Genomic DNA, 53,174 nt, shown 5'->3' on the forward strand with positions numbered 1-53,174 from the left:
GCCCCCGCCACGCCGCCGGAGAGCGGCCGCCCCCGCCACGCCGCCGGAGAGCGGCCGCGCCGGCCCACGGGACGGCGCACGCCGGGATTCCGTCGGTTCAGGCGGGGAGGGAGACCCCGACGCCGCCCCGGGTCTGCGCGCCGTACCGCTCCAGCTCCTTGGCGAGGTCCAGCGGCCTGACGCGGGCCCGGCCCGCGAGGGTCTCGTCGTCGATCAGGGCGAGCGGGACCAGCCAGGACACCTCGAATTCGAGCCCGTCCGGGTCCTTGGCGTACAGGGCCTTGGTGGTGGAGTGGTCGGACGCGCCGACCAGGGCGCCCATCTCGCTCAGCTTGACCGCGATGCGCTGCAACTCGGCGAGGGTGTCCACCTCCCAGGCGAGGTGGTAGAGCCCGACGGTGGACCGACCGGCCGGAGACGCCCCCGCCTGCGGGCCGAGCTCGAAGAGCCCGAGGTCGTGGTCGTTCGCCGATCCTGCGGCCTGCAGGAACGCCGCGCCGGGGCCGCCCATGACGACGCGGAACCCGAGCGCCTCCTGGTAGAACGCGACGCTCGCCGAGACGTCCCTTACGTACAGCACCGCGTGGTTGAGCCGCTGAACGGGCATGGCCCCTCCTCTTTTAATTGAACTCTCAATTATTCTACGCGACGCGCCGTTCGCGGAAACTGTCGGCGGGAGGTCGTACGGTGGCCTGCGGACTGGAGCCGACGGAGGGGAGCGTTTTCGTGATCGCTGACCGGGTCACCCAGGAGCGCGAGGCCAATCTGACCCTTTTCCGGGTCGTTCACGAGGTGGCCCTGCATCATGCCGGGCGGCCCGTCCACGAGGTGCTCCCCATCCTGCGCCGGGCCCTTCCCGTCGTCCCCGGCCTGGATGAGCCGGAGGTCCGCCGCATCGCCGAGCAGATCAGCGTCGGGCGCGACCCCTCCGGCCTCTGAGCGCTGAGGTCCCCCGGGTTCCCGAGCGGGTCGGCGTCGGGCGCCATCGCTTCGGTCGGTGAGCGCTGGGGTCGGTCGGAGGGCGTTCAGGCGTTCAGGAGTCCGGCGGGGTCCGCGATGATTCGCTGGATCACCTGTCCGGCCGCGCCGAGGGTCGCCGCCTCAGCTCCGAGCCGGGAGACCTCGACGGACGGCACGACCTCCCGCATCTCGCCGAGCCGAGCCGCCAGCGTCTCGGTCACGACGCCGCCGATCCAGGGGAAGAGCGGCGCGTAGATCCCGCCGAGCACGATCGTGCCCGGGTCCACGAGATTGACGGCGGAGGAGAGGGCGACCCCGAGCGCCCACCCCGCCCGCTCGCAGGCGGCCAGCGCGTCCTGGTCCCCCGCGTCGAGTCTCGCGAGGAGCCCGGCGATCCCCGCGCCGGCCTCGATCCCCGCTGCGGCGGCCAGGAGCGCGTCCTGGCCCGCGTACCTTTCGAGGCACCCCTGACCCCCGCAGCGGCAGGGCGGGCCGCCGGGGGAGACCACCACGTGCCCGAGCTCTCCGGCGAAGCCGTGGAACCCCCGGAACGGCTCGCCGCCCACGATGAGGCCCGCGCCGACGCCGATCTCGCCGGACACGTGCAGGAAGTCCCGATGCCCGGCGCCGAACCACAGTTCGCCCAGGGCCGCGAGATTGGCCTCGTTGTCCACCCGTACCGGGAACGGCAGCCGCGGGAGCGGGAGCGGCGTCACGTCGCGCCACCCCAGGTTGGGGGCGCGGCGGACGGTGCCGGTCGCCAGGTCGACCGTCCCGGGGACGGCGAGCACGCCGCCCACAACCCGGAGCCCGATGTCCACAGCTTCGTCCACAGCCGAAAGCGCCAGATCCTGCAGGTTCGCGATGACATCCCCAGGCTGTGCCATCCGGTTGTCCACAGGCTGTGTACGGCGAAGCCGTACCGACCGGGCGAGGTCCACGACGTGCGCGGCGAGGTAGTCGACGTTGATCTCCAGGCCGATCGCGGCGATCCGCTCGCCGCTGACCCGTACCTCCATGCCGGGACGGCCGCGCTCTCCGGCCCTGACGACGCCGGTCTCGACCACGAGCCCGGCCTCGATCAGGTCGCCGACCAGTTTCGACACCGTGGTCTTGGCCAGCCCGGTGATCTCGGCCAGCGCGGCGCGCGTCACCGAGCCACGCGCGCTGACCTCGCCCAGGACGAGCGCCAGGTTGCGCGCGCGCATCGCGTCGTGCCGGACCGCCTGTGTCATCGAACCTCTCGATCTCGCCGTGATCGGCGAACCATTGTCGACCCGAGGGCCCGGCGGGCGGGCCGCCGCGGGCCGTTTCGCGCTCCACGACCATCGTGACCCGCCGCGTCGCGGGCGGACCGCCGCGACCCTCGTCCTCAGTGGTGTGCCCTCGGCGGGTGGGCTCTTGACCTGCGGCCTCGGACCTCCGATATTTAGTCCATAACTTAGACTAATTCGGAGGAGTCACGTGTACACACCTACTCCCGACGACCGGTTCACCTTCGGCCTGTGGACCGTCGGCTGGCAGGCCCGCGACCCGTTCGGCGACGCCACCCGGGCCCCGCTCGACCCGGTCGAGAGCGTCCACCGGCTGGCCGAGCTCGGTGCGTACGGTGTGACCTTCCACGACGACGACCTGCTCGCCGTCGAGCCGGACCGCGACCGGGCGATCGCGAGCTTCAGGCGCGCGCTGGACGAGACCGGCCTCAAGGTGCCGATGGCCACGACCAACCTGTTCACCCATCCCGTGTTCAAGGACGGGGCCTTCACCAGCAACGACCGCGACATCCGCAGGCACGCCCTGCGGAAGGTCATCCGCAACATCGACCTGGCCGCCGAGCTGGGGGCGACGACGTACGTGTGCTGGGGCGGCCGCGAGGGCGCGGAGTCGGAGGCGGCGAAGGACGTCCGGGCCGCGCTCGACCGCTACAAGGAGGGCCTGGACCTGCTCTGCCAGTACGTCGTCGACAAGGGCTACGACATCAGGTTCGCGATCGAGCCCAAGCCCAACGAGCCGCGCGGCGACATCCTGCTGCCCACGATCGGCCACGCCCTCGCCTTCATCAACGAGCTGGAGCACTCCGAGCGGGTCGGCCTCAACCCCGAGGTGGGCCACGAGCAGATGGCCGGGATGAACTTCGCGCACGGCATCGCCCAGGCGTTGTGGCACGGCAAGCTGTTCCACATCGACCTGAACGGCCAGCACGGGCCGAAGTACGACCAGGACCTGATCTTCGGCCACGGCGACGTGAAGAACGCCTTCTTCCTGGTCGACCTGCTGGAGCACGGGGGTTACGACGGTCCCCGGCACTTCGACTACAAGCCGCTGCGCACCGAGGACGCGGCCGACGTGTGGGACTCGGCGGCGGCCAACATGCGGACCTACCTCATCCTCAAGGAGAAGGCGGCCGCGTTCCGGGCCGACCCCGAGGTGCGGGAGGCCCTCGCCGCCTCCCGCGTGACCGAGCTGGCGCGGCCGACCCTGGACCCCGGCGAGACCTACGAGGACCTGGCCAAGGACGAGTTCGACCCGGACGAGGCCGCCGAGCGAGGGTTCCACTTCACAAGGCTCAACCAGCTCGCTCTGGAGCACATCCTCGGGGTGCGCGGGTGAGCGGACCGCTCGTCGCCGGCGTCGACTCCTCGACCCAGAGCTGCAAGGTCGTGATCAGGGACGCCGAGTCCGGCGCCCTGGTCCGCCAGGGCCGCGCCGCGCACCCCGAGGGCACCGAGGTCCACCCCCGGCACTGGTGGGCCGCGCTCCAGGAGGCGGTCGAGCGGGCCGGCGGCCTGGACGGCGTCGCCGCGCTGAGCGTCGCCGGCCAGCAGCACGGCATGGTGTGCCTGGACGCGTCGGGAGACGTCGTACGGCCCGCGCTGCTCTGGAACGACACCCGCTCCGCGCGGGCGGCCGGCGACCTGGTCCGCGAGCTCGGCGGTCCGGAGAAGTGGGCCGAGGCGGTCGGCAGCGTTCCCGTCGCCTCGTTCACGGTGGCCAAGCTCCGCTGGCTGGCCGAGCACGAGCCGGACAACGCGCGGCGCGCCGCCCGCGTGTGCCTGCCGCACGACTGGCTCACCTGGAGGCTCGCGGGCGCCGGAGACGAGATCACGACCGATCGCGGCGACGCGTCCGGGACCGGCTACTGGTCGCCCGCCACCGGCGCCTACCGTACGGACCTGCTGGAGCTGGCCTTCGGCGCCGTGCCGGCCCTGCCCCGCGTCCTCGGGCCGGCCGAGCAGGCCGGGACCCTCGGAAGCCACGGCCCGGTACGGCTCGCGCCCGGCACGGGGGACAACATGGCGGCCGCCCTCGGCGTGGGGGCACGGCCGGGTGACGTCGTGGTGTCGATCGGCACGTCCGGCACCGCGTTCGCGGTGGCGGACACGCCGTCGAGCGACCCGAGCGGCGCGGTCGCGGGTTTCGCCGACGCCACCGGCCGTTTCCTGCCGCTGGTCTGCACGCTGAACGCGGCACGGGTGCTCGACGCCGCCGCCCGCCTGCTGAGGGTCACGCCGCGCGAGTTCGACGACCTCGCCCTGCAGGCTCCGCCGGGGGCCGGCGGGCTGGTGCTGGTGCCGTACCTGGAGGGGGAGCGCACGCCCAACCTGCCGGAGGCGACCGGCTCGCTGCGCGGGCTCACGTCGGCGACCGCGACTCCCGCGCATCTGGCGCGCGCGGCGGTGGAGGGCATGCTGTGCGGGCTGGCCGACGCGCTCGACGCGCTCGGCCTGGACCCGGCACGGGTGCTGCTGATCGGCGGCGGAGCCCGTTCGGAGGCGGTACGGCGGATCGCCCCCACGGTCTTCGGGAGGCCGGTGCTGGTGCCCGAGCCGGGGGAGTACGTGGCCGACGGGGCGGCCCGGCAGGCGGCCTGGCTGTTCGCGGGCGGTGCGGAGCCTCCGGAGTGGACGGCGGGCGAGCCGGTCCGCCACGAGGCGGCGGCCACGCCGGGCCTTCGCGAACGCTACGCCGACGCCGCCAACCGGGCGTGACCAGGGCCGATGCCGGGTCGCGCCGCGAGAGGAGCCGGTCGTCCCTGAGGCGACCCTGAGGCCGTCTCGGGGGAGGGCATCAGGGGCGGGTACGGAGTTCTCCGGATGGTCGGCGACGTTCTTCCGCGAGATTCTCAAATCATGGTCAAGAGGCTCTATCCCCTGCTCGCCTGCGCCGGCATCATGACCGCCGTCGTCGCGGCGGTCGTGGGGCAGATCGATCCGGATCCGTACCTCGATCCGGTCAATCTGACGCTGAGCGACTACGCGGTGCTCGACAGGAGCGGCGCGACGGAGGTCGCCATGGTCGTCCTGGGCGCCAGCTCGCTCGCGCTGCTCGCCGGGATGCGGGCCGTACGGGCGCCGGTCTCGGGCTGGCCGGAGCGGCTCATGGTGGTGTGGAGCCTCGCGCTGGTGGTCGCGGCGATCGTGCCGACGTCGGCCGTCACCGAGGGCATGACCTGGTCGGCGCAGGTTCACCGGTACGTCTCGGTGGCCGCGTTCGTCAGCCTGCCGGCCGCGACGGCGCAGCTCGTCGGGAGGTTCACGCAGGACGGGCGGTGGCGCGCGGCGGCCCGGCCGGTCGAGTGGTTGACGCTCGCCTCGGGCATCGGCCTCGCCGCGATGACCTATCTCGCGCTGCCCGGCCACGGTCTCATGATCGGGCTGGTCGAGCGGCTGTTCCTGGCGGTCGAGGTGGCCGTTCTCGGCGTGCTCGCGGTGCAGACGGCGCGACTGGCGTGGAGGGACGTCTTCGCCGCCCGTCCGGCGGTGGCCGGAAATATCGCCTCACGAGCTGACCAGGAGCTTCACCGGCTTCGCGGCATATAGTCGCTATATAGAAATTGGATCGGTTCGCTGCTAGCCTTTCCGTCGATCTTTTAAAGATCGAGAAGAGGGCGCATGGCGGCGAGCAGGTCCATCGGAATCAAGATCACCTTATTGCTGGTGATCCCCCTGGTCTCGCTTGTCGCGCTGTGGATCTTCTCCGCCTCGCTTACCGTCGGCGACGCGTTCCGTATGTTGAACTCCAAGACCGTTTACGACAGCCTCGGCGAACCCTCCCACGCGCTGGCGACCGAGATCGAACGCGAATGGCTCGTCTCCGCCCAATATCTCGCTACGCGTTCCGAGTCCGACAGAGCCGACCTGATCGCCCAGCGCGCCGTGGTGGACCGGGCGCGCGACCGCATGCGCGAGCTCGACGCCGAGAACGAGACGGCCACGCTGATCGCGGACGCGGCGAGGAAGCCGTACCAGGACCTGAAGGCCGCGGCGGACCGGCTCGACACCGTGCGCATGGAGTTCGACGCCGGGCAGCTCGACCTGGTCAACCTGGGCGAGAACTACCAGCCCTTCCCCGACGCCGTGCAGCGCTTCTCCGTGATCGCCGCCATGAGCACGGTCGAGGGGAGCGGCCAGCAGGCCCGCAGCCTCACCTCCATCTCCGGCGCCCAGCACGTGCTCGCCAAGGAGCGCGCGCTGGTGGCCGGTGTGCTCGGACGGTCGAGGAAGTTCACCGACGCCGAGAAGCTCAGGTTCGCCGAGTACGTCACCACCCGCCGCGTGCTCTTCACCCAGGGCATGAACGAGCTGGACGACGAGCTGCGCGCCCCGATGGACGTGCTCGCCAAGTCGGAGGCGTACCGGCAGCTGACGAACCTGGAGGACCGCATCCTCCAGGGGGAGGTCGCGGGAGAGGTCTCGCCCGTCCTGTGGCGGTCCGTCGTCGACCGGGTGGACAACGCGTACACGAACTCGCTGAGCAAGGCCGGGGCGGTGCACAACGCGCGGAACGAGCCCGCCGCGATCGGTGTCTTCGTCCGGGCGGGCGCGGCCGGCCTGCTCGGCCTCGGCGCGGTCGTCGCCTCGCTGATCATCTCGCTCCGGATGGGACGCGGCCTCACCCGGGAGCTCGTCGCCCTGAAGGAGGCCGCGACCGAGCTCTCGGAGGTACGGCTGCCGCGGCTGGTCCGGCGCCTGCGGCGCGGCGAGAAGGTGGGCGACGTCGAGGCCGAGGCGCCCCCGCTGGAGCCGACCGGCAGCACCGCCGAGGTACGCGAGGTGGCCGCCGCGTTCAGCGCCGTGCAGCACACCGCCGTGGACGCCGCGGTGGACCAGGCGCGTACGCGGGAGAGCGTCGGCCAGGCGTTGCGCAACCTCGCCCGCCGCAGCCAGGGGCTGCTCCAGCGCCAGCTCCGCCTGCTGGACGCGATGCAGGCCACCACCACGGACGCGACGACCATGGAGGACCTCTTCCGGCTCGACCACCTGACCACGCGGATGCGCCGCCAGGCGGAGGGTCTGATCGTCCTCGCCGGCGGAACGCCCGGCCGTACCCGGCGCACGGCGGTGCCGGTGGCGGACATGTTGCAGGGCGCGGTCGCCGAGGTGGAGGACTACACGCGGGTCCGGATCTATCCGATGCCCGAGGCCAGGGTCTCCGGCGGCGCGGTGGCCGACATCATCCACCTCTTCGCCGAGCTGATCGAGAACGCCGCCGCCTACTCGCCGCCGCACACCGAGGTGTCCCTGCGCGGAGAGTCGGTGGCCAGGGGATATGTCGTCGAGGTGGAGGACCGCGGGCTCGGGCTCTCCACCGAGGAGATCGAGACGATCAACCACCGGTTGGCGAGCCCGCCCGAGCTGGACCTCGCCGACACCGACCGGCTCGGCCTCGTGGTGGTCGCCCGGCTCGCCTCACGGCACGGCGTGCGCGTGGAGCTGCGCCCCTCGCCGTTCGGCGGGACCACCGCGATCGTGCTGTTGCCGCTGACGCTGCTGACCGCCGCGGGCGACGACGCGGGCCGGGAACCCGTACGGCTCGGCATCCCGGAAGGAGCGGGTACGTGACCGATCAGGAGCACTGGGACGAGGAGCTGGTCGAGGACGGCCCGGTCGTCCGGGCCTACGCTCTGACCCGTGGGCGGGTCGAGCCGACCTCGGCGGCCACGCTCGACCTGGTCGCCGTGGTCGTCGCCACCGGCGCGGCCGTGCCGTACCACGCGGATCTGGGGCACCAGCATCTGCGGTTGCTCGAACTGGTGCGCCGGGCCCGGCCGCTCGCGGACGTGGCCTCGGAGGCCGCGCTGCCGCTGAGCGTGGTGCGGGTGCTGGTCGGCGACCTGCTGGACCACGGGCTGATCCTGGTGCGGTCGCCGGCTCCGGAGTCGTCTCCGATGGAGAGCATTCTGCTTGAGGTGATCAACGGCCTGCGCGCGCTGTAGCGGGCCCTGGACGGGCTCCCCGGCCGGTGCCGCCGGGGAGCCTCTCGCGCCGCCTCGCCGTACGGGCGGCGCGCCGGTCGTCCGTCGACGGCACGTCCCGCGCCTGTGCCCCGCGTCCGGGCGGCACGCCCGCGCCTGGGTTTCGCGCCGTGCCGCTCGTACCGTGCCGTGCCGTTTTTGACGGGCGCGGGCCTACTTGCGCTGGGCGGCCGTGAGCGTCTTGAGCGCGTGCTCGACGAGCGTCACGAGGACGACCTTGGCCGAGGCGCGCCGCCGCACGTCGCAGAGGAGGACGGGCACGTCGGGGTCGAGGTCCAGCGCCACCCTGACGTCGTCGGGCTCGTGCTGGTCGGCGCCGTCGAAGCAGTTCACCGCGACGATGAAGGGTGTGCCGCGCTGCTCGAAGTAGTCGATCGACGGGAAGCAGTCGGTGAGCCGCCGGGTGTCGGCGAGCACGACCGCTCCCAGGGCCCCGTAGGACAGTTCGTCCCACATGAACCAGAAGCGCTCCTGCCCGGGGGTGCCGAACAGGTAGACGACGAGACCCTCGCGGATCGTGATCCGGCCGAAGTCCATGGCCACGGTGGTGGTCGTCTTGCCTTCCACCCCGTCGACGTCGTCGACGCCGACCCCTCGGTCCGAGAGGACCTCCTCGGTGCGGAGGGGACGGATCTCACTGATCGCGCCGACCAGCGTGGTCTTTCCCACGCCGAAGCCGCCGGCGACAAGGATCTTGAGGGCGACGGGCTCCTCAGAGGGCGCGTAGGCCATTGATCACTTCCTTGAGAATGCGCTCGCTGGGCAGCGGCGCCACTTGTGCGGGTGGTCGCACGCTGATCAGCTCATGGTCGTGCAGATCCCCGAGAAGGACGCGGACCACGCCGAGAGGCAGATCGATCTCGGACGCGATGTCCGCGACGGACATGGGTTCCCTGGCGATCGCGAGGATATGGCGCTGCTCCGGCCCGAGGGCGCTCTCGTCCTTCCCCGGCACGTCCGCGGCCGTGACCAGCGAGATGAGGTCGAAGTCGTCGCCGGACGAACGGGTGCGGCCTCCTGTCAGCGCGTACGGCCGGACGATGGGACCGGCCTCCTCGTCAAGCCACTGCGGTTCCGTCACGCCTCCTCCTCGGGGCCCTCGTTAGCGGCGGGGGTTGGTCGAGATGTGCTGGCCGACCCGCTTGACGAGCATGGCCATCTCGTACGCGATGTGGCCGACGTCGGCGTCGGAGGCGGCGAGCACGGCGAGGCAGGTGCCCTGCCCGGCGGCGGTCACGAACAGGTACGCCGACTCCATCTCGACGATGGTCTGGCGCACCTCCCCGCCGCCGAAGTGCCGGCCCGCGCCGCGCGCCAGGCTCTGGAAGCCCGCCGCCACGGCGGACAGGTGCTCGGCGTCCTCACGGCTGAGCCCCTGGGAGGCCCCGACGACGAGGCCGTCCGTGGACAGGATCACCGCTTGGCGGACGGCGCCGACCCTGCTGATGAGATCGTCCAGGAGCCAGTTCAGTTCGCCGGCCGACGTCACTTTGCTGGTCATTCGTCACCCTTCTCGCCATGCGTGTTACCGGAATTGTCGTCCGCGTCCTCCCGGCCGCGTTGCGCGCCCTTCTGGAAGGCCGAGAACGTCGCCCTGACCTGCTCGGGCGAGCGTTCCTCGGTCGTCTGGACCGGCGCCCCCAACGGCTGGGACGTCTCGCGGAGCTGGGGAGCGATGTTGGCCTGCCGTACACGCCGGGGGAGGCCGGCGTGCGTGCCGCTGGCGGCCGAGGCCCGGCGGCTCGGCAGGCCCGAGTCCTTGGACCGCCCAGGAAGCGCCGAACCGTTCCCGCGGCTCGGCGAGCCCGAGTCCCGGGTCCGGGTCGGCAGGCCCGCCTCCGATCCGTTCTGGACGATGCTGAGGCTGCGCACCCGGGTCTCCTCCGGGGCGTCCTCGCGCGCCGCCGACGGCACGGGCTCGGTGCGGCGGGAGGGGGGCGTGAAGAACGGCGACCGTTCCGCCCCGCCGGGCACCGGCGCCGGGAGCGCCGGCGCGACCGGGTCCGCCGAGGGGGCGCCCACGATCGCGGCCGCCGTCATCGACCCGGTGACCGGGGCCGGCGTGACCGTGCCCGTGACCGCGTCGCACTCGTCCGTCGCCACCGAACCGGTGATGGCCGGGGGAGCGCCGTCCTTGGCCACCAGCTCGCGCGGGATGAGGATGATCGCCGTCGTGCCGCCGTACGGCGAGGCGCGCAGCACGACGCTGACGCCGTAACGGGAGGCGAGCCGGCTGACCACGAACAGGCCGAGCCGGTCGCTGTCCGCCAGGTCGAACTCCGGCGGCGTGGCCAGCCGTTCGTTGATCGTGCCGTACTCCTCGGGGGTCAGCCCGAGGCCGCGGTCCTCGACCTCGATCACGAGGCCGTTGGCCACCAGCTCGCCGCGCACCTGCACCCGCGTCTGCGGGGGAGAGAAGATCGTCGCGTTCTCCAGCAGCTCCGCGGTCAGGTGGATGAGGTCGGTGACCGCCGAGCCCACCAGCGACGCGTTCGGCATCGGCATCAGCGTGATGCGGGTGTAGTCCTCCACCTCGGCGATCGCGGCGCGTACGACGTCGACCACGGCGACCGGCTTGCGCCAGGAACGGCCCGGCGTCGCACCGGAGAGGATGATCAGGCCCTCGGCGTGCCTGCGCATGCGGGTGGTCAGGTGGTCGAGCCGGAAGAGGTCCTCCAGGCTCTCCGGGTCGGTGGCCCGCCGCTGCATCGTGTCCAGCATCGTGAGCTGGCGGTGCAGCAGGCCCTGCTTGCGCCGGGCCAGGTTGAGGAAGACCTGGTTGACACCGCGCCGGAGGGCGGCCTGGCCGACCGCCGCCTCGACCGCGGTGCGCTGCACCGAGCTGAAGGCGTGCGCCAGGTCCTCGACCTCCGAGGAGCCGTGCGCCTGGATCGGCGGCGCCTCGGCGTCCACGTCGACCTCCTCGCCCTTGCGCAGCCGCTCGACCACGCTGGGCAGGCGGACGTCCGCGAGCTCCAGGGCGGCGTGCTGCAGCCCGGCGAGGTCGCGCACCAGGCGGCGGCCGAACCTGACCGAGAAGACGATGGTCCCGATGACCGCGATCAGGCCGACGCCGCCGGCGACCGCAATGCGGATCATGATGGTGCCCGCGACCGAGGTGGACCGCTCGTTGAGCGCGTCGGACGCCTCGATCCGCGCGTTGTCCAGGGCCGTGAAGAGCGCGTTCGTGGTGCTCTTCCACTGCCGGGCGTCGGTCGGGAGCGGGCCGCCCGAGCGCACCTGGTCGACGATCCGGTCCTCCAGCCCGCTGAACTTGGTGAACAGCTCGGAGGTGAGAACCTTCTCGTACGGCTCGCGCATGCCGCCCTGCAGGACGGGGCGGTTCTTCTGGTAGAGGAAGCGGCGGGTCGCCACCCACTCGCTGAAGGCGTTGTGCTCCTGCTGGCTCATCTGCCCCCGCGAGAGCACGCCGCGGATCAGCGAGTCCTCACGCGCGGTCATCTCGTACGCGACGCCCATCGCCTGCATGGCGGTGCCCTGCTCGTAGATGCCGAGGTCGGGGACGGAGACGAGCCGCGAGTAGACGTCGAACAGCTCGTCCATCAGCCCGTTGTACGCGGTGAGCGCGTCGAGGCGGGTGTACTTGCCGAGCGCCACGGACTCGCGGATGGAGGGCAGCCGGCCGAGGGCCTTGACCAGGGCGTCGACCGGGGCCAGCAGGTCCTCGCCCATGGAGGCGCGGGTGTCCTCGCTCTTCGCGGCCTTGGTGAACTTGTCGACGGAGGCGCTCGTCTTGAGCTGCTGGGCGCTCAGGGCCGTGGACGTGGTCTGGCCGGAGCTGAGCGTGTCGGCGGCGAGGGCGCGCTCGGCCTGGATCTGGAGTCCGAGGTCGGTGGAGGTCACGCCGACGGAGTCGTACAGCGAGGCGGCGCGCACGAGGGCCAGGCCGTCGCCGACGGTCAGATTAAGGACAAACCCCCACAAAGCGCTCAAGGTGAGCAGGGGTAGGAGCAGCAATAAGAAGATCTTGAACCGAATCGACCGGTTTCTCGAACCCATGGCCACTCCTGCAGTGCGTGGAGGTCGCGCCGCATTTATGGGGAAATGCACCTCCGGAAGATCGCACAGGAGACTAGCACCGATACAGTTCCGGCGCATTGGAGGGACCTGATGAATACTGTCATTACCGGCGCAAGTGACGGAATTGGGGCGGCCGCCGCGCTCCAGCTCGCCCGCAAGGGGCACCACCTCGTCCTCGTGGGCCGGACCTCGTCCAAGCTGGCGGCCGTCGCGGACCGGATCGCCGAGGTCACGGGCGACCGGCCCGACACGCTGACCGCGGACTTCACCTCGTTCGACGACGTCCGGCGGCTGGCGCGGGAACTGCTGGACCGCACCGAACGCATCGACGTCCTGGTCAACAACGCCGGGGTCATGTCCACCAAGCGGCAGCGCACGGCGGACGGGAACGAGCTGATGATCCAGGTGAACCACCTGTCGCCGTTCCTGCTGACGAATCTCCTGCTCGACCGGATCGGGGAGTCGTCCGGGCGTGTGGTCACCACCTGCTCGCGCGCCGCCAAAACCGGGCGCCTCGACCCCGCCGACCTGTCCCGGGACCGCCGCCGCTGGAGTGGATGGCTCCAGTACGGCGACTCCAAGCAGGCGAACGCCCTCTTCACGGTCGCGCTCGCCGAGCGTGGAATCGCCGCGACGTGCCTGCACCCCGGCGTCATCCGGACCGGCTTCGCCCCGGGAACGTTCCTCATGAAGCTGGTGCTCCATGTGCCGGGGATGGGGGAACCGGTCGAGGCGGGCGCCGCCAGACTCGCCCACCTGGCCGCTGAGCCGGACGGGATCGAGCACCCGGGCCGGTACTTCGCCGGGAACGCGCCCGCCGACGTGCCCCGCCAGATGTCGGATCCCGGCCTCGCCGCCACCCTCTGGTCCGCGAGCCTCGCCGCGACCGGCCTCGCGTCGTCCTGACCCCTCGCGTCGTCCTGACCCCTCGGGGCGGCGCCGGTACGGCAACGCCGACGCCGGCGCGAGCCCGGTATGGAACCGGCATGGGCCCGGAAACGGCCGCCCCCGTCCGGGAACACCGCCGGGAAACGCGACGCCGACTCGTAAACGGTGGCCCGGCTCGGGTGCGCCAGATGGAAACGCGACACCCGCTCGTAAACGGTCACCCGGCTCGGGTGCACCGGCTGGAAAACGTGAGCCGGCTCGCAAATGGTCGCCCGGCTGGGAGCAACGCCGGGAAACGGCGACACCGACTCGAAAAGGAGTCGGTCGGTGCGATGCCGGTCGGAGCGGCGATACCGCCCTGTGCCCTTCTCGCGCATCGCTCGCGCCCATCCCGCGTCGCGCGTACCGAAGGCCGTGCGCTTTCCGTCGTCGCATGAGCGGGGCGCGGACGGCGGCGCCCCGAGGGGGCGAGATCGGAAGAACCGCCGAGGTGATGATCGCGGGAACAGACCGAGGCGGGGAGGCGCGGAGAGCGGGGTGTGGACGGCCCCGACGGCAGGCGAAGTGGGGGAGGCGCGGAGAGCGGGTGCGGACGGCCCGGCGGCAGGCGAGGCGGGGGGCGGAGGAATTCGGGAGAACCGAATTTCCCGGAATCCCGATTTGGAAGGAGAAAACCGCCGAGTTTCGCGTCGAGGACGGCTGGATATCCGAAGGGAGAACCGTCACGCGAACGGTCAGGAGAACGCGCGTACAACTATCGATGAAAACGGCGGGAATCGGAGTGCCGCCGGATGTCGCAATTGCGGAACATGACGTTCGCGTCTCGATATCGGTGGTGGTGTTGCGGTATCGGAACGTTTCCCGCATGGTGTTCGTTGTCCGGGTCGATCGTGTGTCGGCGCGGACGGTGCGCGTCGTCCAGGGTGACGCTCGGGGGAGTACCACCCGTGATGACGTGCTGCACGCGGTCGGGGTAACGTGCCCGTTCGCGGTGTAAGTGAAGACGACGGGGTGACACGGTGGTCGGCAAGCAGGGCAGAGTGACGGGCAAGATCGGTCCGGGCCTTGTCGGTGAAGTGATGGTGCCGATCCGCGGGGGGGTCGAGGCGTTCTACGCGCATCCGAACCTTCCGGAGGAGGAGATCCCGGTCGGATCGCTCGTCGTCATTGTCGAGTATTCGCCGCCGCGTACTGTCTACGTCACGCGCGCGATCGCCTGACTCCCTGTCCCCCGGAAGTGGAGGCGTAGATGCCCACGGAATTCCTGGTTTTGGGCGGCGCGATCGTCGTCGCTCTCATCGTCATCGCCCTGTTGTTCAAGGCCATCTGGCGCGTCGCGGAGCCCAACGAAGCACTGATCATTTCCGGGCTCGGCGCGCACACCAAGAACGAACTGGCCGACAGCCTCGGTTTCAAGATCATCACCGGTAAGGGTACGGCCGTCATCCCGGGATTCCAGAGTGCCCGGCGCCTCCGGCTGGACAGCCGGGCGACCAACCTGCAGGTCTCCTGCGTCACCCAGCAGGGCATTCCCGTCCAGGTGCGCGGCGTGGTGATCTACAAGGTCGGCGACGACTTCACCAGCATCGCCAACGCCGCGAGGCGTTTCCTGGACCAGCAGGACTCGATGAACGGCGCGATCCACGAGCTGTTCACCGGTCACCTGCGCTCGATCACCGGCAACCTGACCGTCGAGGACCTCATCCTGAACCGCGAGCGGCTCACCAGCGAGACGCGCAGCTCCGCCGCCGACGAGATGAGCAAGCTGGGCCTGGTCGTCGACTCGCTGCAGATCCAGGAGATCGACGACGAGACCGGCTACATCGTCAACCTCGGTAAGCCGCACGCCGCCAGGATCGCCGCCGCCGCGCGCATCGCCGAGGCGCAGCGCGACCAGGAGGCCACCGAGGCCGAGCAGGTGGCCGCCGCCAGGAAGGCCGCCGCGATCCGCGAGTCCCAGATCCAGCAGGCCGGTTACCAGGCCGAGGTGGACCAGGCGGCGGCGAAGGCCCGGCAGGCCGGTCCGCTGTCGGAGGCCACCGCGCGCCAGGAGGTCGTCGTCCAGGAGACCAGGGCGGCCGAGCTCGAGGCCCAGCTCTCCGAGCAGCGGCTCCAGTCCCAGGTGCGCAAGCCCGCCGACGCCAAGGCGTACGAGACCGTGACGCTCTCCCAGGCCGAGCGTGACGCGCGCATCGCCCAGGCCGAGGCCGAGGCCCGCGAGACGGAGCTTCGCGCCGCCGCCCAGGCGTCCCAGGTCAAGCAGAGCGCGGCGGCCGACGCCGAGGCCGTACGGCTCCGCGGTGAGGCGGCCGCGGCGGCGACCAAGGCGACCGGTGTCGCCGAGGCCGACGCGGCGCGCGCCCGTGGTCTCGCCGAGGCCGAGGCGGCCAAGGCGAAGGGTCTGGCCGAGGCCGAGGCGATCCGCGCCAGGTCCGAGGCGCTGGCCGAGAACCAGGAGGCGGTCATCGCCCAGCAGCTCGCCGAGAACTGGCCGCAGATCGTCGAGGCCGGGGCCAAGGCGTTCGGCAACGTCGACCACATGGTCGTGCTGAACGGCGCGCAGGGCATCGAGGAGATGCTCGCCAAGGCCCTCACGCTCGGCGGCACCGGCCTCGGGCTGGCCCGCACCCTGCTCTCCGGCGGCACCCCGGCCGGCCTGAACGGCGCCGACCCGACCAAGAACACCGTGGACACCGCTTCCTGACCGTACGTCCACCGAAGACACCGCGGCCGCCCCGCTGTCGGGGCGGCCGCTTTCGTATGTCCCGCCCCGCCGTGGAGGCCGTCAGCGCCCGGCGACTCGCCGAGAACCGGCCGCAGATCGTCGAGGCCGGGGTCATGGCGCGGGTTGTCAATACCTCTCGGGTCACTTCTCGTCCAGACGTGAAGCGGAAGCGGTGATCACGACGCGCGCGAGAGCGTCGAGTCTGTGAATCCTCGATCTCTCCGCATCATCGCGACGGCGGCGACGGGCGCGACGCTCGCCGCGACCGGCGTCCGCGCGGCGCTCCCGGGGCTGCCCGCGGACGTCGACTACACCGTGGGGTTCGCCCCGGCCTGGGCCACCGTCCTCGCGGCTCTCCTCGGCTTGGCCGCCGTACACCTGACGGCCCGGAGTCGTCGCGGCGCGGTTCCGGTGGGGTGGGCCGCCGCCGCGCTGCTGCTCTGGTCGGCGGGCGGTATCGTGCTCGACCTCTTCCGGGCGTTCTTCCTGATCACCGGCATTCCCGCCGGCACGTTCTCCGTGGTGGACCGGCCCGGGACGGCGACCCGATCCGCCGCACTGGCCGCGGCGGCATCGGTGGCGGCGCTTGTACTGCCCCGGACCCGCGTGCCGGAGGCGCCATGGCTGGGCTACGCGGCGTTCGCGCTGGGCTTCCCGTATCCGCTGGCCAAGCTCTACTGGTCGCTGGGCGGCACATTCGGCCGTCCCGAGATCTACAACGAGGGCTTCCCGGCGGGGGAGCTGGCCGTCCTGGCGGTCGGGGCCGTGGGAGCCCTCGCGCTCGTGCAGCGCTGGGGACGGCGGTTGCCGCGCGCTCTCGTCCTCCTCGGTGGTTGGACCGCGACGGCGATGCTCGCCACCATGGGGGTCATGTCCGTTTTCGGCACGCTGTCGCAGGCCCTCGGCCTGACCGACGGCCCGGTCCGGTTCGACAACGCCGGCAACGTCTTCACCGTGGGCTTCGTCTACGGCAGTTGGTTGTTGTACGGCCTCGCCCTGGGCGGTGCGACCCTCGCCTATCAGCGGGCCACCCGGCGGACTCGCCCCCCGGAGCACTGAGTGGAGGCGGAGGCGAGCCCGGTTTACCAGCGGGCCATACGGCGGACGACGGGGCGAGCGGCCGACGCGGTCTTCGCGTTCGTGGTCGGCGTGCCGTTGCTCCTCCTGTCGGTGGTGGTGGCCGCGCTGTCCGTGCCCGGCGTCCGCGCGGTCCTGCTGGTGGCCGCCGCGACCATGGCGCACGTCGCCCTCGGCTTCCGGCGTTCCCGCCCGGCTACGTCCTTCGCGGTGGTCTGCGCCGCCTGCGCGGTGCAGGCGGCCGTCACCGGGCTCTTCCTGGTCCTGCCGTCGGTCCTGGCCTTCCCGGTCGCGCTCTACTCCTACGCCGCGTACGGCAGGCCCGCCGTGGCCCTGGCGGCCGGGGTCGCGGGGGCGGTGGTGGTCGCCGTGCGGTTCGCCTCCGACGACAGCGTCACCATGGCGCGGCTCGGCCCCGATCCGTGGCTGCTGGGCAGCCTGCTGGTCGCGATCGTGGCCGCCTCGTGGAGCCTCGGGATGTTCCGCAGGACCCAGCTCGCCTACGTCGCGGCCCTTGAGGAACAGGCGAGGGAGGCCGGACGCCGGGCCGCGCTCGACGAGCGCGCCCGGATCGCCCGGGAGATGCACGACGTCGTGGCGCACAACCTGGCGGTCATCGTCAGCCAGGCCAGGGGCGGCAGATACGCCGCCGAGCGGGCGTCCGAGATCCTCGCCACCATCGAGGACACCGGGAGGAAGGCCCTCGCGGACATGCGTGGTTTGGTCGGTGTGCTGCGCGCCACCACGGACGCCGCCCGCGGGGATCTCCAGGCCACGACGCCGGCCACGACAGGTGCCGCCGTCGCCGAGGCCGCGGGCACGCGCACGGTCGTGGCCGCGTACGACCTCGCTCCGCAGCCCGCGCTGAGGGACCTGCCGGAGCTGCTCGACCAGATCCGCGGCGCGGGCCCGCGCGTGGATTTCTCCGAGAGGGGCACGGCCGTCCCGCTCGGGAGCGCCGCCGAGCTGGCGGTCTACCGGTTGGTGCAGGAGGCGTTGACGAACACGTTGAAACATGCCGGGCCGTCCGCCCGGGCGGCGGTGGATCTGCACTGGGCCGGCGAAGGGCTGCTCGTCACGGTCGAGGATGACGGGCCCGGCGGCCGACCGGCGGCCGGGCGACCCGATGGAGAGGAACAGGCCCGTGCCGCCGGCGGCCATGGGCTCGAGGGCATGCGTGAACGGTTGGCGGCCGTGGGAGGCGAGGTCTCGGCTGGATCGGGTGCGGAGCGGGGCTTTCTCGTCACGGCGCGCCTGCCGTACCGCGACGGAGGTGAGCGATGAGCATCCGGGTGTTCGTCGTCGACGATCAGGAGCTGGTACGCGCCGGCACGGTGATGCTGGTCCAGGCCCAGGACGACATGACGGTGGTGGGGGAGGCCGGCGACGGCGCCGAGGCGGTGGAGCGTCTCCAGGTCGTCACCGCCGACGTGGTGCTCATGGACGTGCGGATGCCCCGCGTGGACGGCGTCGAGGCGACCCGGAGGTTGGCCACCCGGCGGGGAAGCTCGCCCAGGGTTCTCGTGGTGACCACCTTCGATCTCGACGAGTACGCCTTCGCGGCGCTCCGCGCGGGCGCCTCGGGTTTCCTCCTCAAGGACGCGTCCGCCGAGGAGATCCTGGCCGCGATCCGCAGCGTGCACCGGGGTGACGCCGTGATCGCCCCATCCACGACCAGGCGGCTCCTCGATCATGTCGTGCCCGCTCTGCCCGTGCCGCTGGACGGGCCTGATCCGCTCACCGAGCGGGAGCGCGAGGTGCTCCTGCACATCGCGGACGGGGCGTCCAACGCCGAGATCGCCGGGCGGCTGTTCCTCTCGGAGGGCACCGTGAAGACCCACGTCGGGCGTATCCTCGGCAAACTCGGCCTGCGTGACCGCGTCCAGGCCGTGATCTGGGCGTATGAACACGGCCTGGTGCGGCGCAGGCCCGGGTGATGGAGTGGTCGGCGAGGCCCGCTCAGCGGGCCTCGGAGCCGGTCCCGTTGCCGGCCCTGGCCCGGACACGGGGCATGAGCAGCACCGCGCCCACGATGAGCACGGCCACGACGAGCGCCGTGAGGAAGGCGTTGTGGACGGCGTCGTTGAGCGCTCCGCGGACGAAGGTCGTCACGGCCGAGTCCACGCCGCCCATTCCTCCCGCGCCCTGCCCGGCCAGCACGTCACTCGTGGCGTCGACGCTCTTCGGCAGGTGGTCACCGCTGACCGAGGCCGGTGGGTGGGCGAATCGGTCCGAAAGCGTCGCGTTGGAGACCGCGCCCAGGACGGCGGCCCCGACCGTGCTGCCGATGGAACGGAAGAACATGTTGGTCGCCGTGACCACACCGCGGCGCTCCCACCCGACGACGGACTGCACGGCGACCATCGTCGGGCTCGATACCAGCCCCAGGCCGACGCCGGCGATCAGGCACGCGGCCGCGACCTGCCAGATGTGTGATTCCCGGCCGAGCATGGCGCACAGTACGGCCCCGGCCACGGTGATGGCGCCGCCGATCAGCGAGGTGTCGCGGAAGCCGATGCGCATGTAGATGCGGCCGGAGACCGCCGCGGCGAGGGGCCAGCCGACGCTGAGCGCGGCCAGGGCGAAACCCGCCACCAGCGCGCCGGTGCCGAGCACACCCTGGGCGTACGTGGGCACATAGGAGCTCAGACCGATGGTGAGCGTGCCGATCCCCAGCGAGGCGAGGTTGGCGCCGGTCAGCACACGGTGGCGGAACACCCACAGCGGCAGGATGGGCTCGACCGCACGGCGTTCCACGAGGACGAACGCGATCATCATGACGGCGCCGCCCGCGAAGACGAGCAGGCTGACCGGCGACCCCCAGCTCCAGGCGACCCCTCCTTCGAGCAGGCCGAGGATGAGCAGGGAGGAACCGGCGGTGAGCAGCACGGCGCCCAGGTAGTCGATCCGGTGTGAGCCGCGGGCCACCCGCTCCTTGAACCGGCGGGCCAGCGTCCAGGCGGCCACCGCCCCGAGCGGCAGGTTGATGAAGAAGATCCACCGCCAGGACACGTACTCGGAGAAGACGCCGCCCAGCGTCGGCCCGACGACGGCCGAGACGCCCCAGACACTGGCGAGGTAGCCCTGCACCCGGGCACGTTCCTCCACCGAGTACAGGTCCCCCACCATGGTGATGCTGATCGGCGAGATGGCCCCGGCGCCGATGCCCTGGATCGCACGGCAGAGGATGAGCGCCGGCATGCTCCAGGCGGCGCCGCACAGCACGGAGCCGAGGAGGAACGCGGCGATGCCGAAGAACATCACCGGCTTGCGGCCGAAGACGTCGGCGAGCTTGCCGTAGATGGGCACGGTCACGGCCTGCGCGAGCAGGTAGATCGAGAACAGCCATGGAAACTGCGAGAACCCGCCGAGGTCGCCGACGACGGACGGCACCGCCGTCGCGATGATCGTGCTGTCCAGGGCCACGAGACCGGAGCACAGCATGATGGCGGCGAGCACCGGTCCACGCTCGGACCTGAACCCGATGCCGCCCTGTTTCTCACCTGTCTTCGTGCTCACGTGGCCAAGCTCCCCTGGGCGTGCTGCCGTTACGGGAGTGGCCAACCGTTGTCCGCGCCCGTGCATTCCGAAGGACGCGATCTAGATCAGGACGTGCTGCTCCGGGTTGCCGGCGAAGCAGAACTGGGCGTTGCGGGTCAGCTTGTAGTCCGGCGCCTGCCAGGTGTGCGCGGTGGCGTCGGACCCGCGCATGTAGACGAAGTTGAAGCGGTCCGCGGAGTAGATGCGGATGCCCTCCTCCTTGCAGCGCCGGACGAGCCGGGTGTCCTCGCCCGCGTTGACCGGCTCGAACATTATCGACCGGAGCATGTCGGCCTTGGCGACGATCGTGGCGCCCTGGATCAGGTGGGCGTAACGGTTCTCCAGGCCGGGCAGGCGGAACACCGTGACGTTCTGGTCGGGGAAGTACGTGTAGTGGGCGCCCTTGCCCACCATCTCGGCGTCCGCGTAGTCGAACGCCCGCAGCAGGTCGGACAGGTAGTGCTCGCCGTAGAGGTTGTCGTCGTCCATCTTGGCGATCAGCTCGCCGTCCGCGTGCGCGATGCCGTGGTTGAGCACCTCGCCGAGCGTCCACGCCGGGTCGGCGGTCAGCACCTTCACGCCGGGGATGCCCGCGGCGAGGGCCTTGTCGCGGACCACGCCGGGGTCCTCGGAGAGCCCGTGCAGCACGAGGATCAGCTCGATGTTGCGGTGCCGCTGCCGGGCGACCTGCGCGATGGCGTGTTCGAGCTGTCCGGCCCGGTTGGTGGGCAGCACCACCGAGACCGAACGCGACCGGGACGCCACCGGGCGGCCGAGGTCGGTGAGGATCTGGTCGACGCGGTGGGAGAAGAGGTGCTTGTCGAACACCTCGCGCATCGCCAGGTGCGCCTGCCGGGCGCGCAGCTCGGGGCTGTTGATGAAGTACAGCGCCCGGTTGTACGCCTCCTCCTGCGAGTGGGCGATCGGGATCAACGAGCCGAACGTCTCCTCGATGGCCCGCGACCAGCCGGAGAGCACGGTGGTCGCGCAGGCCGACAGCTCGAAGACGCGCCGCGCGCACATCGTCGGCGAGTCGATCACCGAGTTCACGTTCAGGAAGACCTTGTACATCTTGTACGCGGCCAGCATCTGCTCGTACGGCAGCTCGCCCACGATGTGGGGGCGGTACTCCTCCGGCCAGGCGTACTTGTCGTCCACGGTGCCGTTGCGGGCGAAGATGTGCAGGCCCAGCTCGCGCACGGGGGCGAGGAGGGTCTCCATCTGCTCGCGTCGCTCGGGGTGCTTGTCGCGGAAGTACATGCCGCCGAAGACGACGTCGTACGGGCGGCCGAACTTCGTCTGGATCGGGTTGTGGATGCGCGGCTGGGCGGCGAACTGCAGCACGCCCACTCGATCATGCCCCAAGATTTCCCGATATTTCGGGATCATGTCGCCGTCGCACGTGTACACGTAGTCGAACAGCTTGGCCGTGTCGATGAAGAAGTCGAAGTTCGGCGGGTCCTCCTTGTTCCAGAAGACCGTGGGGATGCCCTCCGACCTGCACCACGCGATCAGGTCGCGCAGCTCCTGCTTGGGGGCGTTCGTCCCGGTCATCTGGTAGCGCCAGCGGCCCTGGTTGCCGTGCCAGGCCGACTCGCAGAACAGCATGTCGGGGCGCTTCTCGGCGAAGATCTCCGGCCAGTCCGCCAGCCCGAACTCGATCTGGTCCCACTCGTACTTGAACGCGAGCCGGGAGAAGTCGTCCAGGATCACGGCGACCTTGAGGTCCGGCCGCACCATGAAACGGTCGCTGTCCGGCCAGGCCAGCTTGGGAATCTTGACCTCGGGGCCCTTCGCCTCGACCAGCTCGACGGCCTCGGTCACGGGAATCGGCGCCTTGGGGCTCTTCCCCGGGGTCTTCATGGCCTTGCTCAGGTCACGCGGCAGCCGGGCGAACTTCGTCGGCTTGGTGGCGCCGGTGAGCGCCTGCGCGACCCGGTACGGCCGCTGGGTCTGGGTGGCCTTGAGCTTCCAGACGGCGTAGTCGGCCCGCGCCTCCTGGATGGCGACCTTCTTCTCCAGCTCGCGGATCCGCTGCTCGTAGCGCTCGACGAGCTTGCGCTCCTCCGGCAGCCAGTTCACCGGCCCGAGGCGCTGGAATTTCGGCTCATCTGAAGGGTTCTGGTCAGACATCAACGCCTCCATAACGTCCGGGAATGTGCCATGGTACGGCTTTCGGTGTATTTCCCGCTCGCCGTCGGGCCGCTTACACGCCTCGTCTTCCCTCGTCGCGCGTGGTCGCTTCGCTCCCGTGCGCTCCTCAGTCCAGACAAGGCCGCGTCCCTCGGGCTCGCTCGGTATCCCCCGCTCGCCGTCGGGCCGCTTACCCGAGGCGGGCCTTGGCGGCGGGGGAGAGGGTGTCGCCGCGCAGCCAGGCGGCGATGACCCGGGCGATCCTGGGCCCGGCCGCGCCGTCCCACAGCGGGGGAAGCTCGCCGCTCGGCGTGGCGGAGCCGTCGGCGAGGGCCTTGTCGGCGGCGGCCGGCAGCCCGGCGGGGGTGACCAGGCGGTTCGTGCCGTGCGTGACGGTGATCGGCCGCTCGGTGTTGGGCCGCACGGTCAGGCAGGGGACGCCCAGCATGGTGGTCTCCTCCTGCACACCGCCCGAGTCGGTGACGACCAGCGCCGCGCCGCGCACCAGCGACAGGAAGTCCACATAACCCAGCGGATCGACGATGGTGAGGTTGTCGCGGTTCACCAGGCCGGCGTCGGCCAGGCGCTGCCGCCCGCGCGGGTGCAGCGGCACGACCACCGGGACCCGCTCGGCGACGGCGAGCACGGCGTCGACGAGCTCGCGGGCCGACTCCGGGTCGTCCACGTTCGCCGGGCGGTGCAGCGTCGCGACCGCGTACCTCCCGGACACGCCGAGGCGCTCCTGGACCGGCGCGGGGTCGAGCTTGGGCAGCGCGGAGAAGAGGCTGTCGATCATCGGGTTGCCGACGAGGTGCACCCGCTCGGGGTCGGCGCCCTCGCGGGCGAGGTACGACAGCGCCTCCGGCGAGGTGGCGAAGAGGATGTCCGACAGCGCGTCGGTGACGACCCGGTTGACCTCCTCGGGCATCTCCCGGTCGAAGGAGCGCAGCCCCGCCTCCACGTGCGCGGTCGGCACGTGCAGCTTGGCGCAGACGAGGATCGCGGCCAGCGTGGAGTTCACGTCGCCGTACACGACGACGAGCGCCGGGCGGTGCTCCAGCACCACGTCTTCCAGGCCGGTCAGCAGCGCCGCCGTCTGCCGGGCGTGCGACCCGGAGCCGACGCCCAGGTTGGCGATCGGCTCGGGCAGGCCGAGGTCGGCGAAGAAGACGTCGGACATCAGCGCGTCATAGTGCTGGCCGGTGTGGACGATGCCCTGACGGACGCCGAGCTCGTCCAGTGCCCGCACGACCGGTGCGGCCTTGACGAAGTTGGGCCGGGCGCCCAACACGTGCAGGACGAGGGCGTTGTCCCTCATCGAACCTCCTTGAGCGTGGCCGCCCCCGCCTTCCGGCGGAGGAGGGAACACGGCACGATGCCGCGCGCGGATGCGAACGAGCGAGCGAGGGATCGGTTCGACGCCTTCGGGCGGCGTTCGCCGACTTCTTCATCGGATCCGCTCCCGCCCAGGGGAGGGGAGGATGTCAATGACCTCGCCTTTCACGGTGGGATTGGGGCAAACGTTGCCTATGGTACGGTCACGCCGTGGTATCCGAGGCCAAGAAGCCGTCCGTGACAGCCAAGTCGGCGAAGGCCGGGATGGGCGGCCTGCTCCGCGGGTTCGTGAAGAATCCCGTGGTCGTCTCCCGCATCGTGGTGAGCAAGGTGAAGACCGACCCGGTGCGGGTCGCGCAGGCCGCCGCGGCGGCGATGCCGAGCGGAGCGCGCCCGTACATCGGCCGTTACGCCTGGCCGGCCGCGCGGTACGCCAGGAGGACGGTGCGCAAGATCATCCGCCGGCGGGCCGACGGCCCGCTCGCGGAGGCCAAGGTGCACTTCGACGAGGGCCGGCTGAGCGAGGCCGCCGACGTGTTGCGGCCGCACGACCGTTGGCTGGTCGTCCGCCGCAGGATCGCGTACTACGAGGGTGAGAAGGCCGCGATCGGTCCCGACCCGATCCCGCCGAAGCCCAAGGTGATCATGGGCTCGCGCCAGGAGGGCCTGATCCTCCACCTCGTCACCAACGCCCTGCCGTACACGCAGGCGGGGTACACCGTGCGGACCCACCGCATCGTCACCGCGCAGCGCAAGGCCGGTCTCGACCCGCACGTCGTGACGAGCTGGGGCTGGCCGATGCTCCAGGGGCACACCGACGCCACGCCGTACGAGGAGATCGACGAGATCCCCTACCACCGGCTGCTGCCCAACGGCGGCGACCTCCCCTTCGAGACCCGCGGCCGGATGATCCAGGGCGCCGCCCAGGTGACCGAGCTGGTCAGGAGGCTGCGCCCGCAGGTGCTGCACGCCGCGACCGACCACCGCAACGGCTCCGTGGCGCTCGCCGTACGCGAGCGGACCGGGACGCCGTTCGTCTACGAGGTGCGCGGCTTCCTCGAGGAGACCTGGGCCTCCAGGGACCCCAAGCGGGTGAACAGCGAGCGGCACGTCATGCAGCGCGAGCGCGAGGCGCACATCATGCGCGAGGCGGACGCGGTCGTGACGCTCGCCGAGACGATGGCCGCCGAGATCGTCGAACGCGGTGTGCCGCGCGAGCGGATCCGCCTCGCGCCGAACGCGGTGGACGACTCCCTGCTGACCGCCGAGTACGACGGCGGGTCCTTCCGCCGCCAGTACGGCATCGCCGACGGCGAGATCGTCATCGGCTCGGTGTCGAGCATCGTGGCCTACGAGGGCTTCGCGACGCTGCTGGACGCCGCGGCGCTGCTGCGGGACCGCGGCACGCCGGTGCGGGTGCTGCTCGTCGGCGACGGCGCGGAGCGGCCGAACCTGCTGCAGCAGGTCGAGCGGCTGCGCCTGCGCGACATCGCGATCCTGCCCGGCCGGGTCGGCCCGGACGAGGCCCTCCAGGCCCAGGCGGCGATCGACATCTTCACCTGTCCGCGCGAGGACCTCCGGGTTTGCCGACTTGTTACGCCATTGAAACCCGTGGAGGCGATGGCGCTCGGCAAGCCGGTCGTCCTCTCCGATCTGCCCGCGCTTTCCGAACTCGTCGGCGGCGAGGGCGCGGGGATGCTCGTACGCGCCGGAGACCCCGCCGCGCTCGCGGACGCCGTCGGCGCGCTGCGGGACGATCCCGAGCGCCGCAGGGAGATGGGCGAGGCGGGAAAGGCCGAGGTAGCGGCGAAACGCACCTGGAGCAGCCTTGCCCGCACATACCGTGCGATCTACCAATCTTTGACCTGATTATGGAAATGACGGGGACTTCGTATGTACGGCATCAGGCACCGTTGGTGCTGACTTGAGATAGCCTTTGCCACCATGAAGTGTTGTTTCCGCCCCCAGGTCTCATCGTGAGCGAGCGAACCGGTTTCGATCTCACGGTCATCGGGCTGGGATACGTGGGTATGCCGCTGGCCAAAGAGGCCACGGCGGCGGGCCTGCGGGTGGCCGGTCTGGACGTCGACCCCCGCAAGGTCGAGGCGTTGAACGCGGGTCGGTCCTACATCGACGACCTGACCGACGCCGACCTCGACGCGATGCTGGCCGGTGGTTTCACCGCCACCCTGGACGCCTCGGTGCTGGCCGAGTCGCGCACGATCGTCATCTGCGTGCCCACGCCGCTGGACGAGGACCACCGCCCCGACCTGTCCGCCGTCGAGGGCGCGACGAGGGCCGTCGCCGCGCACCTGCGCCCCGGCACGCTCGTCGTGCTGGAGTCCACCACCTGGCCCGGCACCACCGACGAGGTCGCCCGGCCGATCCTGGAAGGCTCCGGGCTGGTCGCCGGCACCGACTTCCACCTCGCCTTCTCGCCCGAGCGCATCGACCCCGGCAACACCAAGTACGGCCTGCGCAACACGCCCAAGGTGGTCGGCGGGTACACCGTCGCCTGCCGCGACCGCGCCGCCGCCTTCTACAGCCGGTTCGTCGAGCGGGTCGTCCCCGTCAGCGGCACCCGCGAGGCCGAGATGGCCAAGCTGCTCGAGAACACCTACCGTCACGTCAACATCGCCCTCGTGAACGAGATGGCGATCTTCTGCGACGAGCTCGGGATCAACCTGTGGGAGGCCATCGAGGCCGCCTCCACGAAGCCGTTCGGCTTCCAGAAGTTCCTGCCCGGCCCCGGCGTCGGCGGGCACTGCATCCCGGTCGACCCGTCGTACCTCTCCTACACCGTCCGCAAGCTCGGGTACCCGTTCCGGTTCGTCGAGCTGGCCCAGGAGATCAACGAGCGGATGCCGTCGTACGTCGTGGCCCGCGCGCAGCGGCTGCTCAACCGCGCGCGCAAGGCCGTGAACGGCTCCCGCGTGTTGCTGCTCGGCGTCACGTACAAGCCCGACATCGCCGACGAGCGCGAGACGCCCGCGATCCCCGTGGCCGAGGCGCTGCTCGAGCTCGGCGCCGAGCTCGTCTTCTGCGACCCGTACGTCAAGGAGTGGGCGGTCAAGGGCAACCAGATTCCGCGGGCGGACGACCTGGCCGCGGCGGTGGCCGACGCCGATGTCACGCTGCTGCTGCAGCAGCACTCGGCGTTCGACCTCGGCGTGGTGGAGGAACGGGCCCAGCTCGTGCTCGACACTCGCGGCGTCCTCGCCTCGAGCGATCGCGTCGAGCGACTGTAGGAAGGGTCCGCCCGTGCACGTGCTCGTCATGACGGTGGTGCATCACCCCGAGGACGCCCGGATCCTGCACCGCCAGATCCGCGCGCTCGTCGACGCCGGTCATGAGGTCACGTACGCCGCGCCGTACTCCGCGCGCGGGGTGGTCCCACGATCCTGGGTCAACGGGGTGGATCTCCCGCGCGCCGCGGAACGGCGCAGGATCACGGCGGTGCGGGCCGCCCGCAGGCTGTTCAAGAGCATGCGCGGCAAGATCGACCTCGCGCTGATCCACGACCCGGAGCTGCTGCTCGCCGTCGTCGGCGTGCGCGGGCGCCCCCCGGTCGTCTGGGACGTCCACGAGGACACCCCCGCCACGCTCTCCCTGAAGCCGTGGCTGCCCGCGTTCTTACGCCCGCCCACCCGGTTCCTCGCCCGGCTGCTCGAAGGCGCCGCCGAGCGCCGCCTGCGGCTGCTGCTCGCCGAGACCGCGTACGCGGGGCGCTTCAAGCGGCAGCACCTCGTCGTGCCCAACGAGACCTGGGTGCCCGACACCGTCAGCGCCCCCGGCGACGACCGGGTGGTCTACCTCGGCTGGTTGTCGGAGGCGCGCGGCGTGCGCGAGGCGATCGAGGTGGCCCGGCTGCTCCAGCCGTACCGGGTGGTCGTCGAGCTCATCGGCTACGCCGACCCGCAGAGCCGCCCGCTGCTGAACCAGGCCGTCGCCGAGGGCGTGCTCGAATGGCGCGACTTCATGCCGAACGACGAGGCACTCAAGCGGCTCGACGGCGCGCTGGCCGGCCTCTCGCTCCTGCACGACGAGCCCAACTACCGGCACTCCATGCCCACCAAGATCGTGGAGTACATGGCGCATGGCATCCCCGTGATCACCACGCCGTCCCCGCGGGCGGTCGAGCTGGTCGAGCGCTACCGCTCCGGCCTGGTCGCCCCCTGGCAGGACCCGCAGGCGGTCGCGCGAGCCGTCCTCTTCCTCCGTGACAACGCCGAGGAGCGGCGCGCCATCGGCGCCCGGGGCTACGCGGCGGCGCGGGCCAACCACCACTGGCCGAACTCCGCCCGCCGGTTCGTCACCCAGCTCGAAGAGTGGGCGGGCGTCACACGCTAGCGGCCCCCGCCGCCAGGCGGATCCGATTTATCCAGACCTGAGATGATGGGCGGTAGTGTCCTGAAGGTGCGCTGGATCACTTTGCTCCTGGGCGTCGCGATTCTCGCCGGAGTCGCCTCCGTGGTGATCGTCATCCGGCACGACGACCGGCCCGCCACCCGCGTCGCCGGTGTGGACAGCACCGCCTCCGCGTCACCCTCAGGCCCGCGCACCCCGACGGCCAGCGCGTTCACCGACCCCTGCGGGACGTTCGACACCACCACGCCCGCGCCGTACGCGGTGTCGGGCTACTGGCTCGTCCCGACGGCAGACCGGTGCACCTGGCGGCGCCAGCTCCAGGCCATCCACAAGGTCGGCGGCGACACCGTCGTCCGGCTCGGCTTCGGGCTGTCCCCCCGCCGGGTGAACTACGAGACCGGTCAGATCATGGACAAGGACGGCGAGAAGCCCGACTCCCGGTACGCCGTCTGCACCGAGAACGGCGTCCCCTGCCTGAAGGCGGCCGAGAAGGACCTCCAGGCCGCCAACCCCGGCAACCGGATCACCTGGACGTACGTCTACCGGACCGACGAGCAGTACGGCCCCGGCATCTTCCGCTGCCCCACGATGGAACGCAAGATCGTCGTCGGGAAGTCGGTGTTCTACCGGCTGGTCGCCCCCGAGGACGGCTCCGACGACGCGACCTGCGACTTCTCGTCCAAGGGACGGAACTACCACGTCATCGTCATCTCGGCGGGGGCCGAGGACAGCCTGACCGAGCTGCTCGACCTCGGCGACCGGTTCGGCATCCAGGTCTTCCCCGCGATGCCGCTCGCCCCGCGCGACCCGGCCAACAGCACCCGCGCCGACCCGCGCCACATCGGCACGCTGACCACCCTGACCCGGCGCGTCCTGCAGGACTACGGCGCGCGTTTCGGCGGCCGCGAGTCCCTCGGCGGCGTCTACCAGCCGTTCGAGCTGCAGCTCCGCGACTGGCCCGACCCGTCCAAGGTCCAGACCCTCACCGTCTACGCCGAGCAACACCTCATCGTCGCGCAGGAGCTGCCGGGCAAGCCCATCCTGGTCAGCCCGTACATCGACGGCAGGCGCAGGGTGAAGTTCACCGCCACGCCCAAGCAGGTGGCCCAGGGCTTCAAGGCGCTCGCCAAGACCGGGGTGGAGATCATCGCGCCCCAGGACGGCCGCGGCACCGGCAAGGTCGGCCTCTTCTGGCCGAACTGGAAGGGCAAGCCCGTCGACGAGCAGCTCAAGATCGTCAACGGCGTGGGCGACAGCACGTACGCGGACGCGTACTACGGCGGCACCCGCGACTACTACCGCGAGATGGCGCAGGCGAGGGACGAACTCGCCTCCGAAGGCGTACAGGTCCAGCTCTGGGCCAACGTGGAGGCGTTCGAGCCGTCCACGCCCGAGCAGTCCGGCACGCCGAAGTGCGGCACCCAGGCCACCCGCAGCCGCACGGACAAGCCCCGCCTCGACACCCAGGTGACCCTGGCCGGGCCGTACGTCTCGAAGATCATCTCGTACATGTGGAGCGACTTCTTCACCTGCGGCTCGCCGTCGTTGTCCGAGGAGATCACCAAGGACTGGGACCGGCCGATCGCCGTCCAGGCGGTCAGGCAGGCCCGGCAGATCCAGGAGGGGCTGGAGGTCCGCGGCTACCACCTCGGCTCGGCCAAGGTCACGCTGAGCTGGCCGGACCTCGACACCCCGCGCGTCGTCGACGCGGCCTCGGTCGGCTGGCACGACACCACCCCGATCGAGAACCTTCCGTACGGGGTGGAGCGGATCTGGATCCCGGTCGACTGGGCGACGGTTCCCGCCGACGTCTGGGTGCGCGTCGAGGTGAGCTCGCCCGACGGACGCAAGGCCGCCGAGCCCGTCTACTACAAGAACGCCGGCTGAGGCCGGGGCGCTCACCGCGCCGCCGGAAGCACCGGGTTCTCGCTCCGCTCACCCATGAGCCATGAGTCGCCCTGCGATGCGCGGCTTCCCCGGCCGGTCAGAGGATGCCGGCACGTTGGATTGACGTGATGCCCATGAGGCGCGAATATCGGGCCGCGTCCGTGGCCGTGCTCGCGAGTTGGCTGGCTCGCCACTCCGATGAGGAGACGCGCTGGCGCCTGGTCGCGGAGTTCCTTGAGGAGTACCGGCACGAGCCGCCGGTGACCAGACTCGCTCTGTTGGCGGCCGAGCCATCGAGCGTCCTCGGGCGCGGCCAGCACCTCGTCCGATCCGGTGTGGGCCGGTCTCGGTGATCGAATCGGGGGACGCCGTGGCGGGCGGCTTCCGGTAGCGTTCTGTACATGATCCCGCGTATTCCCGTCAGCGTGGATCTCGTCGTGCTCACGGTGAGATCGCAGGCGCTCTGCGCGCTGGTCTGGCGGCGGGACAGGCCTCCGTACGAGGGATGCTGGGCGCTTTCCGGGGGGTTCATCCAGCTTGAGGAGGACCTTCCGGCGGCCGCCGCCCGGGTGCTCGCGGAGCGCGCCGGTCTTCCCGGCGCTCCCGTCCATCTGGAGCAGCTCCAGACGTACGGGTATCCGGACCGCGACCCGCGCCAGCGCGTGGTGAGCGTGGCCTATCTGGGGCTCGCCCCCGACCTGCCGGCCTCGACCGAGGCGCACATGAGCTGGCAGCCGGTCGACTCGCTGACCCGCATGGCGTTCGACCACCGGCGCATCATGCTGGACGGCATCGAACGGGCCAGGGCCAAGCTGGAGTACAGCCCGCTGGGCGCCGCGTTCTGCCCGCCCCAGTTCACCGTGGCGGAGCTGCGCCGCGTGTACGAGATCGTGTGGGGCAGGCCCCTGGATCCGCGCAACTTCCACCGCAAGGTCACCAAGACCGAAGGGTTCCTGATCCCCACGGGCGAGACCACGACCCGGGACGGCGGACGCCCGGCGATGCTCTACCGGCGCGGCCCCGCCCTCGTCCTGCACCCGCCGATGCTCCGCGTCTAGCGCTGCGACCGGACATGGTCACCAGGGTGCGGCGCGCGGCCGTCGTCGCCCGACCTTCCCGGACGCATCCCGTGTCCGCGGGTATCGGGGGCGACGCATAGAGTGCACCGACATGACCGTCGTGCGATCCGTGCTCCTGTTCGTCCTGGCCGCCGTACTGGAGATCGGCGGAGCCTGGTTGGTGTGGCAGGGCGCGCGGGAGAGCCGCGGCTGGGCGTGGATCGGAGCCGGAGTGATCGCGCTCGGCCTGTACGGATTCGTCGCCACGCTCCAGCAGGACGCGCACTTCGGCCGCATCCTGGCGGCGTACGGCGGGGTCTTCGTGGCCGGGTCGCTGATCTGGGGCATGGTGATGGACGGCTACCGGCCCGACAGGTACGACGTCCTCGGCGCCCTGATCTGCCTTGCCGGCGTAGCGGTGATCATGTACGCTCCCCGCGCCCACTGACCCGGTTCCCCCCACGCCGGACGCGCACGTCACCGTTGATCGTGCGGACGCCATGGTCCTGCACGACAACACGCTCGCCCACCGCGCCTGGTCGGCGTCCGGTTATGCCCCGCAACCCCAGTGGGACCGCTGGGTGAAACCCCTGTCCTGAACGGCCGCCCCGCCCGGCGCCCCTGCGCGCCTCGGGCGGATGCTCGCGTCCCCGTACGAGGACCCTGTGGTCTTCCACAGGGCCGCACTGGGGCAAGACCGGGCCAGGTGGGCGGGCTTCATCATGGTTCGGCGGCGGCCGGGTTCCTAGCGTTGACCGCGTGATCGAGACAATGGACGGCATCGCCGGATGGGCGATGGACATCATGGAGAAGTTGGGCGGTCCCGGAGCCGGGCTGGCGATCGCGCTGGAGAACCTGTTCCCGCCGCTGCCGAGCGAGGTGATCCTGCCGCTGGCCGGGTTCACCGCGAGCCGGGGCGACCTCAGCCTGGCCGGCGCGATCTTCTGGACGACGTGCGGCTCCGTGGCCGGTGCGTTGGTGCTGTACCTGCTCGGGATGCTGCTCGGAGCCGACCGGATCCGCGTGATCGCCGCCCGGGTGCCGTTGTTGAAGGTCTCCGACATCGACCGTACGGAGGCCTGGTTCCTCCGCCACGGGGGGAAGGCCGTTTTCCTGGGCCGGATGGTGCCGATCTTCCGCAGCCTGATCTCCATCCCCGCCGGGGTCGAGCGGATGCGGCCGGTGCTCTTCCTGGCGTACACGACACTCGGCAGCCTGATCTGGAACTGCACGTTCGTCCTGGCGGGCTACGTGCTCGGGGAGAATTGGTGGATCGTGCAGGACTATGTGGACGTGTACTCCAAAGGGGTGCTCGTCCTGGTCCTCGTCGTCATGGTGGTCTTCGTGGTGACCCGGCTGGTCACGTCACGGCGGGGACGGCACCGGCTCGACGACGGACAGCGCGAGGAAGGACAGGAGTGGGACAGCCGTTGACCACCCCGCCCGGCCCCCCGGACTCGCCGTCCGGGATGGTCGTGGGCTGGTGCCGTACGGTCGTGGGGCTGGCCGTCGGCGCGGTCACGGCGGTGGCCGGGGCGGGCCTCCTCGCGGCTGCGGGGGCGACGCTCCTCGCGGGCCGGCTGTGGCCGCCGCTCACGTCGTACGCCTGGGCGGGGGCGGGCCGGCTGGCCGAGCTGGAGCGCCGCAGGGTGGCGCTGTTCCACCGGGGCCCGCGCGCGTGGGACGCGCGGCCCTCGTACGACGGGCGGCGGGCGCTGGGCTATCTCGCCGCGCGGGTGCCGGTCGGCCTGCTCGGCGGGCTGGTGCTGTTCCTGCTCGCCTGGGGCGCGGTGACCGGCGTCACCTTCATCGGAGGCTGGCTGGCGGGCGAGCGGCCCGACGGCATCGCCCCGACCGCGCCGATCGTCGCCTACCTCACGGTGATGGGCGCGGTCCTGCTCTTCCTCGTGCTGCAGGGGATCGCCGGGGTGGCCGCCCTGGAGCGGCGGCTGGTGCTCCGGCTGCTCGGTCCCACCCCGGAGGAGCTGCTGCGCAGGCGCATCGACGAGCTGTCCGCGAGCCGGGCCGGGATCGTCGAGGCGGTGGACGAGGAGCGGCGCCGCATCGAGCGCGACCTGCACGACGGCATCCAGCAACGCCTGGTCGCGCTGGCCGTGCTGCTCGGCCGGGCCCGGCGCGGCCGGCGGCCGGAGCTGCTCGACGAGTTGCTGCGCCAGGCGCACGAGCAGTCCGGGGAGGCCCTGCGGGAGCTGCGCGACGTCGCGTGGCGGGTCTACCCGACGGCCCTCGACACACACGGGCTGGAGGAGGCGCTGTCGGGGGTGGCCGAGCGGTCGGCCGTGCCCGTGAAGATGTCCCTCGACCTGCCCGTACGGCTCCCGCCCACGGTCGAGACCGCCGTGTACTTCGTGGTGTGCGAGGCGGTGACCAACGCGGCCAAGCACGCGGAGGCCCGGCTGATTACCGCGGACCTGTCCGTGCGCGACAAAGTGGTGACCATGCGGATATGTGACGACGGCCGGGGCGGCGCGGACCCCTCCGGGACCGGCCTGCGCGGGCTGGCCCGCCGGGTCGCGGCGCTCGACGGCGCGTTCCGGATCGACAGCCCGCCCGGCGGGCCCACAGTGATCGAGGTGGAGCTGCCGTGCGGGTGATCCTGGCGGAGGACTCCGCCCTGCTGCGCGAGGGCCTGGTCCGGCTGCTCGCCGACGAGGGGCACGACGTGCTCGCCGCCGTCGGGGACGCGGACGCCCTGGTCGCCGCGGTGGAGCGGGACCGGCCCGACGTGGTGGTCACCGACGTGCGGATGCCGCCCGGGCACACCGACGAGGGGCTGCGCGCCGCGCTGGAGATCCGCGGGAGGCACCCGGGCGTCGGCGTGCTGGTCCTCTCCCAGTACGTCGAGAAGCGGTTCGCCACCGAGCTGATCACCTCCGACACCGAGGGGGTGGGCTACCTGCTCAAGGACCGCGTGGCGCAGGTGGACGAGTTCCTCGACGCGCTGGAACGTGTGGGAGCGGGCGGAGCGGCCTTCGACCCCGAGGTCGTCCGGCAGCTCCTCGCCCGCACCACGCACGTCGATCCGCTGGCCGCGCTCACGCCGCGCGAGCGCGAGGTCCTCGCGCGCATGGCCGAGGGGTGTACGAACGCCTCGATCGGCGAGCTGCTGCACATTTCGCAGAGCGCGGTCGAGAAGCACATCAACTCGATCTTCGTGAAGCTGCGGATCGAGCACGCCACCGGTTACAGCCGCCGGATCCTCGCCGTGCTGCGTTACCTCGGCTCATGACGCGGTGCCTCGCAGTACCCCACCCTCAGTAGGGTTAATGCTGTACAAAAACACTCAATAGAGGAGGACGAGCATGACGACGCCGCGGTTCCGGGCGGTACTCGACACCATGTCCGCGTACAAGCCGGGCAAGACCGTCGTGGCCTCCGACGGCAGGTCGTTCAAGCTCTCCTCCAACGAGTCCCCGTTCGGGCCGCTGCCGAGCGTGCGGGAGGCGATCGCCGCGGCCGCCGCGGAGATCCACCGCTACCCCGACCCCGCCGCCGTCGCGCTCACCGGGGCGCTCGCCGAGCGGTTCGCGGTGCCGTACGAGCATGTCGCCCTCGCTCCGGGCTCGGTGACGGTCGTGCAGCAGCTCCTGGAGACCGTCGGAGAGCCGGGCGCCGAGGTGATCTACGCCTGGCGCTCCTTCGAGGCGTACCCGGTGCTCGCCGACCTGGCCGGAATGACGTCGGTCCAGGTTCCGCTCAAGGACGAGACGCACGACCTCGACGCGATGGCGGACGCGATCACCGACGCCACCCGCATCATCTTCGTCTGCAACCCGAACAACCCGACCGGCACGGTCAGCCGTGCCGCCGAGCTGGTGAAGTTCCTCGACCGCGTCCCCGAGAAGGTGCTCGTGATCCTCGACGAGGCCTACCGGGAGTACGTCCGCGACGAGGACGTGCCCGACGGCCTCACCCTCTACCGCGACCGCCCCAACGTCGCCGTCGTGCGCACGTTCTCCAAGGCGTACGGCCTGGCCGGGCTGCGGGCGGGCTACCTGATCGGCCACGAGCCGGTGGCCGCCGCCGTGCGCAAGGTCACGGTGCCGTTCGCGGTCAACCACCTCGCGCAGGTCGCCGCCATCGCGTCCCTCCGGGCGGAGGACGAGCTGCTCGAACGCGTCGAGAGCGTGGTCAAGGAGCGCGCCCGGGTCAGGGAGGCGCTGATCGCCCAGGGCTGGACGATCCCGCCGACCGAGGGCAACTTCGTGTGGATGCGCCTCGGGGACCGGACCCCCGAGTTCGCCGAGTTCTGCGCGAGGTACGGCGTGGCCGTCCGGCCGTTCGGCACCGAGGGCGCCCGGGTCTCGATCGGCGACCGGGAGGCCAACGACACCTTCCTCGCCGCGGCCGAGGCGTTCGGCGCCTGAGCCGTCGGGGAGCGGCCCCGCCGCCCTCCAGGCCGGGTCTGGAGGGCCGTCACCGGGCCCGCGGACGACGCGTTCCCGCCGACCCGGCTGCGGGTCCGGGGCGGCCGGTCAGCTCGGCGCCGTCTCCACCTCCGGCACGGCCTGCGCGGCCCGGCCACGGCGTTCGGTCGACACCACCAGGGCGACGCCGATCACGATCAGGCCGCCGGCGCCGAGCATGGCCGCCGTCACACTCTCCCCGACCACGGCGACCCCGAGCAGCACGGCCACGACCGGGTTCACGTACGCGTACGTGGACACCAGCGAGATGGGCGCGTTGCCCAGCAGCCAGACGTACGACGTGAAGCCGACGAGCGAGCCCACCAGGATCAGGTAGGCCAGCGCGAGCCAGGACCGGCCGCTGACGGCGGCCAGGTCCAGGCGCTCGCCCAGGCCGGTGCCGATGATCAACAGTCCGACGCCGCCGACGGCCATCTCCACGGTGCTCGCCGCGAACGGGTCACGCGGCATGGGGATGCGCCCCGACAGGAAGGAGCCGATCGACCACGACAGCGACGCCACCAGGATGATGATCACCCCGAAGGGGTCCGACCCGGTGCCGCCGCCGAGCGAGATCCCGGCCACGCCGACGAACCCGACGAACACCCCGGCGAGCGTGAGCACCTGCGGCCGGTCGCGGAACACCGTGCGCAGCATGACCAGCCAGAGCGGGACCGACGCGACCAGCAGCGCGGCGAGCCCGCTCCCGATGTGCCGCTCGGCCACCGCGACCATGCCGTTCCCGCCGGTGAGCAGCAGCAGGCCGACGAGGCCCGCCCCGCCCAGCTCACGCTTGGTGATGCGGAAGGGCTCCCGCCCCTTGCGGAGCAGCAGCACCACGCCGAGGATCAGGGCGGCCGCGACGAAGCGCAGGCCGCCGCTCACCATGCTGGGCAGGGTCTCGATGGCGATGCGGATGCCGAGGTACGTCGACCCCCACACGATGTAGACCGTCGTCAATGCCAGCCAGACCCGCATGCCATGAGTGTTCTTCCCCATGGCTCCTTACGATAGCGGGGCGCATCCTGACTCAGCGGTTGAGTTTCTCCACGATGAGCCGGTAGAGCTGGCGCGGCCGCCCCGGAGCGGGCGTGCGGTTCGGCGGAAGCGGCCACGCGAGTCCCTCGTCCACCAGCGTGCGCAGCAACCGCCGGGCGGTACGCGGGGTGACCCCGAGCATCTTGCCCGCGCTCTCGGCGTCCACCACGGTGTCGCCGCCCTCCAGCTTGGCCGCGAGCCGGGCGAGCACCTCGACGCCCTTCGGCTTGGCCGTACCGGCCGCGTGCGGAGGCATCCGGGGCGGCGGCACCAGCGCTCGGCCCTCCCGGTCCACCGCGAAGCCCTGGGAGTTCTTCGCCCCCTGGCTGCGCCCCATCGCGCCGCGGGCGTGCGTCTCGGCGTCGTGCGTGGTCCGGCCCATGCCGACCCCCACCTCGACGGCCAGACCCAGCTCGTCCCTGATCTTCGCGGCGAACGGCAGGATCCGGAACCCGTCCGTCGCGGCCGCGATCGAGCCCCGCGAGGCCACCACCAGATAGCTGTGGTCGTCGATCGGCCACACGCTGGAGTTGATCCGGTTGGCCTCCTGGACGAGCAGGCGGTGCAACGACAGCCGCAGCTCGTCCCGCCAGTAGCGCGGCGCCGCCCGCCGCACCGGCTCGCGCAGGGTGGGGACCTCCACCAGCACGACCGTGAGCTGCGACTCCTCCAGCCGGTGGTGTGCCCCGAGTAGCGCCGCCGTGTGCAGCGCCGTACGGACCGCGGCCGCGGTGGGGCGGATGCGCACCACGGGCAGGCCGGCGGCCGACAGCCGGTCCGCCACCCCGGGAACGCAGGTGAGCGCCCCCGTGGACGAGCCCTGCCGGATCAGGCGCTCGTGGAAGGCGGCGATCACGCCCGCGGCTCCGGGTTCGTCGCGGCTGTGCACCCCGTCCGACGGCAGGCCGAGGTCCGCGTACGCCTCCTCGATCTCCGCGCGGCCGAGCACGTCCACGCTCACCCGCCGCGGGTCGATGCGCTCGTCCATCGCCGCCTGGGCGATCGCCGCGGACAGGGCGGCGCCGCCGAGTTGTACGTGAGTGGCGGGCATGGTGAGCACCCCGGCGCGCCGAGCGATCTCGTACGGCGCGGGGCTGGAGAACAGGCAGGCGTCCACGTTCGGGCCGAGCCGGGTGACTTTGTCGGCCGCCTCCTGCTCGTCCCGGTAGGCGGCCGCCACGAGGCGGCACGGCACGGGCGCGGCCGCATGACCCATGAGCATCACTCGCTCGACCAGATCATGCGGCCCCACCACACCGATAGTGAGATCCGGAGTCATCGTGCCCACCCGTGACCCGCGCGGATTCTCTTCCGTGCGCTCGACCAATGTCTGTCCCATCCGCTGACCGTTTCCGAATTCGTTGAAGCTCTCTTTGGAACGATCGCGTGTGACGGCCGTAATGTCACGCCCAAATTTGCCGGAATTCCGTTCTACATAGGGCCCTCGGCGTGGCCAATCAGAACGTTCCGGCAGCTCAGGTGGGCAAAATTGCTCTCTGGGATCAGTCGGCGGCCAAAGAGGAAATCTGGCGTTCCACATCTGCCCCGAGCGCCTGCATACGCTGCGCGAGATGAGCGTGACCGCGATCGATGAGATAACCCGAGTCGATTGTCGTCTCGCCTTCGGCGCACAGCCCGGCGAGCACGAGCGCGATGCCCGAGCGGAGATCGTGCGCGGTGACCTCGGTGCCGTGCAGCGGGGTCGGGCCGTGCACGACGGCACGGCTGCCGTCGACCTCGATATTGGCGCCCATCTTGTTCAGCTCGCCGGCGAGTGCGAAGCGCCCGTCGAAGATCCGCTCGTGGATGTAGCTGGAGCCGTCCGCCAGGCAGGCGACCGTCATCAGCGGCGACTGCAGGTCGGTGGCGAACCCCGGATAGGTGTCGGTGATGACGTTGATCGGCCGGAGCGCGCGGTCCCTGCGGACGTTCAGCACCGCGCCGTCGGTGGCGAACTCGACGCCCATCTGCTCCAGCTTCCACCGGACCACGCCGAGGTGCTCAAGGGAGGCGCCGACCAGGTTGACCTCGCCACCGGTGATCGCGGCGGCCATGGCGAACACACCGGCGTCCAGCCGGTCGGGCATGACGGTGTGCTCGACCGCGGTCAGCTCGGTGACGCCCTCGACGGTGATGAACCCGGTGCCGCCGCCGTGGATCCGCGCGCCCATCCGGGAGAGCATGTTGATGACGTCGAGCACCTCGGGCTCGAGGGCGGCGTTCTCGATCACGGTGGTGCCGCCCGCCAGGCTGGCCGCCATGATCAGGTTCTCGGTGCCGGTGTGCGAGGGGGTGTCGAGGTACAGCGGCGCGCCGGCCAGTCCGGCCGCCTTGATGTGGATGACCGTCTCGCCCTCGTCCACGACCGCGCCGAGCCGCTTGTAGCCGAGGTAGTGGAAGTCCAGGTTCCGGCTGCCGAGGTTGCAGCCGCCCACGCCCTCGATGATCGCCTCGCCCAGCCGGTGGAGCAGGGCCGGGACGAACAGCACCGAGCCGCGGAAGCGCCGCGCGATCTCCGCCGGCAGCACCGGGCTGGTGAGCTGGGACGCGTCGATGACCAGCGTCCGCTCCGCCTCGTGGAACTGCACCTTGGCGCCGACCGCCTGAGCCAGCTCGACGGCGCGGCGCACGTCCTCGATCACGGGCACGTTGCGCAGCACCGTCTGGCCCTCCGCCGCCAGCAGCGCCGCGCCGATCATGGGGAGCACGGCGTTCTTCGCGCCCTGGATGAAGGCGGTTCCGCGCAGTACGTTGCCTCCGCGCACGCGGTAACGGACCATCGATGAGACTCCTATTTCAAGGGTGGGGAAACTCGCATGAGGCGGCGGCCGAGGCTGACCAGGGTAGCCGCTGAGACGGGCGTTTCGAGGGGGAACTACCCGCGGAAGGTGCGGCCGGTCAGCCGCTCGTACGCCTCGACGTACCGCTGCCGGGTGCGCTCGACGATCTCGTCGGGAAGGGGCGGCGGCGGCTCGTCGGAAGACCTGTCCCAGCCTGACTCGGGGGAGGTCAGCCAGTCGCGGACGAACTGCTTGTCGAACGACGGCTGGGACCGGCCGGGCTGCCACTCCTCCAGCGGCCAGAAGCGGGAGGAGTCGGGGGTGAGCACCTCGTCGCCGAGGACGAGGGCGCCGTCGGCGTCCCAGCCCAGCTCGATCTTCGTGTCGGCGAGGATGATGCCGCGCTCGCGGGCGATCTCGGCGCCGCGCGTGTAGACGTCGAGCGTGATGCGCCGCAGCCGCTCCGCGACGTCCGCCCCGACCTCCTCGACGACCTGCTCGTACGTCATCGGCTCGTCGTGCTGGCCGATGGGGGCCTTCGTCGACGGCGTGAAGATCGGCTCGGGCAGCCGTGAGCCGTCGGTCAGCCCGGAGGGAAGGCGCACGCCGGAGACCACGCCGTCGCGGCGGTAGTCGGCCAGGCCTGAACCCGTCAGATAGCCCCGCGCGACGCACTCCACCGGGACCATCCGCAGCCTGCGGCACAACACGGCGCGGCCGGCGAACTCGGCGGGCACGTCGGTCGAGACGACGTGGTTGGGGACCACGTCCGCGAGCTGTTCGAACCACCACAGCGAGAGCTGGGTGAGGATCACGCCCTTGTCGGGGATGCCGGGCGTGAGGACGTGGTCGAACGCGGAGATCCGGTCCGAGGCCACCATCAGCAGCAGCCCGTCCTCGGTCTCGTACAGATCGCGGACCTTGCCGGAATGGAGGTGCTTCACTATGCCATTTTGCCAGTGGTTCAGACCTCTTTGACGACCGGCCCGAAACCCGCGTGACCGGCCGCCGGAGGAGCGTTCCCCTCCGGCGGACCCGCCTCGGCCGTACCGGCCCCTACGCCTCGACGGCGCGCAGCGCGATGTCGGAGCGGTGGTGCGAGCCGCGCAGCCCGATGCGGCCCACCAGCTCGTACGCCCGCGTCCGCGCCTCGGCGAGATCCCGGCCGGTGCCCACCACGCTCAGCACCCGGCCGCCGCTGGAGACGACCCGCCCCTCGGCGTCGAACGCCGTCCCCGCGTGCAGCACGTACGCCCCGGGAACCTCCGCGTCCAGGCCCTCGATCACGTCGCCCTTGACCGGCTCACCGGGGTAGTTCTCCGCCGCCACCACCACGGTGACCGCCGCGCCGTCCCGCCAGCGGAGCGGCCCGTGCGCGGCCAGCCCGCCGGTGGCGCAGGCCAGCAGCAGCTCCGCGAGCGGCGTCTCCAGCCGGTCGAGCACGACCTGCGTCTCCGGGTCGCCGAACCGGGCGTTGAACTCGATCACCCGCGGCCCCTTCGCGGTGAGCGCCAGACCCGCGTAGAGCACACCCGTGTACGGCATGCCGCGCGCCGCCAGCTCCGCCACCGTCGGCAGCACGATCTCGGACATGACCTGCTCGGTCAGCCCGTCCGGAGCCCACGGCAGCGGCGTGTACGCGCCCATGCCCCCCGTGTTGGGCCCCGTGTCGCCGTCCCCGGCACGCTTGAAGTCCTGCGCCGGCTGGAGCGGCACGGCGGTCTCACCGTCACACAGCGCGAACAGCGAAACCTCGGGGCCGTCGAGGTACTCCTCGATGACGACCCGCCCGCACGCCGCCGCGTGCGCGAGCGCCTCGTCCCTGTCCCCGGTCACCACGACACCCTTGCCCGCCGCCAGGCCGTCGTCCTTCACCACGTACGGCGCGCCGAACTCGTCCAGCGCCGCCGCCGCCTCGTCCGGCGTCGTACACGTGTACGCGCGGGCGGTCGGCACTCCGGCCGCCGTCATCACGTCCTTGGCGAAGGACTTGGACCCCTCGATCGCGGCCGGCTCACTCGACGGACCGAAGCACGGGATTCCCGCGGCCCGCACCGCGTCGGCCACGCCCGCGACCAGCGGCGCCTCCGGACCGACCACCACGAGGTCCGCTCCGAGCGAGGCCGCCAGCTCCGACACGGCGGCGCCGTCGGTCGGCGTCACCTTGTGCAGGGTCGCCACCTGAGCGATGCCGGCGTTGCCGGGGGCACAGTGGACTTCCGAAACGGACGGGTCGAGCTGCAGCCCACGGCACAGGGCATGCTCGCGACCACCGGATCCAATGACTAGAACGCGCACCCGCCGAGTTTACGACGCGCCCCTCGCGTGACGGCCGGCCGTCGTGATGATCGATCGACACTTGAAGTCCATGTGATCCGGGGTGCTTGGCGGCTTTTGTGGGGAAGTACCTGATCAGGGCGAGGGGGGCCGCTATCCTAGAGGCAAGCCAGGCAGATGTGATAGGTTAGCCCAGCTTTGCTGTGTCTCGTGGCGATTGGAGGTGGTTCGGGTGTCTTCTGGTGATCCCGTCAGTACGTGCCCGCGCACGTGCGACGTGCGCATTCCCGACCACCTGATCTGTGAGCCCGAGGGGCAAGCTCACGCCTGAAAAAGGGGTGACATCGCGTCGCGCGTGGAGCGTGCCGGCTCGGGCGGGAAGGGTCCGCCATGCGCTCCTCAACTCTTTTTCCACTCATTTCGCGGCACACGCGGGTGACCCCGCCGCGGTTGGTCAAGCCCGCCGCCAAGGCCATGCCTGAGAAGTCCGTCGCCGAGCGCTGCGTGCCGCCGAGCAGCTCGCTCCTCGAATACGGCGCGTACGTCGCCGGCGAGAAGGTCGAGGTCGCCGGCATCCCCGAGGCGGTCCGCCTGGTCCGCGAGCACAACGACGGCAGCACCACCCCCGACGCCTATGTCTGGGTCGGCCTCTACGAGCCCGCCGCGCCCGAGGTGGAGTGGCTCGCCGAGGTCTTCGGCCTGCACCCGCTCGCCGTCGAGGACGCCATCAAGGCCCACCAGCGGCCCAAGGTCGAGCGGTACGGCGACTCCCTCTTCGTCGTGCTCAAGACCGTCGCCTTCATCGACCACCAGGAGCCCACCGCCACGAGCGAGATCATCGCCATCGGCGAGATCATGGTGTTCGTCGGCCCCGACTTCGTCGTCACCGTACGGCACGGCAAGCAGTGCCCCCTGGCGGACGTCCGCGAAAAGCTGGAGGACGACGCCAAGCTGCTCGGGCGCGGGCCGACCGGCGTGCTGCACGCCATCGCCGACTTCGTCGTGGACAAGTACCTGTACGTCGCCGACCTGATGCAGGACGAGCTGGAAGACGTCGAGGCCGCCGTCTTCGCCGAGGTCAGTTCCCGGGACATCAACCGGATCTACCAGCTCAAGCGCGAGATGCTGGAGCTCAAGAGGGCCGTCGGACCGCTCCAGACGCCGTTCAACGCCCTTCCCCAGCGGCGCATGATCCCCTCGGAGATGCGCGAGTACTTCCGTGACGTCGGCGACCACCTCTCCCGCGTGTGCGAGCAGGTCCAGTCGTCCAACGAGCTGTCCGACTCGATCCTGCAGGCCGCGCTCGCCCGTTCCAACGCGCTGGCGAACGAGGACATGCGCAAGATCTCCGCCTGGGTGGCGATCATCTCGGTGCCGACGATGATCGCCGGCATCTACGGCATGAACTTCGATTTCATGCCGGAGACCAAGACCGCCTGGGGATACCCGGTGGTGATCGGCCTGATGGTCGTCGCCTGCGCGCTGCTCCATCGCGCCTTCCGCCGCAACGGCTGGCTCTAGTACGCGTTGGGGCGGCCGCGCCCGGTCGTTCCGACGGAGGCTCCGCGCCCGGAAAACCGGTTGTCGGCCCCCATAAGTTGCTGGCATGAACACCGCTGAAACGATCGACTGGAAGAGCGTCTGGGCCGACGACTGCGGCGTGCCGCCGGGTCGCGACCTTGACGATCTGGTGGAGGAACTCGCCGCCGCCCTCCGGGACCCCGACCCGGAGATCCGCGACGGCCACCCGTACAAGGTGCTCCAGACCTGGATCGAGCGTGATGTGATCGGTCCGGAGCGCCGCGCGCACCCGGCCGGAGCCGACCGAAGAGCAGGCGCTCGCGTGGCTCACCTCGATCGAGGCCGACTTCGCCGACGTCCGAGCGCCGATCCCCGCGTACGTGTGCAACTGCCTGCGCACGCTGCGGGACCTGTACGTCCTGGCGGACCTCGGCGTCCGGCGGACCAGATCGGAGCAGCCCACTCCGCTGCCCCATCGCGACGCGATCAAGAAGAGGATCGCCGAGGTGCTGAGACTCCGGTGACCCGCCCGTTCCGGCCGTAGGGCGGCTCGTAGCCGGGGGCGGTCCGCCCGGCGAGGTCAGGTACGCCCGGGGGAGTCCGGAGGGCCTGGGGAACCGAGGGCGGCCAGGCCCCTGATCGTGATGTCGATCGCCTTCCGCGCGGCGGCCTTGATCTCGTCCGGGGAGGCCCCGCTGTCGCGGCTCGTCATGGCGGCGAGCCTGGCCGCGCCGAGGATCGCGCCGACCGCGGCGGCGGCCTCGACGGGATCGAGATCGCCGGGGCAGGACGCGAGCAGGGCGCGGGCCAGGCGCCGCTGGGTGTCGAACAGCAGATGCAGCGCGCGCGCCTGGAGCGCGGGAACGCTCTCGATCAGCCGCGCCCGCCGGTCGGCGAACCCGGGCGTGCGGTCCGGGCCGATGAAGTCGTGGTCCACGTTCTGCCGTGCCGCCCGGACCAGGAGGTCGATCGCCGGCTCGCCGGGCCGGCGGTCCGCGATCACGGCGAGCGCTTCTTCGACCCGTGCCTCGTGGTCGAAGAAGACCACGTCCTCCTTGCCGGCGAAATAGCTGAAGAACGTTCTGGGTGAGATGTCCACGGCGGCGGCGATCTCCGCGATGGTCGTCTCGTCGAAGCCCTTCTCATCGAACAGCCGCAGGGACGCGTCGATCAGTGCGTTCCGCGTGCGGATCTTCTTGCGTTCCCGCAGGCCAGGAGCGTCCGACATATTCTGACTTTACCGCATATATATGTTCATCCATTGCAATTTTGCATTAAATGTTGTTCCGTGATGAGAGGCGACACCACCAGAGTCATCCACCGCGTTCTCCCGCCAAGGAGCCCGTCATGACCGACGCCACGATCCGTCCGGTGACCCTCCCCCTCACGCGTGAACGCCCCTTCGACCCGCCGGAGGCCCTCGGCCTCTGGCGGGAGGAGGATCCCATCCGCCCGCTGGCCTACCCCGACGGCCACCAGGGGTGGCTGGTGACCGGCTACGCGGCCGCTCGTGCCATCCTCGCCGACCCCCGTTTCAGCACTCGCATCGACCTGCTGCACACGCCGGTGGCCCAGCGCGCAGCGCAGTTCCGCTCGACCTTGCGGCGGCCCGGCTTCTTCCTGCGCATGGACCCGCCGGACCACACCCGCTATCGGCGGCTGCTGGCCGGCCAGTTCACGGTCCGCCGCATGAGGCAGCTCGAACCGAGGATCGAGGAGATCACCCGCGACCATCTGGACGCCATGGAACGCACGGGCGCCCCCGCCGACCTCGTACGGTCGTTCGCGCTGCCGATCCCGTCCCTCGTGATCTGCGAGCTGCTCGGCGTGCCGTACGAGGACAGGGAGAAGTTCCAGCGTGACTCGGCGGTGCTGCTCAGCCTGGAGTCCACGCTGGAGCAGGTGGAGGCCGCGATGGACGACCTGCTCGGCTATCTCGACGAGCTGGTGCGGCGCAAGCGGACCGAGCCGGTCGACGACCTGCTCAGCGGGCTCGCGGCCGACACCGACCTGACCGACGAGGAGCTCACCGGCATCACCACGCTGCTCCTCATCGCGGGCCACGAGACGACCGCCAACATGCTGGGCCTCGGCACCTTCGCCCTGCTCCGCAACCCCGAGCAGCTCGCCGCCGTACGCGACGACCCCGAGGTCGCCGAGCACGCCGTCGAGGAGCTGCTGCGCTATCTCACGGTCATCCACATCGGACCGGTGCGCGCGGCCCTGGAGGACGTCGAGATCGACGGTCGTCTCATCAGGGCGGGCGAGTCGGTGACGTTGTCGGTGGCCGCGGCCAACCGCGACCCCGAACGGTTCCCCGAGCCCGACCTGCTCGACGTCACCCGGCCCGGGGGCGGGCATCTGAGCTTCGGCCACGGCATCCACCAGTGCCTCGGGCAGCAGCTCGCCAGGACCGAGATGCGCATCGCCTATCCGGCGCTGCTGCGCCGCTTCCCCGGCCTGCGCCTCGCCGTACCGGCCGAGGAGGTCCCGATGCGGACCGACATGGCGATCTACGGGGTGCACCGGCTGCCGGTCACCTGGTAGGGAAACCGGTGGGGATACCGGCAGAGAAGGGAGAACGATGAGGATCGTCGCGGACACCGGCCGCTGCATCGGCGCCGGGATGTGCGTACTCGCCCTGGGCGAGGTCTTCGACCAGAGCGAGGACGACGGCACCGTCGTCCTGCTCGATCCCGAGCCGCCCGCCTCGAAGGCGGCCGAGGTCAGGCGGGCCGTGCAACTCTGCCCGTCCGGGGCCCTGTCCCTCGTGGAGCCGCCGCCCGGCTAGCCAGGCCGTACGGCGACCGCTCCACTAGGCGACGGCGGTGCGGATGGGGGCGATCGGCGGGGGCAGGGGAAGGCCGCGGGCGGCCCACAGCCGACGCATACGGTCGGGATAGTCGGTGACGACGCCCGCCACGCCGAGGTCGAGCAGCGCGGCCGCCTCGTCGGGGTCGTTGACCGTCCAGACCACGACGGGCAGGCCGCGCTCCGACGCGGCGGCGACCAGCCCCTGGTCGACCAGCGCGCGGTCGGGGGAGAGCACGGTGGCCCCGACGGCCTCGGCCACGGCGGCCAGGTCGCCGCCGAAGTCGGCGGGGTCGAGGCCGTTCATCCAGGCCGGGGCGATGGTGACCTCCTCGACCAGCGCGAACCGCCGGTCGACCATCGTCCGGGCGGCTTCCAGGACGCGCCAGTCGAAGCTGAGCAGGGCGGAGTTCGCGAGCCGGCCGTGCCGGTCGAGCTCCTCCACCACCAGTTCGGTGAACCTGCGGGGGTCGGCCGTCAGGTCCGGACGCTCCGGGTTGGACTTCAGCTCGACGTGCAGCCGGACCCCGTCCGCGCCGTACGCGTCGACGAGGCCGAGAACGGCGCCGAGCGTGGGCATCCGGGTGTCGGGCAGCGGCACCTGGGTGAGCGCGAAGGGGTCGTCCGGGCGCTTCGGCAGCCGGATGCCGACGTCCAGCGTCCTGAGCTGGGCGAGCGACAGGGAGGCGATCGGTTTGCCCACGTAAGGGAACATCTCGTCGCCCGGGACGGCCATCCCGGTGTCCGCGCTGGTCACCGGCGAGACGATCAGGTCGTGGGTCAGCACGATCTGCCCGTCGGAACTCAGGGCGACGTCGAACTCCAGCGCGTCGACCCCGAGTTCCAGCGCGTAGGCCAGCCCGGGGAGCGTGTTCTCGGGCCGCAGCCCGCGTGCCCCCCGATGGCCGTGTATTTCCACGTGTCCATGCACAACGGCGAACCCTACTGGGTGGGCCTTCGCTCCCCGAGCACCCCTACCCCGCCGGGCGCGCATCCGCTCAAACGCCGCGAACCCGAACGGGTGGGGAAAACCCGCTCAGATCAGCGAGCGGATCTGGATGGTCTGGGTGCGGCCCGGACCCACGCCGATCGCCGAGATCGGGGCGCCGCTCATCTCCTCCAGGGCCCTGACGTACGCCTGCGCCTTGGGCGGCAGGTCGTCGAACGTCTTGGCGCCGGTGATGTCCTCCTGCCAGCCGGGCAGCTCCTCGTAGATCGGCTTGGCGTGGTGGAACTCGGTCTGCGTCATGGGGATCTCGTCGTGGCGCACGCCGTCCACGTCGTACGCGACACAGACGGGGATCCGCTCCAGGCCGGACAGCACGTCCAGCTTGGTGAGGAAGAAGTCGGTCACGCCGTTGATCCGCGTGGCGTACCGGGCGATGACGGCGTCGAACCAGCCGCAGCGGCGGTTGCGGCCGGTGGTCACGCCGTACTCGCCGCCGGTCGAGCGCAGCCAGTCGCCCATCTCGTCGGTCAGCTCGGTCGGGAACGGCCCGGAGCCGACCCGCGTGGTGTACGCCTTCAGGATGCCGATGACGCGGGTGAGCCGCGCCGGCGGGATGCCCGAGCCGACGCACGCGCCGCCCGAGGTCGGCGACGAGGAGGTCACGAACGGGTACGTGCCGTGGTCGATGTCCAGCAGCGTGCCCTGGCCGCCTTCGAGGAGGACGACCTTGCCCTCGTCCAGCGCCTTGCTCAGCACCAGCGACGTGTCGGTGATGTGCGGCTTGAGCCGCTCGGCGTACCCGAGGTACTCGTCGAGCACCTTGACCGGGTCGAGCCCGCGCCGGTTGTAGATCTTGGTGAGGATCTGGTTCTTGTCACCCAGGGCGATCTCGATCTTCTGCTTGAGGATGCCCGGGTCCAGCAGGTCCTGCACGCGGACGCCCATGCGCGAGATCTTGTCGCCGTACGCCGGGCCGATGCCGCGACCGGTCGTGCCGATCTTGGACTTGCCGAGGTAGCGCTCGCTGACCTTGTCGATGGCCTTGTGCTGCGGCATGATCAGGTGGGCGTTCGCCGAGATCAGCAACCGGTCGGCGTTGATCCCGCGCGCGGCCAGCCCGTCGATCTCGCTGAGCAGCACGCCCGGGTCCACCACGACGCCGTTGCCGATCACCGGGATCACGTCGGGGGACAGCACACCCGTCGGCAGCAGGTGCAGGGCGTATTTCTGGTCGCCGATGACCACGGTGTGGCCCGCGTTGTTGCCGCCCTGGTAACGAACGACATAGTGGACGTCACCGCCGAGCAGGTCGGTGGCCTTTCCCTTGCCCTCATCGCCCCATTGGGCACCTACGAGAACCACAGCCGGCATGGTCTGACTCCTGCAGCACAAAACGAAAACCCCTGGCGCAAGCGCGACAGGGGCCTCTTGCAACCTGAGACTACCTGAGCCGGTCGGAAAAGGGGATTCGCGGGTCCTCGTGCGGGGGCCCGCCCCTCGCCTCCGGCGTACGGCTCCGCCGGCTCGGGCAGGTCAGTTACCGGCGAGGGCGCGGGCGGCCTCGGCGCTGCTTTCACGCAGGAACTGGGCGCACCGCTCGGCCTCGTCCTTCTCGCCGATCGCCTGCGCGGCGCGGCTCAGCGCGTACAGGCAGCGGAGGAAGCCCTGATTGGGCCCGTGCTCCCACGGGACCGGGCCGTGGCCCTTCCAACCGGCGCGCCGCAGCTGGTCGAGCCCGCGGTGGTAACCGGTGCGCGCGAACGCGTACGAGGTGACGGCGTGCCCGGCCGCGAAATAGTCCTCGGCGAGCGCCGCCCAGGCTTCGGAATAGGCGGGGAAGCGCGCGGCCACGTCGGCCGCCTTGGCGCCGGACTCCAGCATCTGCCGGGCCTCGGCGTTGTCCGGGAGAAGAGTGGGCGGCGGACCGGCCAGGAGGTTTTCGTGCGTTTCCATCGATCGATTCTAACGAGGGGATCGCCGGATTCCTCCGGCGCTGAATCTCTTTGTTTGACGACGTCCGCGCTGTCGCGCGGACGCGGCGTCGCGCGGAGCGGGAACACGCTCCGCGCGACGTTTTCCGGCCCGGCCCAGGAGCCGAATCCGGTGCGGTTCCGAACCCGCTCCGCTTTCCTCGTCCGGCTCGGGCTCGCACTCGGGCGCGATTCCGCACCGGCCCGGATGCGGCTCCCGGCTCGGTTCGGGAACCGGCTCCGGGGTCGCGGGCTTCAGGGTCAGCGGAGCTTGGTGCCCGCCGACTTGAGGTGGGCGCACGCCTCGGCGACACGCGCGGCCATGCCCGCCTCGGCGGCCTTGCCGTACGAGCGGGGGTCGTAGGCCTTCTTGTTGCCGACCTCGCCGTCGACCTTGAGCACGCCGTCGTAGTTGCGGAACATGTGGTCCGCGACCGGGCGGGTGAAGGCGTACTGCGTGTCGGTGTCGATGTTCATCTTGACCACGCCGTACGAGATCGCCTCGTGGATCTCCTCCAGCAGCGAGCCGGAGCCGCCGTGGAAGACCAGGTCGAACGGCTTGTCCTTGCCGAACTTGGCGCCGACGGCCTCCTGGATGTCCTTCAGGACGGTGGGACGCAGCTTGACGTGGCCCGGCTTGTAGACGCCGTGCACGTTGCCGAACGTCGCGGCGAGCAGGTAGCGGCCGCGCTCGCCCAGGCCGACGGCCTCGGCGGTGGCGATGGCGTCCTGCGCCGTGGTGTACAGCTTCTCGTTGATCTCGCCGACGACGCCGTCCTCCTCACCGCCGACGACGCCGATCTCCATCTCCATGATCACGCGCGCCGCGGCGCACTTCTCGATCAGCTCCGAGGCGATGGACAGGTTCTCCTCCAGCGGTACGGCGGAGCCGTCCCACATGTGGGACTGGAACAGCGGCTCCTCGCCCCGGGCGACCCGCTCGCGAGAGATCTCGATCAGCGGCCGCATGAAGCCGTCCAGCTTGTCCTTGGGACAGTGGTCGGTGTGCAGGGCCACGGTCACGGGGTACTTGGCGGCCACCACCCGGGCGTACTCGGCCAGGGCGACCGAACCGGTCACCATGTCCTTGACCGTCGTGCCGGAGAGGAACTCCGCCCCGCCGGTCGACACCTGGATGATGCCGTCGCTCTCCGCCTCGGCGAAGCCGCGCAGCGCCGCGTTCAGCGTCTGGGACGAGGTCACGTTGATCGCCGGGTAGGCGAAGCCGCCCTCCTTGGCCCGGTCGAGCATCTCGGCGTAGACCTCTGGAGTCGCGATAGGCATCGGAAATTCATCTCCTTCTGAGACAGTTACCGGCAGTCGCAAGTATCCCGAAGCGCACGCCGACGTGTGAAGCAGGCTCGGGTCCGCGGCCCGTCTTCTTATCAGTGTGGCCTCATATCCGACCGGTAAGCTCAGGGCGTGGACGTGATCCTGAACCTTCTTGACCCGCAGTGGTGGCTGACCATGCTCGGCGCCTTCGCGACGGTCGGCGTCATCGCGATCATCTTTGCCGAGACCGGGTTGCTCGTCGGTTTCTTTTTGCCCGGCGACTCACTGCTTGTCGCGGCCGGGATCTTCGCTTCGGGCAAGGTGCTCGAGGGTGTCGAGCCCCTGTCACTGCCCACCCTGCTGGTCGGGACGCCGCTGGCCGCGGTCCTCGGCGCCCAGCTCGGACATTTTCTCGGCTCGCGAGTGGGACGCAAGCTTTTCGACAAGCCCGACTCGCGGCTGTTCAAAAAGGAACACGTCGAAAAGGCGGAGTTCTACTTCGAGAAGTTCGGCCCCGCCAGGGCCGTGGTGGTGGCGCGGTTCATGCCGATCGTGCGCACCTTCATGAACCCCGTGGCCGGCGTTCTGCAAATGGACGCGCGCAAGTTCTTCCTGTGGAACGTCGTGGGCGGCGTGGTCTGGGTCGAGGCGCTGCTGCTGCTCGGGTACTTCCTCGGCAGCAAGGTCGAGGGCATCGACAAGTACATCCTGCCCGGCGTCTTCGTGATCGTCGTGCTGTCCCTGGTGCCGATCGTCCGTGAGGTCCTGAAGAACCGGAAGGCAGGCACCGTGCCCGCCCCCAAGGGCAAGCACCACGCCGGACGCTGACCGCTCACCGCACTAAAACGCGATTAATCCCCGTTTGGGTCCTTTTGACCTGTTCGTGGAACCGCTACCCTCCGATGTGTGGGACGCCACAGGTCTGATCCGATGGGGATCGCCCGGCTGGTACTCATCGGCCTGGTGGTCCTGCTCGCGCTGGCCCTCGTCGCCGTCGGAGCGAAATCGCTGATGACGGCCCTCGGCACGGACGACGCCGGGGCCGTCGCCGCCACTCCCGGCGCCTCCACGCCCGGAGATCCGGGAGACACGCCCTCGCCCGCCGGAACGCGTACGGCGACCGTGCGGATCGTGTGCAGCGCCGACCGGTGCCCGGTGTTCGTCCGCATCCCCGGAGGGGACGTGCTGATGGACCGGGACATGACCAGAGGCGAGCAGGCCTCCTATTTCGAACCCGAGCTCGACGTCGTCCTCGGCGACGCGAGCACCGTCACCGTCCTGGAGAACGGGACCCAGCGTCCCCCGGGCGAGGCCGGGGAACGCCAGACGTTCAAGGTGACGAGATCCCCAGATCGCTGAGGCTGTAGGCCGAGCGGTACGGCAGGCCGGTCGCGGCCAGGTTCTCGTCGCCGCCCCGGTGGACGATCGTCGCGATGCCCACCACCTCGGCGCCGGCCTCGCGCAGCGCCTCCACGGCGGTCAACACGGAGCCGCCCGTGGTGGTCGTGTCCTCCACCGCGAGCACGCGGCGTCCCGTCACGTCCGGCCCCTCGATCCTGCGCTGCAGGCCGTGCGCCTTGCCCGCCTTTCGTACGACGAAGGCGTCCAGCGTGCGGCCGCGGGCGTGCGCGGCGTGCAGCATCGCGGTCGCGACGGGGTCCGCGCCGAGCGTCAGGCCGCCGACCGCGTCATAGCCGAGGTCCTCGGTCAGGTCGAGCATCACCCGCCCCACCAGGGGAGCCGCCACGCCGTCGAGCGTGATGCGGCGGAGATCGACGTACCAGTCGGCCTCCTTGCCCGAGGAGAGCACGACCCTGCCGTGCACGACCCCCTTCTTCCTGATCTCGTCAAGCAGCTTCTCGCGGTCGTTCATGGCGCCCAGCCTACGAGGTCGCGGCCACCGCTCCGGAGGTAAGGACCTGTCATCGGTTTAGCCCGCACATGGTCGGCGGAATGATGTGCGGGACGACCGAGTGTAATCGCGAGGTAACAATGAGTGCGGGAACCCGGCAAACCGATGCAGAACTGCTGGACGCGGTGCGGGGCGGCAACGTGTCGGCCTACGCCGCCCTCTTCGATCGCCACGTCACCGCGGCCCGCTCGCTGGCCGGCCAGATGGTCGAGGGCGACACAGGGAGCGACACGGGGGGCGACACGGAGGCCGAGGACATCCTCTCCGAGACCTTCGCGGCCGTGCTCAACGCGATCAGGGGCGGAGGCGGCCCCGAGTCGGCCTTCCGTCCCTACCTCCTGACCGCGCTCCGCCGTACGGCCGCGGGGGAGTGCGACGAGGACGAGCTCGGCACGCCCTACGTGGACCCGGCGTACGCGGGACTGGAGCGCACACCGGTCGCGACCGCGTACTTCTCGTTGCCGGAGCGGTGGCGGATGGTGCTGTGGCACACCGAGGTGGAGACCTGCGGCGCCAAGGAGATCGCCCCGATGCTCGGCCTGTCGGCGAAAGGGATCGCGACCCTCGCGTTCCGGGCCAGGGAGGGGCTGCGGCAGGCGTTCCTGCAGATCCACCTCGACGCCGGGCCGCTTCCCGGTTGCGGCGCGATGGTGGAGAAGATGGCGGCCTACGTCCGGGGCGACCTCGGCCGGAGGGAGACCCGCATGGTGGACGGGCACGTCGCCGACTGCGTCGACTGCCGGACGGTCTTCCTCGAACTGTCCGACGTCGTCCAGGGGCTGCGGGTCGTCGTCGGCCCGCTCGTCGCCGGTCCCTTCCTCACCGGGTATCTCGCCGCGCTGAACGGCGCGGCGGACGCGGGCGGCGAGGCGCGGGAGGGCGGCGTTCGCGGGCGGCTGCGGCGGGTGCCGCTCGCGTACTGGGCCGCCGCCGCGGGGGCGGCCACCGCC

The 53,174-nt window shown here is 71.0% G+C and carries 49 protein-coding genes; 29 read left to right on the forward strand and 20 right to left on the reverse strand.

What is annotated here, in order from left to right; all coding sequences use genetic code 11:
* Positions 1-97 precede the first annotated feature (97 nt).
* Entirely contained in the window at positions 98-607 is a 510-nt protein-coding gene (locus AWQ70_RS33905; RefSeq protein ID WP_067185708.1) for a VOC family protein, read from the reverse strand.
* 119 nt (positions 608-726) lie between these two features.
* On the opposite strand from AWQ70_RS33905, the gene AWQ70_RS33910 reads away from it, so the two are divergent.
* Complete coding sequence (locus AWQ70_RS33910) at positions 727-939, forward strand: hypothetical protein (RefSeq protein WP_067185787.1); 213 nt, start codon at positions 727-729, stop codon at positions 937-939.
* An 86-nt stretch (positions 940-1,025) separates the two neighbouring features.
* Here AWQ70_RS33910 and AWQ70_RS33915 read toward each other — a convergent pair whose 3' ends face one another.
* Positions 1,026-2,195, reverse strand: a complete 1,170-nt coding sequence (locus AWQ70_RS33915; protein WP_067185710.1) for an ROK family transcriptional regulator — start codon at positions 2,193-2,195, stop codon at positions 1,026-1,028.
* A 229-nt stretch (positions 2,196-2,424) separates the two neighbouring features.
* Here AWQ70_RS33915 and xylA point away from each other — a divergent pair, with 229 nt between their 5' ends.
* The 5 genes from xylA (at position 2,425) to AWQ70_RS33940 (ending at position 8,176) form a co-directional block, all read left to right on the forward strand.
* Positions 2,425-3,570 carry a xylose isomerase gene (gene xylA / locus AWQ70_RS33920; RefSeq protein WP_067185712.1) on the forward strand — a complete coding sequence of 382 codons (1,146 nt, stop codon included), beginning with the start codon at positions 2,425-2,427 and terminating at the stop codon, positions 3,568-3,570.
* Complete coding sequence (xylB, locus tag AWQ70_RS33925) at positions 3,567-4,949, forward strand: xylulokinase (RefSeq protein WP_067185714.1); 1,383 nt, start codon at positions 3,567-3,569, stop codon at positions 4,947-4,949. Before xylA ends, xylB begins: the two co-directional genes overlap by 4 nt.
* Positions 4,950-5,090: 141 nt before the next feature.
* The gene (locus AWQ70_RS33930; protein WP_157530794.1) at positions 5,091-5,780 is read left to right on the forward strand and encodes a DUF998 domain-containing protein; all 690 of its coding nucleotides are present in this window, start codon (positions 5,091-5,093) and stop codon (positions 5,778-5,780) included.
* Positions 5,781-5,852: 72 nt separating this feature from the next.
* Positions 5,853-7,802 (forward strand): sensor histidine kinase, encoded by a 1,950-nt coding sequence (locus AWQ70_RS33935; protein WP_067185716.1) that lies wholly within the window; start codon positions 5,853-5,855, stop codon positions 7,800-7,802.
* The gene (locus AWQ70_RS33940; RefSeq protein WP_067185719.1) at positions 7,799-8,176 is read left to right on the forward strand and encodes a DUF742 domain-containing protein; all 378 of its coding nucleotides are present in this window, start codon (positions 7,799-7,801) and stop codon (positions 8,174-8,176) included. Before AWQ70_RS33935 ends, AWQ70_RS33940 begins: the two co-directional genes overlap by 4 nt.
* Before the next feature lie 192 nt (positions 8,177-8,368).
* Here the strand turns inward: AWQ70_RS33940 and AWQ70_RS33945 are convergent, their stop codons facing one another.
* Genes AWQ70_RS33945 through AWQ70_RS33960 form a run of 4 tightly spaced genes read right to left on the reverse strand, consistent with a single transcriptional unit; the run spans position 8,369 to position 12,193 of the window.
* Positions 8,369-8,947: a GTP-binding protein gene (locus tag AWQ70_RS33945; protein WP_067185721.1), complete on the reverse strand. Its 579-nt coding sequence runs from the start codon at positions 8,945-8,947 to the stop codon at positions 8,369-8,371.
* A complete protein-coding gene (locus AWQ70_RS33950) occupies positions 8,928-9,296 on the reverse strand; it encodes a DUF742 domain-containing protein (protein ID WP_067185723.1) in 369 nt (122 codons plus the stop codon). Before AWQ70_RS33950 ends, AWQ70_RS33945 begins: the two co-directional genes overlap by 20 nt.
* 21 nt (positions 9,297-9,317) lie before the next feature.
* Entirely contained in the window at positions 9,318-9,716 is a 399-nt protein-coding gene (locus AWQ70_RS33955; RefSeq protein WP_067185725.1) for a roadblock/LC7 domain-containing protein, read from the reverse strand.
* Positions 9,713-12,193, reverse strand: coding sequence for a sensor histidine kinase (locus tag AWQ70_RS33960; RefSeq protein ID WP_169808784.1), 2,481 nt, complete (start codon positions 12,191-12,193; stop codon positions 9,713-9,715). The genes AWQ70_RS33955 and AWQ70_RS33960 overlap by 4 nt, the downstream gene beginning before the upstream one ends.
* Positions 12,194-12,346: 153 nt before the next feature.
* Here AWQ70_RS33960 and AWQ70_RS33965 point away from each other — a divergent pair, with 153 nt between their 5' ends.
* The 6 genes from AWQ70_RS33965 (at position 12,347) to AWQ70_RS33995 (ending at position 18,883) form a co-directional block, all read left to right on the forward strand.
* On the forward strand, positions 12,347-13,162 hold the full coding sequence (locus AWQ70_RS33965; protein ID WP_067185728.1) for an SDR family NAD(P)-dependent oxidoreductase: 816 nt from the start codon (positions 12,347-12,349) through the stop codon (positions 13,160-13,162).
* A 1,001-nt stretch (positions 13,163-14,163) separates the two neighbouring features.
* Positions 14,164-14,364 (forward strand): NfeD C-terminal domain-containing protein, encoded by a 201-nt coding sequence (locus AWQ70_RS33975; RefSeq protein ID WP_067185731.1) that lies wholly within the window; start codon positions 14,164-14,166, stop codon positions 14,362-14,364.
* Positions 14,365-14,393: 29 nt separating this feature from the next.
* Positions 14,394-15,848: a flotillin family protein gene (locus tag AWQ70_RS42180; protein ID WP_067185733.1), complete on the forward strand. Its 1,455-nt coding sequence runs from the start codon at positions 14,394-14,396 to the stop codon at positions 15,846-15,848.
* Positions 15,849-16,073: 225 nt separating this feature from the next.
* The gene (locus AWQ70_RS38230; RefSeq protein ID WP_084518109.1) at positions 16,074-16,928 is read left to right on the forward strand and encodes a hypothetical protein; all 855 of its coding nucleotides are present in this window, start codon (positions 16,074-16,076) and stop codon (positions 16,926-16,928) included.
* Positions 16,929-18,230 (forward strand): sensor histidine kinase, encoded by a 1,302-nt coding sequence (locus AWQ70_RS33990; protein ID WP_084518110.1) that lies wholly within the window; start codon positions 16,929-16,931, stop codon positions 18,228-18,230.
* Positions 18,227-18,883 carry a response regulator gene (locus AWQ70_RS33995; protein ID WP_067185736.1) on the forward strand — a complete coding sequence of 219 codons (657 nt, stop codon included), beginning with the start codon at positions 18,227-18,229 and terminating at the stop codon, positions 18,881-18,883. The genes AWQ70_RS33990 and AWQ70_RS33995 overlap by 4 nt, the downstream gene beginning before the upstream one ends.
* 22 nt (positions 18,884-18,905) lie before the next feature.
* Here the strand turns inward: AWQ70_RS33995 and AWQ70_RS34000 are convergent, their stop codons facing one another.
* The 3 genes from AWQ70_RS34000 to wecB all read right to left on the reverse strand — a co-directional run bounded on the left by AWQ70_RS34000 (position 18,906) and on the right by wecB (position 23,937).
* Positions 18,906-20,465 carry an MDR family MFS transporter gene (locus AWQ70_RS34000; RefSeq protein ID WP_067185738.1) on the reverse strand — a complete coding sequence of 520 codons (1,560 nt, stop codon included), beginning with the start codon at positions 20,463-20,465 and terminating at the stop codon, positions 18,906-18,908.
* 81 nt (positions 20,466-20,546) lie between these two features.
* A complete protein-coding gene (locus AWQ70_RS34005) occupies positions 20,547-22,619 on the reverse strand; it encodes a glycosyltransferase family protein (protein WP_067185795.1) in 2,073 nt (690 codons plus the stop codon).
* 190 nt (positions 22,620-22,809) lie between these two features.
* Positions 22,810-23,937, reverse strand: coding sequence for a non-hydrolyzing UDP-N-acetylglucosamine 2-epimerase (gene wecB / locus AWQ70_RS34010; protein WP_067185740.1), 1,128 nt, complete (start codon positions 23,935-23,937; stop codon positions 22,810-22,812).
* A gap of 254 nt (positions 23,938-24,191) precedes the next feature.
* Here wecB and AWQ70_RS34015 point away from each other — a divergent pair, with 254 nt between their 5' ends.
* The 10 genes from AWQ70_RS34015 to hisC all read left to right on the forward strand — a co-directional run bounded on the left by AWQ70_RS34015 (position 24,192) and on the right by hisC (position 35,655).
* Positions 24,192-25,823: a glycosyltransferase family 4 protein gene (locus tag AWQ70_RS34015; RefSeq protein ID WP_245647280.1), complete on the forward strand. Its 1,632-nt coding sequence runs from the start codon at positions 24,192-24,194 to the stop codon at positions 25,821-25,823.
* Positions 25,824-25,930: 107 nt separating this feature from the next.
* Positions 25,931-27,202, forward strand: a complete 1,272-nt coding sequence (locus AWQ70_RS34020) for a nucleotide sugar dehydrogenase (RefSeq protein WP_281197170.1) — start codon at positions 25,931-25,933, stop codon at positions 27,200-27,202.
* 13 nt (positions 27,203-27,215) lie between these two features.
* Entirely contained in the window at positions 27,216-28,304 is a 1,089-nt protein-coding gene (locus AWQ70_RS34025) for a glycosyltransferase (RefSeq protein WP_174552449.1), read from the forward strand.
* Between the two features lie 66 nt (positions 28,305-28,370).
* Positions 28,371-30,209, forward strand: coding sequence for a DUF4434 domain-containing protein (locus AWQ70_RS34030; RefSeq protein ID WP_067185802.1), 1,839 nt, complete (start codon positions 28,371-28,373; stop codon positions 30,207-30,209).
* 401 nt (positions 30,210-30,610) lie between these two features.
* A complete protein-coding gene (locus AWQ70_RS34040) occupies positions 30,611-31,267 on the forward strand; it encodes an NUDIX hydrolase (RefSeq protein ID WP_067185746.1) in 657 nt (218 codons plus the stop codon).
* 112 nt (positions 31,268-31,379) lie between these two features.
* The gene (locus AWQ70_RS34045) at positions 31,380-31,715 is read left to right on the forward strand and encodes a YnfA family protein (RefSeq protein WP_067185748.1); all 336 of its coding nucleotides are present in this window, start codon (positions 31,380-31,382) and stop codon (positions 31,713-31,715) included.
* Positions 31,716-32,038: 323 nt separating this feature from the next.
* A complete protein-coding gene (locus tag AWQ70_RS34050; protein ID WP_067185750.1) occupies positions 32,039-32,701 on the forward strand; it encodes a DedA family protein in 663 nt (220 codons plus the stop codon).
* Complete coding sequence (locus tag AWQ70_RS34055) at positions 32,686-33,882, forward strand: sensor histidine kinase (RefSeq protein ID WP_245647281.1); 1,197 nt, start codon at positions 32,686-32,688, stop codon at positions 33,880-33,882. The genes AWQ70_RS34050 and AWQ70_RS34055 overlap by 16 nt, the downstream gene beginning before the upstream one ends.
* Positions 33,873-34,517, forward strand: a complete 645-nt coding sequence (locus tag AWQ70_RS34060) for a response regulator transcription factor (RefSeq protein ID WP_067185752.1) — start codon at positions 33,873-33,875, stop codon at positions 34,515-34,517. The genes AWQ70_RS34055 and AWQ70_RS34060 overlap by 10 nt, the downstream gene beginning before the upstream one ends.
* Positions 34,518-34,590: 73 nt before the next feature.
* A complete protein-coding gene (gene hisC, locus AWQ70_RS34065) occupies positions 34,591-35,655 on the forward strand; it encodes a histidinol-phosphate transaminase (protein WP_067185754.1) in 1,065 nt (354 codons plus the stop codon).
* Between the two features lie 108 nt (positions 35,656-35,763).
* Here the strand turns inward: hisC and AWQ70_RS34070 are convergent, their stop codons facing one another.
* From AWQ70_RS34070 to purD, 5 genes are all read right to left on the reverse strand, one after another.
* Positions 35,764-36,693: an EamA family transporter gene (locus AWQ70_RS34070; RefSeq protein ID WP_067185756.1), complete on the reverse strand. Its 930-nt coding sequence runs from the start codon at positions 36,691-36,693 to the stop codon at positions 35,764-35,766.
* 31 nt (positions 36,694-36,724) lie between these two features.
* Positions 36,725-38,011, reverse strand: a complete 1,287-nt coding sequence (locus tag AWQ70_RS34075; RefSeq protein WP_084518115.1) for a transcriptional regulator — start codon at positions 38,009-38,011, stop codon at positions 36,725-36,727.
* 223 nt (positions 38,012-38,234) lie between these two features.
* Positions 38,235-39,512 carry a UDP-N-acetylglucosamine 1-carboxyvinyltransferase gene (gene murA / locus AWQ70_RS34080; protein ID WP_067185758.1) on the reverse strand — a complete coding sequence of 426 codons (1,278 nt, stop codon included), beginning with the start codon at positions 39,510-39,512 and terminating at the stop codon, positions 38,235-38,237.
* A gap of 95 nt (positions 39,513-39,607) precedes the next feature.
* Positions 39,608-40,456, reverse strand: a complete 849-nt coding sequence (locus tag AWQ70_RS34085; RefSeq protein WP_084518112.1) for a phosphoribosylaminoimidazolesuccinocarboxamide synthase — start codon at positions 40,454-40,456, stop codon at positions 39,608-39,610.
* Between the two features lie 112 nt (positions 40,457-40,568).
* Positions 40,569-41,810: a phosphoribosylamine--glycine ligase gene (gene purD, locus AWQ70_RS34090; protein WP_067185762.1), complete on the reverse strand. Its 1,242-nt coding sequence runs from the start codon at positions 41,808-41,810 to the stop codon at positions 40,569-40,571.
* A gap of 429 nt (positions 41,811-42,239) precedes the next feature.
* Between purD and AWQ70_RS34095 the strand changes: the two genes are divergently transcribed.
* Positions 42,240-43,310 carry a magnesium and cobalt transport protein CorA gene (locus AWQ70_RS34095; protein ID WP_245647282.1) on the forward strand — a complete coding sequence of 357 codons (1,071 nt, stop codon included), beginning with the start codon at positions 42,240-42,242 and terminating at the stop codon, positions 43,308-43,310.
* A 380-nt stretch (positions 43,311-43,690) separates the two neighbouring features.
* Positions 43,691-43,834: a hypothetical protein gene (locus tag AWQ70_RS40740; protein WP_218004759.1), complete on the forward strand. Its 144-nt coding sequence runs from the start codon at positions 43,691-43,693 to the stop codon at positions 43,832-43,834.
* 56 nt (positions 43,835-43,890) lie between these two features.
* Here AWQ70_RS40740 and AWQ70_RS34100 read toward each other — a convergent pair whose 3' ends face one another.
* Positions 43,891-44,538 carry a TetR family transcriptional regulator gene (locus tag AWQ70_RS34100; RefSeq protein WP_067185766.1) on the reverse strand — a complete coding sequence of 216 codons (648 nt, stop codon included), beginning with the start codon at positions 44,536-44,538 and terminating at the stop codon, positions 43,891-43,893.
* A gap of 119 nt (positions 44,539-44,657) precedes the next feature.
* Between AWQ70_RS34100 and AWQ70_RS34105 the strand changes: the two genes are divergently transcribed.
* Entirely contained in the window at positions 44,658-45,857 is a 1,200-nt protein-coding gene (locus tag AWQ70_RS34105) for a cytochrome P450 (RefSeq protein WP_067185769.1), read from the forward strand.
* 37 nt (positions 45,858-45,894) lie between these two features.
* On the forward strand, positions 45,895-46,101 hold the full coding sequence (locus AWQ70_RS34110; protein ID WP_067185771.1) for a ferredoxin: 207 nt from the start codon (positions 45,895-45,897) through the stop codon (positions 46,099-46,101).
* A 24-nt stretch (positions 46,102-46,125) separates the two neighbouring features.
* Here AWQ70_RS34110 and AWQ70_RS34115 read toward each other — a convergent pair whose 3' ends face one another.
* The 4 genes from AWQ70_RS34115 to fbaA all read right to left on the reverse strand — a co-directional run bounded on the left by AWQ70_RS34115 (position 46,126) and on the right by fbaA (position 50,324).
* On the reverse strand, positions 46,126-47,040 hold the full coding sequence (locus tag AWQ70_RS34115) for a glycerophosphodiester phosphodiesterase family protein (RefSeq protein WP_245647283.1): 915 nt from the start codon (positions 47,038-47,040) through the stop codon (positions 46,126-46,128).
* Between the two features lie 117 nt (positions 47,041-47,157).
* Positions 47,158-48,441 (reverse strand): adenylosuccinate synthase, encoded by a 1,284-nt coding sequence (locus tag AWQ70_RS34120; RefSeq protein WP_067185774.1) that lies wholly within the window; start codon positions 48,439-48,441, stop codon positions 47,158-47,160.
* Positions 48,442-48,603: 162 nt separating this feature from the next.
* A complete protein-coding gene (locus AWQ70_RS34125; RefSeq protein WP_067185775.1) occupies positions 48,604-49,023 on the reverse strand; it encodes a DUF3151 domain-containing protein in 420 nt (139 codons plus the stop codon).
* 278 nt (positions 49,024-49,301) lie between these two features.
* Positions 49,302-50,324, reverse strand: a complete 1,023-nt coding sequence (gene fbaA / locus AWQ70_RS34130) for a class II fructose-bisphosphate aldolase (protein WP_067185778.1) — start codon at positions 50,322-50,324, stop codon at positions 49,302-49,304.
* A gap of 138 nt (positions 50,325-50,462) precedes the next feature.
* On the opposite strand from fbaA, the gene AWQ70_RS34135 reads away from it, so the two are divergent.
* Both AWQ70_RS34135 and AWQ70_RS34140 read left to right on the forward strand, forming a co-directional pair.
* The gene (locus AWQ70_RS34135; protein ID WP_067185780.1) at positions 50,463-51,140 is read left to right on the forward strand and encodes a DedA family protein; all 678 of its coding nucleotides are present in this window, start codon (positions 50,463-50,465) and stop codon (positions 51,138-51,140) included.
* 78 nt (positions 51,141-51,218) lie between these two features.
* Positions 51,219-51,671 (forward strand): hypothetical protein, encoded by a 453-nt coding sequence (locus AWQ70_RS34140; protein WP_157530795.1) that lies wholly within the window; start codon positions 51,219-51,221, stop codon positions 51,669-51,671.
* Here the strand turns inward: AWQ70_RS34140 and AWQ70_RS34145 are convergent.
* Positions 51,643-52,185 carry an orotate phosphoribosyltransferase gene (locus AWQ70_RS34145; RefSeq protein WP_067185784.1) on the reverse strand — a complete coding sequence of 181 codons (543 nt, stop codon included), beginning with the start codon at positions 52,183-52,185 and terminating at the stop codon, positions 51,643-51,645. The genes AWQ70_RS34140 and AWQ70_RS34145 overlap by 29 nt on opposite strands.
* Positions 52,186-52,304: 119 nt before the next feature.
* Between AWQ70_RS34145 and AWQ70_RS34150 the strand changes: the two genes are divergently transcribed.
* The coding region (locus AWQ70_RS34150; RefSeq protein WP_174552450.1) for a zf-HC2 domain-containing protein at positions 52,305-53,174 on the forward strand (870 nt) is incomplete at its 3' end.

Source organism: Microtetraspora niveoalba, from assembly GCF_001570405.1.
Classification (GTDB): Bacteria; Actinomycetota; Actinomycetes; order Streptosporangiales; family Streptosporangiaceae; genus Microtetraspora; species Microtetraspora niveoalba.

Coding starts and splice junctions, on each gene's coding strand:
- AWQ70_RS33905 (WP_067185708.1), bottom strand. CDS start 607: ATGCCCGTTCAGCGGCTCAACCACGCGGTGCTGTACGTAAGGGACGTC.
- AWQ70_RS33915 (WP_067185710.1), bottom strand. CDS start 2,195: ATGACACAGGCGGTCCGGCACGACGCGATGCGCGCGCGCAACCTGGCG.
- AWQ70_RS33930 (WP_157530794.1), top strand. CDS start 5,091: ATGGTCAAGAGGCTCTATCCCCTGCTCGCCTGCGCCGGCATCATGACC.
- AWQ70_RS33935 (WP_067185716.1), top strand. CDS start 5,853: ATGGCGGCGAGCAGGTCCATCGGAATCAAGATCACCTTATTGCTGGTG.
- AWQ70_RS33945 (WP_067185721.1), bottom strand. CDS start 8,947: ATGGCCTACGCGCCCTCTGAGGAGCCCGTCGCCCTCAAGATCCTTGTC.
- AWQ70_RS33955 (WP_067185725.1), bottom strand. CDS start 9,716: ATGACCAGCAAAGTGACGTCGGCCGGCGAACTGAACTGGCTCCTGGAC.
- AWQ70_RS33965 (WP_067185728.1), top strand. CDS start 12,347: ATGAATACTGTCATTACCGGCGCAAGTGACGGAATTGGGGCGGCCGCC.
- AWQ70_RS42180 (WP_067185733.1), top strand. CDS start 14,394: ATGCCCACGGAATTCCTGGTTTTGGGCGGCGCGATCGTCGTCGCTCTC.
- AWQ70_RS33995 (WP_067185736.1), top strand. CDS start 18,227: ATGAGCATCCGGGTGTTCGTCGTCGACGATCAGGAGCTGGTACGCGCC.
- AWQ70_RS34005 (WP_067185795.1), bottom strand. CDS start 22,619: ATGTCTGACCAGAACCCTTCAGATGAGCCGAAATTCCAGCGCCTCGGG.
- wecB (WP_067185740.1), bottom strand. CDS start 23,937: ATGAGGGACAACGCCCTCGTCCTGCACGTGTTGGGCGCCCGGCCCAAC.
- AWQ70_RS34040 (WP_067185746.1), top strand. CDS start 30,611: ATGATCCCGCGTATTCCCGTCAGCGTGGATCTCGTCGTGCTCACGGTG.
- AWQ70_RS34045 (WP_067185748.1), top strand. CDS start 31,380: ATGACCGTCGTGCGATCCGTGCTCCTGTTCGTCCTGGCCGCCGTACTG.
- AWQ70_RS34050 (WP_067185750.1), top strand. CDS start 32,039: ATGGACGGCATCGCCGGATGGGCGATGGACATCATGGAGAAGTTGGGC.
- hisC (WP_067185754.1), top strand. CDS start 34,591: ATGACGACGCCGCGGTTCCGGGCGGTACTCGACACCATGTCCGCGTAC.
- AWQ70_RS34070 (WP_067185756.1), bottom strand. CDS start 36,693: ATGGGGAAGAACACTCATGGCATGCGGGTCTGGCTGGCATTGACGACG.
- AWQ70_RS34075 (WP_084518115.1), bottom strand. CDS start 38,011: ATGACTCCGGATCTCACTATCGGTGTGGTGGGGCCGCATGATCTGGTC.
- murA (WP_067185758.1), bottom strand. CDS start 39,512: ATGGTCCGTTACCGCGTGCGCGGAGGCAACGTACTGCGCGGAACCGCC.
- AWQ70_RS34100 (WP_067185766.1), bottom strand. CDS start 44,538: ATGTCGGACGCTCCTGGCCTGCGGGAACGCAAGAAGATCCGCACGCGG.
- AWQ70_RS34105 (WP_067185769.1), top strand. CDS start 44,658: ATGACCGACGCCACGATCCGTCCGGTGACCCTCCCCCTCACGCGTGAA.
- AWQ70_RS34110 (WP_067185771.1), top strand. CDS start 45,895: ATGAGGATCGTCGCGGACACCGGCCGCTGCATCGGCGCCGGGATGTGC.
- AWQ70_RS34120 (WP_067185774.1), bottom strand. CDS start 48,441: ATGCCGGCTGTGGTTCTCGTAGGTGCCCAATGGGGCGATGAGGGCAAG.
- AWQ70_RS34125 (WP_067185775.1), bottom strand. CDS start 49,023: ATGGAAACGCACGAAAACCTCCTGGCCGGTCCGCCGCCCACTCTTCTC.
- fbaA (WP_067185778.1), bottom strand. CDS start 50,324: ATGCCTATCGCGACTCCAGAGGTCTACGCCGAGATGCTCGACCGGGCC.
- AWQ70_RS34145 (WP_067185784.1), bottom strand. CDS start 52,185: ATGAACGACCGCGAGAAGCTGCTTGACGAGATCAGGAAGAAGGGGGTC.